Here is a 57,671-nt window from a genome sequence, read left to right as displayed (position 1 = left end):
GATCTGGCCCTGCCCGATGTACGCGGCGGCGGCCGAGGCGCCCGTCGCCGGGGGGACCTTGCCGTCGGTGGACTTGATGCCGGTCTTCCAGTCCAGGCCGATGCCGAAGACCTCCGTGGCCTCCTTGGGCAGTGCGGAGTCGTCGTCGACGGGCTTTATCTGCTTGATGAAGGCGGTGTTGCAGGACCGGGCGAACGAGGTCGCGAAGCTGGTGCCGGGCGGCAGGTCGAAGTTCTTCAGGTTGTGGAACTCCCGGCCCCACGTCACCGTCTTCGGGCACTCCGCGGCCTTGTCGGCGGCGACCAGGCCGCGGTCCATCAGCATCGCGGCCGTCACTATCTTCATCGTCGATCCGGGGGCCCGGTTGCCCCTCATCGCCGCGTTGAAGCCGTCCTTGCGGTTGTTCGCGACGGCCAGGACGTGCCCGCTGCTCGGCTGCACGGCGACCACCGAGGCCTCCGGGAACCTGCCGACCGCCGCTTCCGCCGCCGCCTGCGCCTTCGCGTCCAGGTACGTCTTGAGGGTGCTCGGCTCGCCCTCGACCAGTGTCAGCAGGGTCCGCTTGGGAGCGTCTTTCGCCGCCGGCTCGATCCACACTTCGGCCCCGGCCCTGCCGCCCGCCTTGGTGCCGTAGTTCTGGCGCAGCTCGTCCAGGACCTGGCGCAGCGAGGGGTACTTCTCCGCGGTCAGCTCCTCGCCGTTGCGGTCGACGGCCCTGACCGGCGGGCTCGCCGGCGCGCCCGCGCGCAGCTTCTCGTCCTTCTGCAGCTGCGGGTGGATCACCGAGGGCTGCCAGTCGACCAGGGGCTTGCCGCTGGTCAGGCCGCGCACCACCGTGAGCTGGGAGTCGTAGGCGAGGGGCTTGGTCGTGCCCTCGTAGGTGATCTCCGCCTCGACCTTGAAGGGCACGGTCGTGCCGTTCGCCCTGCCGGGGGTGATCACGGCCTTGGAGACGTACGCCTTCGTCCGGAACTCCCCGACCGCGCTCTGCGCGGCCGCGGCGTTGTTGGTCAGGTCGGCCGCTCCCCGCTCGTCGCCGGCCGCCCATGCGGCGAGGAAGGCCTTCGCGGCCGCCTCGGCCTCCTTCTCCTTGACCGGCCCGGTGCCTTCGGACAGGGCGGAGACGTCGTCCCCGTCCCCGCCGCCGTCCCCGACCAGCGCGTACACCCCGTATCCGGCACCGCCGACCATCGCGAGGAACACCCCGCCGATGATGGCGCCCTTTGCCGCCCCGTTCACTGTCGTCCTCCCCCATGGTCACGGCCCTCTGAACGCGTTCAAAGAGCCCTTGGCTCCGACCTTACTCTGTGGAGTCGCGCGGTGTGCAGTTGTTACCGGACCGGAATGTGCGGGGGGCCGCCGCCGAAGGTCCGCCCCCAATTCGCTTGGGAGCGGCCGGTGTTCGCCCTAGAGTGCGCCCGTGGAGCTCACCTACCGGCGGTTCGACCCCTCCGAGGGCGATGCCCTGGTCGCCTTCCTCACCGCGGACACCTGGCCTTTCCACGGCGCGGCCGTGGTCGGCCCCGACCAGGCGCGGCGCTGGGTCGCGGACGGCCGCTTCGACGGCGACGACACCAGGACCTTCTGGATCGGCGACGGCGACGACATCCTCGGGCTGGTCCGCCTGATGGACCTCGGTGACGGCACGCCCGTCTTCGATCTGCGCATTCGCACCCGTTACCGGGGCCGGGGCATCGGCGGCCACGCCCTGACCTGGCTGACGGCGTACCTGTTCGCCGAGTTCCCCCGGATCCTGCGCATCGAGGGCACCACGCGCCGGGACAACGCGGCGATGCGCCGCACCTTCCGGCGGTGCGGCTACGTCAAGGAGGCCCACTACCGGGACGGATGGCCCGGCGCCGACGGCACGGTCCACGACGCGGTCGGGTACGCCGTCCTGCGACGGGACTGGCTCACCGGTGCGACCACGCCGCCCGCCTGGGACGACGAGCCGTCCTGACCGGTCGACGTGCAAGGCCACGGACGGCGCCGGGGAGGCGTGCTACCAGGGCCGGATCGGCAACCGGACCAGCTGCGTGTCGAGCCTCGTAGCGGTCGGGGCGAGCAAGGACGCGGCGAACTCCGCCTGCGAAGCCTCCCGCTGACCGGGACGGCGAAGGGCCCGGCACCCGATGTCGGTGCCGGGCCCTTCGTTTCGCCTGCTAGACCCAGGTGTCCAGCCACATGCGGCCGCGCCAGGAGTCCATGGGCAAGGTCTGGCCCGTGTAGATCGGCCAGAAGTAGATGAAGTTCCACACGATCAGCAGGACCAGTACGCCCGCGCCGATCGCGCCCAGGGCGCGGCGGCGCTCCGACGAGCCCGCCGGGCCCAGCAGGGCGCCGATCATCATCGCCACCGCCAGGCACAGGTACGGGACGAAGACCACCGCGTAGAAGTAGAAGATCGTCCGTTCCTGGTAGTTGAACCAGGGCAGCAGGCCCGCGCCCAGGGCGCAGGCGATCGCGCCCGCCCGCCAGTCGCGGCGGAAGAACCACCGCCACAGCACGTACAGCAGCGCGAAGCAGCCCGCCCACCACAGCAGCGGCGTACCCAGCGCCAGGACCTCGCGGGCGCACTTGCCCGCCGCCGTCGCCGGGCAGCCGTCGGTGCCGGGTTCGGGGGACTCGTAGAAGTACGAGACGGGCCGGCCCAGCACCAGCCAGCTCCACGGGTTGGACTCGTAGGTGTGCCCCGAGGTCAGGCCGACGTGGAAGTTGTAGACCTCGGTCTCGTAGTGCCACAGGCTGCGCACCCATTCCGGGAGGAACGACAGCGAGCTGTTCTGGTCGCTCTTGGCCGCCCAGTCGCGCAGGTAGCCGCCCTTGCCGTTGTCCGGGCTGAAGATCCAGCCCGTCCACGACGCCACGTACGTCACGACCGCCACGGGCACCGTGGACACGAACGCGGGCAGCGCGTCACGGCGCAGCATCGCCGCGTACGGGGCGCCCGCGCCGGCGGTGCGGCGGGCGGCCGCGTCCCACAGCACGGTGAGGATGCCGAAGAAGGCCAGGACGACGAAGCCGTTCCACTTCGTGCCGGCGGCCAGCCCCAGGCAGACCCCGGCCAGGATCCGGTACGGGCGCCGGCCCAGCCGCAGCGTCCCGGCGATCCTCGCGTCGGGGCGGGTCCGGCCCTCCTCGTCCACCGGTAGCGCGTCCGCGAGCCGGGCGCGGGCCCGGTCCCGGTCGATGAGCAGCGCCCCGAACGCGGCGAGCACGAAGAACATCAGCACCAGGTCCAGCAGCGCCGTACGGCTCATCACCAGGTGCAGGCCGTCCACCGCCAGCAGCGCGCCCGCCAGGCAGCCCAGGAACGTCGAGCGGAACAGCCGCCGGCCGATCCGGCACAGCATCAGCACCGACAGGGTGCCGAGCACGGCGGTCATGAACCGCCAGCCGAACGGCGTGAGGCCGAACATCCATTCGCCGAGCCCGATCACCCACTTGCCGACGGGCGGGTGCACGACGTAGCCCGGGTCCGCCGGCAGGGCGACCCCGTCGGGGTTGGCGAGGATCGACTTGTCGATGTCCTTGGGCCAGTTCGCCTCGTAGCCCTGCTTGATGGTGGCCCAGGCGTCCTTGGCGTAGTACGTCTCGTCGAATATCACCGCCTTCGGGCTGCCCAGGTGCACGAACCGCAGCACCCCCGCGACCAGCGCCACCAGCAGCGGCCCGGCCCACGACACGATGCGCTGCCAGGTCCCCCACACCTCTGGCGGAAGCCCGAAGGTCATCCACAGCTGCCGGGACGGCTTCGTGTACGGGGGCACCAGGCGGGTGCGGACGTCCACGTGCGGGGACGCGCCGGCGCGCGGCGCGTAGCCGAAGCGGCGCAGGTCGCGCAGCCAGGTGGACGGCTCTTCTGCGCCGCCGGCCATTGCGGAGGGCATGGCCCCCGCGGGGCTGGGCGGCGGCGTCGCGGTACTGGTCACCGGCACATCGTAGGGAAGAGATCTGTGTGCGCCCCAGTGGCGTGGGGTGACGAGCCGTGGGACTGAGAGGATGGGCGGGTGACAACTGACCAGCCCCACGGCACCGAGCCCACCTCCACAGCCGCCGCGGCCGAAGGCCGGACGGGCACGCTCGTCCTCGCCGGCACCCCCATCGGCGACCTCGCCGACGCCCCGCCGCGCCTGGCGGCGGAGCTGGAGCGGGCCGATGTCGTCGCCGCCGAGGACACCCGGCGGCTGCGCCGGCTGACCCAGGGGCTCGGCGTGCACACCACCGGGCGCGTCCTGTCGTACTTCGAGGGCAACGAGTCGGCCCGCACCCCGGAGCTGGTCGAGGCGCTGGCCGGCGGGGCGCGCGTCCTGCTGGTGACGGACGCCGGCATGCCGTCGGTCTCCGACCCCGGCTACCGGCTGGTCGCCGCCGCCGTGGAGAAGGACATCAAGGTCACCGCCGTCCCCGGGCCGTCCGCCGTGCTCACCGCGCTGGCGCTGTCCGGGCTGCCCGTGGACCGGTTCTGCTTCGAGGGCTTCCTGCCGCGCAAGGCGGGCGAGCGCCTCGGCCGGCTGCGCGAGGTCGAGGGCGAGCGGCGCACGCTCGTCTACTTCGAGGCCCCGCACCGGCTCGACGCCACCCTGGCGGCGATGGCCGAGGTCTTCGGCGCCGAGCGGCGGGCCGCGGTCTGCCGCGAACTGACGAAGACGTACGAGGAGGTCAAGCGCGGCGGGCTCGGCGAACTCGCCGCCTGGGCCGCCGAGGGCGTGCGCGGGGAGATCACCGTCGTGGTGGAGGGCGCCCCTGCGGCCGGCCCCGGCGACGTGGACGACGAGGAGCTGGTGCGCCGGGTACGGGTGCGCGAGGAGGCGGGGGAGCGCCGCAAGGAGGCCATCGCGGCCGTCGCGGCCGAGGCCGGCGTACCCAAGCGCGATGTCTTCGACGCTGTCGTGGCGGCAAAGAATGCGGCACAAAAGGCGCCATGAACCGGTAAAGAGCTAACCTGAAAAGCAAAGCTCAGACCGTGCGCCGGGCGCTTTGGGCATGAGTCGCCCAAAGGCCGTCCAACACTGGACAGGACCTGATGCGCTCCCGCCCGGAGAGGCGTCCACTGGCAGAGGCACCAGTGGAACAAGAGGAGCTGGCATGAGTGAGATCGCTGACACCCCGGTACCGGTCCAGGCCCCGGCCCCCGCACGTTTTTCCGGCCCCGACGTGCAGACCGTGCACGAGGCCTACTCCTTCGCGTGCATGCGCTGCGGGTACGGCTGGGAGCAGGAGTACCGGATCGAGCACCACGTCGACGGCCGGGGCGAGCCGTTCATCATCTACACGGTCGACGGCGAACGCGTGTCCTCCCCGCTGTCCAACCCGACCTGCATGAACTGCGGCGGGCACGTCGTGCGGATCATGCGGGCGGGGCAGGTCTCCTCGGTGCTCGGAATGATCGACCATCTCTACCACCACCGCATCGCCCCCGGTATCGCGGGACCGGTGCCGGCCGGGGCGGACGTCCCCCGCACCCCCAAGCCGCGCGGCGCCGCCGCGCACCACGACGCCCCCGGACCCGTCGCCGTCAGCGAGACCGACAGGCGCGGGGGCCTGCTCTCCCGGCTGATGGGGTTCTTCCGCCGGTCATAAGATCGGCCCCATGAGCTCTTCCACCGCCTCCAAGGACGCACTGCCGCCGCTGCCCGAACCCCTCCGGGTGGCGGTCGCGGATTCGCACACCCACCTGGACATGCAGTCGGGGACCGTCGAGGAGGGCCTCGCCCGGGCCGCCTCGGTCGGCGTGACCACCGTCGTCCAGGTCGGCTGCGACGTGAAGGGCTCCCGGTGGGCCGCCGAGACGGCCGCCGCGTACGACAACGTCCACGCGGCCGTCGCCCTCCACCCCAACGAAGCCCCCCGCATCGTGCACGGGGACCCCGACGGCTGGTCCCGCCAGGGCGCCCGGACCGGCGGGGGTGAATCCGCCCTCGACGAGGCCCTCGCGGAGATCGAGGCGCTCGCCGCCCTCGGCCACGTCAAGGCGGTCGGCGAGACCGGCCTCGACCACTTCCGCACCGGACCGGAGGGCATGGCCGCGCAGGAGCGTTCCTTCCGCGCCCACATCGAGATCGCCAAGCGGCAGGGCAAGGCCCTCGTCATCCACGACCGCGACGCCCACGCCGACGTGCTGCGGGTACTGCGCGAGGAGGGCGCCCCCGAGCGGACCGTCTTCCACTGCTACTCCGGGGACGCCGACATGGCCCGCGAGTGCGCCGCCGCCGGCTACTACATGTCCTTCGCCGGAACCGTCACCTTCAAGAACGCCGCGCCGCTGCGCGAGGCACTGGCCGTGGCCCCGCTGGAGCTGGTCCTCGTCGAGACGGACGCGCCGTACCTGACCCCCGCGCCGTACCGCGGACGGCCCAACGCCCCGTACCTCATTCCGCTGACGGTACGGGCGATGGCCGCCGTCCGCGGCATCGACGAGGACGCGATGGCCACCGCCCTCGCGGTCAACACCGCCCGCGCCTTCGACTACTGACCGGCTCCACCCGGTCGACACGTAGGGTAGTCGTACGACTTTGTTCCGTGACGCCTCCTCCGCTAGGGTGCCGTGCCCCAACCAACGGGTGCCGGACCACCAGTGGAGCGAGCGTGAGCGATACGCAGGGCAGTCACCGCCGAGGCGCTCCCGTCACGGAGGCGTACGGGAGCGAAATCCCGGCGGCATGGCCCTCCTGGACGGCCGATCCCGGGCCCGGCCAACCCCCGACCGCCGATCCCCGGCCCGGCGATCCCGGGGCCGGCGACCCCTGGTCCGGCGATCCGTGGCACGGCGCAACGGGGACCCGGGACCTCGTGCCGGCCGATGCCGGGCCCTCCTCCTGGGACACCGAACCCGCCGTCCCCGTACCCTTCCCGCGCGCCGAGGACCGGCGGGCCGGACGCCGCCGGCGCGCCGCGGAACCCGCCGCCCCGGCGGACGCCGCGGGCCGGGGCGGCGAACGGCCCGGGCCTGCCTCCGCCCCGGGGACGGGCCGGCGCCGCGCCCCCGCACCGACCCCGACCATCGCCGACGGGGCCGCCCAGGGCCGCCGGGCCCGCGGCCGTACCGCCGTCGCGGAACCCCCGGCCGGCACCGGCCGCCGCCGCGGCCCGGCCGCCCCGGCCCCCGCCGCGGCGCCCGCCGGGGCGGGGCACGGCCGCCGCCGGGCGGCGGGACCGGTGCTCCTCGGCCCCGCCGCGACCGGCGCCCCCGGCCGGAGCTGGCGGCGCATCGTGCCGCAGGCCCTGGTCGTCGCCTTCCTCGCCGGAGGCACGACCGCCTTCGTCGCCGCCGACAAATCGGTACGCCTCACCGTGGACGGAGTCCCCCGGGAGCTGCACACCTTCGCCGGCGACGTCGAGGAACTGCTCGCCGCGGAAGGCCTCGACGTCGGCCCCCACGACCTCGTCGCCCCCGCCCCCGGCGAACCCCTCGACGACGGCGAGGAGATCGTCGTCCGTTACGGCCGCCCCCTGAGACTCATCCTCGACGGACAGCAGCGCCAGGTGTGGACCACCGCCCGCACCGTCGACGGCGCCCTGCGCCAGTTCGGCATCCGCGCCGAGGGGGCCTACCTCTCCGCCCCGCGCACCGCCCCCGTACCGCGCGCCGGCCTGACCCTCAGCGTCCGCACCGAGCGCAGCGTCACCTTCATGGCCGACGGTCGCGAACGCACCATCCGCACCAACGCGGCCACCGTCCAGGAGGCCCTCGACCAGGCCGGCATCACCCTCCAGGGCCAGGACACCACCTCCGTGCCGCCCACCGCCTTCCCGCGCGACGGCCAGACCGTGACCGTGCTCCGGATCACCGGCACCCGCGAGGTCCGCGAGGAGCGCATCCCCTTCGAGACCGAGAAGGTCCAGGACGACGATCTGTTCGCCGGGACCGAGGTCGTCGAGCGCGCCGGCCGGCCCGGGGCGCGCAGGGTCACCTACAGCCTGCGCACGGTCAACGGGGTCCGGCAGAGGCCCCGCGCCATCGCCGACGAGGTCGTGCGCGAGCCCGTCACCCAGCTCGTCCGGGTCGGCACCAGGTCGCTGCCCAGCTCCGTCTCCGGCGCGGACGGCCTCAACTGGGCGGCCCTCGCCCGGTGCGAATCCGGCGGCCGGGCCTCCGCCACCGACGCCTCGGGCACGTACGGCGGCCTGTACCAGTTCGACGTCCGCACCTGGCAGAGCCTCGGCGGCAGCGGCCGCCCGCAGGACGCCCCGGCCGCGGAACAGACCTACCGGGCGAAGAAGCTCTACGTGCAGCGGGGGGCGAGCCCCTGGCCCCACTGCGGCCGCAGGCTCACGTCGTAGGCCGCGGGCCCACGTCGGAGCCCGCCGGCTGACGTCGTCGGCCGCGTGCTCACGTCGTCGTCAGGACCACTCGGCCGATCTGAGACGCTTTACCGGTGAGCACCGCAGAGCAGCAGCCCGATAACCCCGCGCCCAGCACCCCCGACGCCCTCCTCGGCCCCGCCGACATCCGGGAGCTGGCCGCCGCCCTCGGCGTACGCCCGACGAAGCAGAAGGGGCAGAACTTCGTCATCGACGCCAACACGGTGCGCCGGATCGTGCGCACCGCGGAGGTCCGCCCGGACGACGTGGTCGTCGAGGTCGGCCCCGGCCTCGGCTCGCTGACGCTCGCGCTGCTGGAGGCCGCGGACCGGGTCGTCGCCGTCGAGATCGACGACATCCTCGCGGCCGCCCTGCCCGCCACGATCGAGGCCCGCATGCCGGCGAAGAAGGACCGCTTTGCGCTGGTCCACTCCGACGCGATGCTGGTCACCGAGCTGCCCGGCCCGCCGCCGACCGCGCTCGTCGCGAACCTGCCGTACAACGTGGCCGTGCCCGTCCTGCTGACCATGCTCGACCGCTTCCCGAGCATCGAGCGGACCCTCGTCATGGTCCAGGCGGAGGTCGCCGACCGGCTGGCCGCCGAGCCCGGCAACAAGGTCTACGGGGTGCCCTCCGTCAAGGCCAACTGGTACGCACACGTCAAGCGCGCCGGAGCCATCGGCCGCAAGGTCTTCTGGCCCGCCCCGAACGTCGACTCCGGGCTCGTCTCCCTCGTGCGCCGCACCGAGCCGATCAGGACCAGCGCCTCGAAGGAAGAGGTCTTCGCGGTCGTCGACGCGGCGTTCGCGCAGCGCCGCAAGACCCTGCGCGCCGCCCTGGCCGGCTGGGCCGGCTCGGCGGCCGGCGCGGAGACCGCGCTGGTCGCCGCGGGCGTCTCCCCGCAGGCGCGCGGGGAGTCCCTGACGGTGGAGCAGTTCGCCGCGATCGCCGAGCACAAGCCCGCACCGGAGAGGCCCGCCCTGTGAGCACGCGCACGACGCCCGTCACCGTACGGGTCCCCGCGAAGGTCAACGTCCAGCTGGCGGTGGGCGCGGCACGGCCCGACGGCTTCCACGACCTGGCCAACGTCTTCCTCGCCGTCTCCCTGTTCGACGAGGTGACGGCGACCGCGGCCGACGCCCTGACGGTGACGTGCGAGGGCCCGGACGCCGACAAGGTCCCGCTGGACCGCACCAACCTGGCGGCGCGGGCCGCCGAGATCCTCGCCGCCCGCAACGGCCTCTCCCCGCTCGTCCACCTGCACATCGCCAAGAACATCCCGGTCGCGGGCGGCATGGCGGGCGGCAGCGCCGACGGCGCGGCGGCCCTCCTGGCCTGCGACACCCTGTGGGGCCTGAACACCCCCCGCGAGGAACTCCTCGACATCTGCGCCGAGCTGGGCAGCGACGTCCCCTTCAGCCTCGTCGGCGGCGCCGCGCTCGGCACCGGCCGCGGCGAGGTCCTCACCCCGGTGACCGCCGGCTCCTTCCACTGGGTGTTCGCGGTGGCCGACGGCGGCCTGTCCACACCGGCGGTGTTCCGCGAGTTCGACCGCCTCGCCGAGGGCACGCAGATCCCGGAGCCCGCGGCCTCCCCGGCCCTCCTCGCCGCCCTCGCCTCCGGCGACCCGGACGCACTGGCCGCCACCCTGGCCAACGACCTCCAGCCGGCCGCCCTCTCCCTGCGGCCCTCGCTGCGGGCGACCCTGGACGCGGGACTCGGAGCCGGCGCCCTGGCCGCGCTGGTCTCCGGCTCGGGCCCCACGACGGCCTTCCTGGTCGCCGACGAGCAGGCCGCCGCCAAGGCCGCGTCCGCCCTCGAAGCCTCCGGCACCTGCCGCGCCACCCGTATCGCCTCCAGCCCGTCCCCGGGCGCGACGGTCCTGCCGCGGTGAATCCCCGCCCAGGCCGCCTGCCCCGGTCGGCCGGGTGGTCCGGCCCGGCTGACACGTACTCAGGCCGGAGCTGAGTACCCACGCCCTGTCGGGCGGCGGGCGGCGGCGGGCACCGTGGCTCCATGACGACACGACCTAGCGCACGCGCCATGGCCGCCGCCACCCCCGCCGACCGCGACCGGTACGTCGACCTGTTGCGCGTCGCCTCGCTCGGCACCGTCATCGCCGGACACTGGCTGATGGCCGCGGTCAGCACGGACGGCATAGGGAACCTGCTCGCCCTCGTGCCCGCCCTGCAGGTGCTCACCTGGGCGCTGCAGATCATGCCCGTCTTCTTCTTCGTCGGCGGCTTCTCGCACGCCCTCTCCCACCGCTCCCTGGCCCGCCGCGGCGAAGGCTCCGTCTACGCCGCCTTCCTGCGGGCCCGGCTGCGCCGACTGCTGCGCCCCACCCTCGCCTTCGTCCTGGTGTGGGCCGCCGTCGCGCTCGCCGTGCAGCTCGCCGGCCACGGCGGCGGAACGCTGACCGGCGCCGCCCTGCGGCTGGTCACCCAGCCGCTGTGGTTCATCGGGATCTACCTGGCCATGGTCGCCTTCACCCCGCCGCTGCTGAAGCTGCACGAACGCCACGGCTGGGCGGCCTTTACCGCGCTGGCCGGCGCCGCCGCGCTGGTCGACGTACTGCGCTTCGCGCTCGGCGTGCCGTACGTGGAGTTCCTCAACTTCGCCCTCGTCTGGCTCGCCGTCCACCAGCTCGGCTTCCTGCGCGCCGACGGCCGGATCCGCCGGCCCGCCGTCCTCGCCGCCGCCGGCCTCGCCGGAGCCGCTCTGCTGGTTGCCTTCGGACCGTACCCGCTGTCCATGGTCGGGATGCCCGGCGAGAAGGTGTCCAACATGGCGCCGCCCACCCTGGCCCTGCTCTGCCACGGCCTGTGGCTCGTCGGCGCCGTACAGCTCGCCGCCCGGCCCGCCGGCGCCTGGCTGGAGCGCCCCCGCGTGTGGCGTACGGTCGTCGCCGCCAACGGGGTCGCCATGACCGCCTTCCTCTGGCACCTCACCGCGATGCTCGCCGTGTACGGGGCCCAGCTCGCCCTCGGCATGGACCTGCCCGCTCCCGCCACCGCCGGCTGGTGGGCGCAGGTCCCCGTACGGATCCTGGCCGCGGCCGCCCTGACCGGCGTGTTCATCGCCCTCCTGCGCCGCTTCGAGGCCCCCGCTCCCACCCGGCCGGCCGGTCCGGCGGGCGCCGCCGCCGGCCCCGTCGCCGCCCTCGGGATCACCCTGTGCCTGCTCGGCGTGCTGGGACTGTCCATGACCGGCCTCGGCGGCCTCCTCGACGGCCACAGCGCCACCCTCATCGCCGTCCCGGTCACCGCACCCGTCGCGATCGCCATGGCGCTCGGAGGCGCTTTGCTGGTGGAACGGTCAGCCCGGGCCCGGAGGGTTAGGCTGAGGGGCTGATCCACACCCTTTCCCTGGAGCGCGTCTGATGGCCGTCAATCTGGTCAATGTCGAGGCAGTCAGCAAGGTGTACGGCACACGTACCCTGCTGGACGGTATCTCCCTCGGCGTGTCCGAGGGAGACCGGATCGGCGTCGTCGGCCGCAACGGCGACGGCAAGACCACCCTCATCCGCATGCTCGCCAAGCTGGAGGAGCCCGACAGCGGCCGGGTCACCCAGTCCGGCGGCCTGCGCATGGGCGTCCTCACCCAGCACGACTCGCTCGACCCCGCCGCGACCGTCCGCCACGAGATCATCGGCGACATGGCCGACCACGAGTGGGCCGGCGACGCCAAGATCCGCGACGTCCTCACCGGGCTCTTCGGCGGCCTCGACCTGCCGGGCTTCAACCAGGGCCTCGACACCGTCATCGGCCCGCTCTCCGGCGGCGAGCGCCGGCGCATCGCCCTCGCCAAGCTGCTCATCGCCGACCAGGACCTCCTGATCCTCGACGAGCCCACCAACCACCTCGACGTCGAGGGCATCTCCTGGCTGGCCGGCCACCTCCAGACGCGCCGCTCCGCCCTCGTCTGCGTCACCCACGACCGCTGGTTCCTCGACCAGGTCTGCACCAGCATGTGGGACGTCCAGCGCGGCGAGGTCTTCGAGTACGAGGGCGGCTACAGCGACTACGTCTTCGCCCGCGCCGAACGCGAACGCATCGCCGCCACCGAAGAGGTCAAGCGGCAGAACCTGATGCGCAAGGAGCTCGCCTGGCTGCGCCGCGGCGCCCCCGCGCGCACCTCCAAGCCGCGCTACCGCATCGAGGCCGCCAACGAGCTCATCGCCGACGTCCCGCCGCCGCGCGACAAGTCGGAGCTGATGCGCTTCGCCAACGCCCGCCTCGGCAAGACCGTCTTCGACCTCGAGGACGTCACCGTCCAGGCCGGCCCCAAGACCCTCCTCAAGCACCTCACCTGGCACCTGGGTCCCGGCGACCGCGTCGGCCTCGTCGGCGTCAACGGCGCCGGCAAGACCTCCCTGCTGCGCGCCCTCGCCGAGGCCGCCCGCACCCAGGGCGAGGCCCAGCCCGCCGCGGGCCAGGTCATCGTCGGCAAGACCGTCAAGCTGGCCTACCTCTCCCAGGAGGTCGGCGAACTCGACCCGTCCCTGCGGGTCCTGGAGGCCGTCCAGCGCGTCCGCGACCGCGTCGACCTCGGCAAGGGCCGCGAGATGACGGCGGGCCAGCTGTGCGAGCAGTTCGGCTTCACCAAGGAGAAGCAGTGGACGCCGGTCGGCGACCTCTCCGGCGGCGAGCGCCGCCGGCTGCAGATCCTGCGCCTGCTGATGGACGAGCCCAATGTCCTCTTCCTCGACGAGCCCACCAACGACCTCGACATCGAGACCCTGACCCAGCTGGAGGACCTCCTCGACGGCTGGCCCGGCTCGATGATCGTGATCTCCCACGACCGGTTCTTCATCGAGCGCACCACCGACACCGTGATGGCGCTGCTCGGCGACGCGAGCCTGCGGATGCTGCCGCGCGGCCTGGACGAGTACCTGGAGCGCCGGCGGCGCATGATCGAGGCGGCCGCCCCGGTGCCCGCACCGGCCGCCGCCGCGGCGAAGTCCACTGCATCGGGGGACTCGCGCGCCGCGAAGAAGGAGCTCCAGAAGATCGAGCGGCAGCTGAACAAGCTGGCCGACCGCGAGGGGAACCTGCACGCCCAGATCGCCGAGCACTCCACCGACTACGACAAGGTCGCCAAGCTCGACGCGGAGCTGCGCGAACTGCTCTCCGACCGCGACGACTTGGAGATGCGCTGGCTGGAGCTGGCCGAGGAGGCATAGCTTCCGCCGGCCCTCGGGGCCAACTGGCCGGATAACGGCGGCATCACGGGCCGGTCCTCCCTTGGGAACAGGGGGCGGACCGGTCCGTTGTATGTACGGCGTCAGTGATAGAAAGGTCATTCTCCCCGCCCCCCCCCGAAGCCGAAAGTGCGCTGATGACCGAGCCGCCCCAGCCGCCGAACCAGCCGCCGACACCTTCCGGTTACGGACACCTGCCGGGCCCGCCCCAACAGGGCTACGGATACCCGCAGCAGGGAGAGAACCCCTACGCGCGGCAGCCCGCCCCCGGGCAGCCGCCGTACCCGCAGCAGCCGGCCACCGTCCCGGCGTACCCGGCCCACGGCCTGCAGCCGCCCGCGCCCGGCACGGCCGGCATGCCGCCGAAGAAGAAGCTCACGCTGCTCGTCGCCGCCTCGGTCGCCTCCCTCCTCGTGCTCGGCGGCGTCGGCTACGTCGCCTTGGGCGGGGACGGCGAGGACCCCGAGCAGCCCGTCGCCCAGGAGTCAGGCGACGCCAAGCCCTCCGGCTCCCCGTCCGTGGACGTGGGCGACGGCAGCGGCCCCGGCGGCAACCAGCAGACCGACCTCAACGCCGGCCGCAAGCAGGGCGAGGACAAGGTCCTCTGGCTCAAGACCACCAAGATCGACGGCCCCGGCGCCGGGGTGGCCACCAAGGGCCAGTGGGTCGTCGGTGACACCGTGGCCAAGACCGTCGGCAAGGCGATCAAGGGCTACGCGGTGGCCGACGGCAAAGAGAAGTGGTCGATCGACTTCCCCGCAGAGATCTGCGGCATGTCCAACCGGACCACCGACGACGGCAAGACCGTCGTCATGTTCCGTGACGGCACGACGGAGACCGCCACCTGCAACCAGATCCAGATGATCGATCTCAAGGCCGGCAAGGGGGGCTGGAAGAAGGAGGTCACCAAGGAGAACGACTTCGACCTCTTCATCGACCCCAGCCTGGCCATGACCGGGGACACCGTCACCGTCAACCGGCTCACCCGCGCCACCGCCTTCAGGATCAGCACCGGCGACAAGCTCTTCGCCACCCCCAACGAGGGCTGCAAGGCGGGCGCCTACGCCGGCGGCAGCGGCAAGATGATCGGTGTCGCCACCTGCGGCGACGCCGACATGACCGTCGAGGTCCAGGACGCCGACCCGGTCACCGGCAAGAAGACCTGGGCCTACCGGCTCCCCAAGGGCTGGAAAGTCGCCCGGGTCTACTCCCTCGACCCGATCGTCCTCCACCTCACGAACGCGACCTCCAAGGAGAGCTCCATCGTGGTCCTCGGACCCGACGGCAAGCAGCGCACCACGCTCTCCGGCGAGGGCAACTTCTCGACCGACTGCAGCATGAGTCACGACGACACCCTGCAGGGCTGCGCCACCGCCGTCGTCGACGCGGGCACCCTTTACCTGCCCACCACCGTGGACCTCGGCAAGGCCAACGAGATCGTCGCCTTCGACCTGAACACCGGCAAGGTCAAGTGGCGCGTCCCGGCAGGGGAGGGGCGCACCCTCATTCCGGTCAAGGCCGAGAACGGAAAGCTGATCGCCTACCGCCAGGCCGAGCCCAACCTGGGCGGCGAGGTCCTCTCGATCCCGGCCGACGGCAGCACCCCCACCGCGCTCCTGCGCCACCCGTCGGGCCTCTCCGCACCGATCGAGAGCTCCTTCTACTCCCCGAAGGTCGACTACGTCGACGGGCGCTTCTTCATCTCCACGTCCCGCCTGCTCGCCCAGGAGAAGGACGAGAAGCTCCTGATGGTCTTCGGCAAGTGAAACCGCGTCCAACGAGCCGCCCAGCGAGAGGCAACAGCAACCGATGAGTACCCCGCCGCCCCCCAGCCAGCCGCCGTCCGGCGGCTTCGGAGCGCCGCAGGATCCCCCGCCGGGCGGGTTCGGAGCGCCCACGCCGCCCGCGGGACCGCCCTCGCCGCCGCCCGGGCCGCCCGCGGCCGCCCCGCAGCCGCCGGCGCAGCAGCCCGCGTACGGCTACCCGCAGGCCGACCCCGGCTACGGCTACCCGCAGCAGCCCCCCGCGCCCTCCCCGTACGGCGTGCCCGCGCCCCCCGGCCAGCCCCCGGCCGGCGGTGGCGGCGGCGGGGACAAGCGCACCCAGCTGATGATCGTCGGCGCGGCCCTCCTGGCCATCGTCCTGATCGTCGGCGGCGGCCTCTGGTACGCCTCCGGCGACGGCGGCGGCGGGACCACCGCGCAGAGCGACCCCAGCGCCTCCCCGGGCGGCGACAAGAACCAGGCCTCCACGCCCGGCACCGAGAAGGTCCCCGGCAACCCCAAGTCGAAGACGCTGTACAACCAGCCGGCCCCCACGGTCGCCGACCTGGTCTCCGTCAACGGCTCCTGGCTGACCGACACCACCTACGTCAAGTCCGACGTGTCCAAGGTCGTCGGCTACAACCTCGTCGACGGCGCCAAGAAGTGGGAGGTCCCCCTCACGGGCGAGATCTGCGGCGCCACCCACCACGTCAGCGAGAACAAGACCGCCGTCATCTTCCGGCCCACCCAGCCCACGGCCGAGAACAAGTACCCGCCGTGCACCGAGGTCGGCGTCATCGACCTGGAGGCCGGCAAGCTCGCCTGGTCCGGCAACGTCAAGAGCGCCAACGGCGGCGACAAGCCCGTCCAGTTCTCCGAGGTCACCATCAGCGGCAAGACCGTCGCCGCGGCCGGCGTCTCCAACGGCGGCGCCGCCTGGAACCTCGCCGACGGCAAGAACCTCTGGCAGCCCAAGGTCGACGGCGAAAGCTGCCGCGACACCGGCTACGCCGGCGGCGAGGCCCTCGCCGTCATCCGCAAGTGCGGCCAGCACCCCAACTACACGCTGAACGCGCAGATCCTCGACCCCGCCACCGGCGCGCCCACCGCCTCGTACAAGCTCTCCCAGGGCATCGAGTACGCGCACATCGTCTCCACCAAGCCGTTCGTCGTCGCCGCCGACGTCGGCGACAACGCCAAGGGCGGCAAGGGCGTCAGCGACCTGTTCGTCGTCGACCCCAAGGGCGAGCTGAAGGCCCGCATCCCGCTCGCCGCGGGCACCTTCGCCGCCAAGTGCGCCTCCACCGACGTGGAGAAGTGCTCGCACATGGTCGTCGGCAACGGCAAGATCTACGTGCCCTCCGCGGAGCACCAGGGCCAGTCCCCCACCGGCCGCACCAACGAGCTGCTCTCCTTCGACCTGGAGACCGGCAAGCAGACCACCGACCGCGCCGACGCGGGCGAGCGGTACACCATGTACCCGCTGCGCATGGACGGGTCGAACATCATCGCCTACAAGGTCCCCCCGTACGACAAGGGCGGCCAGATCGTCAGCATCGACGGCAAGACGATGAAGGAGACCCTCCTCATGGAGAATCCGGCCGACAAGGACGTCCGGCGCGCCGAGACCTCCTTCTCGCCCGAGTTCTCCTCCGAGCTGCGCTACCACAACGGCAAGCTCTTCATGTCCAAGCAGAACGTCAGCAAGCCGTACTCGACCGATCCGGAATACCTGTTCGTCTCGTTCACCGCGAGCTGATGCGCACAGCACCGCCTGGAGCCCCCGAACGGTCCGTACCGATCGGGGGCTTCTGCGCGGTATCCCCCTCGCGCCGTCGAACAAGCGTGTAGCTTGCCGGGTCAGAAGGGTGGGGGGTGGGTTCCTCAATGGGCGTACGCGTCGTGGTGGTCGACGACCACCGACTGCTGGCCGAGGCACTGGCCTCTGCCCTGAAACTGCGCGGCCACCGGGTCCTGGCGGCCGCGGCCCCGGCGGCCGGCGCCGCCGAGCTGGTCATCAGCCGCGCCCCGGAGGTCTGCCTCCTCGGCACGGCCAACCCCGCCGAGCCCGGCGCCTTCGAGCCCGTCGTCCGCATCAAGCGGGAGCGCCCGCAGATCGCCGTGGTCGTCCTCGGCCCGGTGCCCAGCCCGCGCGGGATCGCCGCAGCCTTCGCCGCCGGCGCCTGCGGGTACGTACGCCAGGACGAGCGCATCGAGGGCGTCGAGCGGGCGCTGGCCAAGGCGAGGTCGGGAGAGGCGGCGATCGCCCCGCAACTGCTCCAGGGGGCCTTCGCGGAGCTGCTGAACCCCGCCGTCCAGCCCGACGACGAGGGCAGCCGACTGCTGCGGCTGCTGACCCCGCGCGAGGTGGAGGTGCTGGTGCGGGTCGCCGAGGGCGAGGACACCCGGCTGATCGCCGCGGGCATGGCGATCGCGCCGAGCACCGCCCGTACGCACGTACAGCGGGTCCTGATGAAGCTGGGCGTCGGATCGCGGCTGGAGGCGGCAGCGCTGGCCGCCCGTACCGGCCTGCTGGACCGGGCCCTGCCCGGGCCGTCGTCCACCGCGCCGCAGGGCTGACCGGGAGGCCTCCGACGGCCGCCGATTTCCCCCGCGGGTGCCGCATCGGGTAAGCCAGTGCCCAAGCACGCGCACGCACACGTGCGTGGTCCCCCGCGAGAGGCAGTAGGCGAGTGAGCAAGTACCTGGTAACCGGTGGCGCCGGATACGTCGGCAGCGTGGTCGCGACCCACCTCCTGGAGGCCGGCCACGAGGTCACCGTCCTCGACGACCTCAGCACCGGCTTCCGCGTCGGGGTCCCGGCGGGCGCGACGTTCGTCGAGGGCCGGATCCAGGACGCCGCGCGGTACCTGGACCCCTCCTTCGACGCGGTGCTGCACTTCGCCGCCTCCTCGCAGGTCGGCGAGTCCGTGGTGAACCCGGGCAAGTACTGGGAGAACAACGTCGGCGGCACGCTCGCCCTCCTCGCCGCGATGCGCGGGGCGGGCGTGCGCAGGCTCGTCTTCTCCTCCACCGCCGCCACCTACGGCGAGCCCACCGAGGGCCTGCTCACCGAGGCCTCGGTGACCGCGCCGACCAACCCCTACGGCGCCTCGAAGCTCGCCGTCGACCACATGATCGCGGGCGAGTGCGTGGCGCACGGCCTGGCCGCGGTGTCCCTGCGCTACTTCAACGTGGCCGGCGCCTACGGCGATTTCGGCGAGCGGCACAGCCCCGAGACGCACCTGATCCCCCTGGTCCTCCAGGTCGCGCTCGGCGAGCGGGAGTCGATCTCGGTGTTCGGCGAGGACTACCCGACCCCGGACGGCACCTGCGTACGCGACTACATCCACGTGGCCGACCTGGCGGAGGCCCACCTGGCCGCCCTCCGGTCCGCCACCGCCGGGGAGCACCTGATCTGCAACCTCGGCAACGGCAGCGGGTTCTCGGTCCGCGAGGTGATCGAGACCGTCCGCAAGGTCACCGGGCGGGAGATCCCCGAGGTCGTCGCCCCGCGGCGGGCCGGCGACCCGGCGATGCTGGTCGCCTCTGCCCGCACGGCCCACGAGCGCCTCGGCTGGACCCCGAGCCGATCGGACCTCACCGGCATCATCCAGGACGCCTGGAACTTCGCCCGCACCCACACCGCCTGATCGGGGCTCCTCCCCCTCCGGGACACCCCCTGGCAGGCTCGGGGGGCCGCACATGCTCGGAAGCCGCTCAACACCGCGGTGTCTCCGCGTGTTCGGCCCCACTCCCCGTCGCGCCCCTTCGGCCCACTCGCCGGCGCAGCGGTTCCGTCGACCCTGGGCGCCCGGGAGGGGTGTGCGCCCGGCGGGGGCGTGTGTGCTGGAGCCGCGCGCCGCGGCGGGGCACCGCGCGCGGGCGCCCGGCGTGCACACGCCGGGTGAAATGCCCCCCGTGCAACTGCCCATGGCACACGCCCGCCCGGAAGTCGTCCCACAGCCCCCGATTCAGGCGATTTCCAGCCACAGCCGAGCCCGTTCGGGACGCACAATCCTGAAAACCGCGGGGAAAACTTCTGCTATTCGGCCAACCGCGGGCCGCCCCCGGCCCTACGCTGATGCGTGACACCGGTGGGGGCCGGTGTTGATTCAGGGGTCGAGACAAGTCGGGTACGGCGTCCGGTCCGGGGTAGTGCAGATATGTCTCGGCGGCGGCCGGGTCTGCGGATCACCCGGTCCTGGCGCCGTACCCGCCGTCGTCCGTTCCCCTACCCTTGGGGGTTTTGTGGTTCGTATCCGGGTTCTCGTCGTCGACGATCACCGCATCTTCGCCGAATCGCTCGCAGCCGCGCTCGCGGCCGAGCCGGACGTGGACGTGTCCGCGGCCGGCAGCGGCCCCGCCGCGCTGCGCTGTCTCGAACGCGCGGTGGCCGAGGGCCGCCGCTTCGACGTCCTGCTGGTCGACGCCGATCTCGGCGCGGCCCCCGGGGCCGTGCCGGCCCAGCGGGAGCCGGGGACCGGGCCCCCGCCACCCGCCTCGGACGGGATCGCGCTCGTGGCCGGCGTACGGGTGGCCCATCCAGGGGTCCGTACGGTCGTCCTCGCCGAGCGCGACGACCCGCGCCGGGCCGCCCTCGCCCTGCAGGCGGGCGCCTCGGGCTGGGTGGCCAAGGACTGCTCGCTCTCGCGCCTGCTGGCCGTCATCCGCGGGGTCCTGCGGGAGGAGACCCACCTCCCGCCCGCACTGCTCACCGGAGTGCTCCGCGAACTGACCGCGGCGCGCAAGCACCGTACGGACAGCGAACGGCTCGTGGAGTCCCTCACCCCGCGCGAACACGAGGTGCTGCGCTGCATGGTGGCGGGGCTGGGCCGCAAGGACGTGGCGGCCAGGCTGTTCCTGTCCCCGCACACGGTCCGCACGCACATGCAGAACGTGCTGGGCAAGCTCGGCGTGCACTCCACCCTGGCCGCGGTGGCGCTGGCCCGGCGGGCCGGCGTGCGACCCGCCGACCTAGCCGGGGATGTTGTCGAACGGAGCGGTCAACTGGCGTAGCAGTCCGGCGAGATCACCACGCTGGCTCTGCGAGAGCTGTGCCAGGATCGCCCGTTCCTGGGCCAGCAGCCCGGCGAGGGCCTGGTCGGCGCGGTCCCGGCCCTCGGGGGTGAGCCGCACCAGGACCCCGCGGCGGTCGCTGGGGTCCGGGAGCCGCTCGACGAGGCCCTTCTTGGCGAGCCGGTCGATGCGGTTGGTCATGGTGCCGGAGGTGACCAGGGTCTGGGTCAACAGCTGGCCGGGGGAGAGCTGGTAGGGGGCGCCGGCGCGGCGCAGCGACGTGAGGACGTCGAACTCCCAGGGCTCCAGGCCGTGCTCGGAGAAGGCCAGCCTGCGGGCGCGGTCGAGATGGCGCGCCAGCCTGCTGACGCGGCTCAGGACCTCGAGCGGTTCCACGTCGAGGTCAGGGCGCTCCCGCCGCCATGCCGCCACCAGTCGGTCGACCTCGTCCTCCATGCCGATCAGTGTAAGGGGTCTGTCGATGTGAAGTCTCTTCATCCCGAGTATCTCGATCACGAGTATCTTGACATCGAGATATAATTGAAGCGAGCATGGGGCATGGAGGGGGCCGGAACAGATTCCGCTTCCGAACGCCCCGCCAGCAGGGAGGCTCGAACATGTATTCCGATACCGCGCGTGCAGGGACCCCCACGTCCACCGCGCCCTCCGCACCCACCTGGGATCCCCAGCAGTACCTCCGGCACGCGGGCCACCGCACACGGCCCTTCCTCGACCTGCTCACCCGCATACCCGAACTCCCCCACCGGCCCGCCCGCATCGCCGACCTCGGCTGCGGCCCCGGCAACGTCACCGAACTCCTCGCCACCCGCTGGCCCGAGGCCGCCATCACCGGCTTCGACCTCTCCCCGGAGATGCTCCAGCGCGCCGACGAGCAGTACGCCGGCCCCACCGCCGGCGGCGGCAGCCTCGACTTCCGCCACGGCGACATCGCCGGCTGGCTCCCCGAGGAGCCCTACGACCTGATCGTCTCCAACGCAGCCCTCCAGTGGGTCCCCGGCCACCCGGGCTCCTTCGGCGCCTGGATCAACGGCCTGCGCCCCGGGGGCACCTTCGCCTTCCAGATTCCCGGCAACTTCACCGCCCCCAGCCATGCCCTGCTCGCCGAGCAGTGCGACACCCCGCGCTGGCGCTCCCGCCTCGCCGGACACGGCGCCCGCTACACCCACCTTCTCGAACCCGCCGAATACCTCGCCCGGTTCACCGCCCTGGGCTGCACCGCCGATGTCTGGGAAACCACATACCACCAGCTCCTCCACGGCCCCGACCCCGTCCTCGACTGGGTCAAGGGCACCGCCCTGCGGCCCGTCCTCACCGCCCTCGGCGACGACCGCGAAGCCGTCGACGCCTTCCTCGCCGAATACCGAGACCGGCTGCGCGCGGCCTACCCGAGCGGGCCGCGCGGAACCGTCTTCCCGTTCCGCAGGATCTTCGCCGTAGCCCGCAAGGAGGCCTGACCGTGCTCACCGCCGTCGACCACGTCCAACTCGCCGCGCCGCCGGACTCGGAGGACCGGCTCCGCGTCTACTACACCGACGTCCTGGGCATGACCGAGATCCCCAAGCCGCCCGTCCTCGCCGCCCGCGGAGGCTGCTGGTTCGCCGCAGGACCCGTACAGCTGCACCTCGGCGTCGAGGGCAACTTCCGGCCCGCCCGCAAGGCGCACCCCGGGCTCCGGGTCACCGGCATCGAGGAGTACGCGCAGAGACTGAAGGAGCGGGGCGCCAAGGTCGTCTGGGACGAGAACCTGCCGGGCCACCGCCGCTTCTACTCCGAGGACCCCGTCGGCAACCGGCTCGAATTCCTGGAACCGTACGAAGCGGAGCCCCGCCGCTAGGCCCGCACGACACGACGGCGCCCCGCCACCGGACCACCGGTGACGGGGCGCCGTCGTAGCCTGTGAGGACAGCCCTCAGCTCTTGCGGCGGCCCACCAGCTGCGGCTTCGACTCCAGCCCGTCCAGCCCGTGCCACGCCAGGTTCACCAGGTGCGCGGCCACCTCGGCCTTCTTCGGCTTGCGCACGTCCAGCCACCACTGCCCGGTCAGCGCCACCATCCCGACCAGCGCCTGCGCGTACAGCGGTGCCAGCTTCGGATCGAAGCCGCGGGCCTTGAACTCCAGACCCAGGATGTCCTCGACCTGCGTGGCGATGTCACTGATCAGCGACGCGAACGTACCCGTCGACTGCGCGACCGGGGAATCCCGCACCAGGATCCGGAAGCCGTCCGTGTACGACTCGATGTAGTCCAGCAGCGCGAACGCCGCCTGCTCCAGCAGCTCCCGCGGGTGCCCCGCCGTCAGTGCGCCGGTCACCCCGTCCAGCAACTGGCGCATCTCCCGGTCCACGACGACCGCGTACAGCCCCTCCTTGCCGCCGAAGTGCTCGTACACCACCGGCTTGGACACCCCGGCCTTCGCCGCGATCTCCTCCACCGACGTGCCCTCGAAGCCCTTCTCCGCGAACAGGGCCCGGCCGATATCCAGCAACTGCTGGCGCCGCTCCGCGCCCGTCATCCGCACCCGGCGGCCCCGCCGGGGCTTGTCGCTGCTGGAATTACCGCCGTCGATCGCCACGCCCCCCATCATGCCGCGTTCGGCTCGTTTTCCCTGCGCCGGGCGTCGATGCGGGCCGCGGACGGCCACCGCACGTCGGTGGCCCACCCCAGCTGCTCGAACCAGCGGATCAGCCGCGCACTGGAGTCGACCTGGCCCCGCAGCACACCGTGCCGGGCCGACGTCGGGTCGGCGTGGTGCAGGTTGTGCCACGACTCGCCGCACGACAGCACCGCCAGCCACCACACGTTGCCCGACCGGTCCCGGGACTTGAACGGCCGCTTGCCCACCGCGTGGCAGATGGAATTGATCGACCACGTCACGTGGTGCAGGAGTGCCACCCGCACCAGGGAGCCCCAGAAGAACGCCGTGAACGCCCCCCACCACGACATCGTCACCAGGCCGCCCACCAGCGGCGGGATCGCCAGCGAGAAGATCGTCCAGAAGACGAAGTGCCGCGAGATGCGCCGGATCGCAGGGTCCTTGACCAGGTCCGGGGCGTACTTCTGCTGATCGGTCTGCTCCTCGTCGAAGAGCCAGCCGATGTGCGCCCACCACAGGCCCTTCATCAGCGCCGGCACCGTCTCACCGAACCGCCACGGCGAATGCGGGTCACCCTCGTGGTCCGAGAACTTGTGGTGCTTGCGGTGGTCCGCCACCCACCGCACGAGCGGGCCCTCCACCGCCATCGAGCCCATCACCGCGAGCACGATCCTGAGCGGCCGCTTCGCCTTGAAGGAACCGTGCGTGAAGTAGCGGTGGAAACCGATGGTGATCCCGTGGCAGGCCAGGAAGTACATGAACACCATCAGGCCCAGGTCCAGCCAGCTCACCCCCCAGCCCCAGGCCAGCGGCACCGCCGCCAGCAGCGCCACGAAGGGAACGGTGATGAACAGCAGCAGGGCGATCTGCTCGATCGACCGCTTGTTCTCGCCGCCCAGCGTCGCGGACGGCACAGATGTCTCGGAGGGCGCGGAGGAACCCTCGATCGTATCGGGACTGGTGGTCATGGGGTGTCCCCTGGGGGGTGAGGGAAGTCGGCAGGCTCGCCGGCCACGAACCCTACGGGTCCGTAACCTACGGCATCGTAAGTATGGCAAAGCGGGGGACCGGGGCAAGAGGAGCGCGACCACGGCCACCGTCGTGCGCCCGCGCCGCCCGCCACCCGTCACAGGGCCTGGACGACTCGGCCTATGAGACGTTTGCCCAGGCACACGCAGAGGACACCTATCCTGTTCCCCGTCGGACAGCGCGGTCCGCACGGGCAGCCCGAGCCACACGCAGCAGCGGCGTCCCCCGGACGGAGTCCGACGGGGTGCACGCCGCGCACGGCCGGGAGCCCACCGCCCAGTAGCGCTCGAACACTGCAAGGAGCCGCACCTGTGAGCAGTGCTGACAAGGCCCCCCTGGCCGCCCAGCAGGCCCCCGTCTCCCCGGCCGCCACCGCCAACGCGGAACTGCGCGCGGACATCCGCCGCCTCGGCGACCTCCTCGGGGAGACCCTCGTACGCCAGGAGGGCCAGGACCTGCTCGACCTCGTCGAGCGCGTCCGCGCCCTCACCCGTACCGACGGCGAGGCCGCCGCCGCCCTCCTCGGCGACACGGACCTGGAGACCGCCGCCAAGCTCGTGCGCGCCTTCTCCACCTACTTCCACCTCGCCAACATCACCGAGCAGGTCCACCGCGGCAAGGAACTGCGCGCCCACAGGGCCGCCGAAGGCGGGCTCCTCGCCCGCACCGCCGACATGCTCAAGGACGCCGACCCCCAGCACCTGCGCGAGACGGTCAAGAACCTCAACGTCCGACCCGTCTTCACCGCGCACCCCACCGAGGCGGCCCGCCGCAGCGTCCTCAACAAGCTGCGCCGCATCGCGGCCCTCCTGGAGGAGCCCGTCACCGGCGCCGGCGACCGCCGCCGCCACGACCTGCGCCTCGCCGAGAACATCGACCTCGTCTGGCAGACCGACGAGCTGCGCGTCGTCCGCCCCGAGCCCGCCGACGAGGCCCGCAACGCCATCTACTACCTCGACGAACTGCACGCCGGCGCGGTCGGCGACGTACTGGAGGACCTCGCCGCCGAACTGCGCCGCGTCGGGATCGAGCTGCCCCCCGGCACCCGGCCCCTCACCTTCGGCACCTGGATCGGCGGCGACCGCGACGGCAACCCCAACGTCACCCCCGACGTCACCCGCGACGTGCTGATCCTCCAGCACGAGCACGGCATCACCGACGCCCTCGAACTCGTCGACTTCCTGCGCAGCCTCCTCTCCAACTCCATCCGCTACACCGGAGCCACCGAGGAACTCCTCGCCTCCCTCCAGGCCGACCTCGAACGCCTCCCCGAGATCAGCCCCCGCTACAAGCGGCTGAACGCCGAAGAGCCCTACCGGCTCAAGGCCACCTGCATCCGCCAGAAGCTCCTCAACACCCGGGAGCGGCTCGCCAGGGGCATCCCCCACGAGGAAGGCCGCGACTACCTCGGCACCGCCGAGTTCCTCACCGACCTCACCCTCATCCAGACCTCCCTGCGCGAGCACCGCGGCGGCCTCTTCGCCGACGGCCACATGGACCGCACCATCCGCACCCTCGCCGCCTTCGGCCTCCAGCTCGCCACCATGGACGTGCGCGAGCACGCCGACGCCCACCACCACGCCCTCGGCCAGCTCTTCGACCGGCTCGGCGAGGAATCCTGGCGCTACGCCGACATGCCCCGCGACTACCGGCAGAAGCTCCTGGCGAAGGAACTCCGCTCCCGGCGCCCGCTGGCCCCCACCCCGGCACCCCTGGACGCCGCCGGCGCCAAGACCCTCGGCGTCTTCGGCGCCGTCAAGGACGCCTTCGAGAAGTTCGGCCCCGAGGTCATCGAGTCCTACATCATCTCGATGTGCCAGGGCGCCGACGACGTCTTCGCCGCCGCAGTCCTCGCCCGCGAAGCCGGCCTCATCGACCTCCACGCCGGCTGGGCCAAGATCGGCATCGTCCCGCTCCTGGAGACCACCGACGAGCTCCGCGCCGCCGACGTCATCCTCGACGAAATGCTCGCCGACCCCTCCTACCGGCGCCTGGTCTCCCTCCGCGGCGACGTCCAGGAGGTCATGCTCGGCTATTCCGACTCCTCCAAGTTCGGCGGCATCACCACCAGCCAGTGGGAGATCCACCGCGCCCAGCGCCGCCTGCGCGACGTGGCCCACCGCTACGGCGTCCGCCTGCGCCTCTTCCACGGCCGCGGCGGCACCGTCGGCCGCGGCGGCGGCCCCTCCCACGACGCGATCCTCGCCCAGCCCTGGGGCACCCTCGAAGGCGAGATCAAGGTCACCGAACAGGGCGAGGTCATCTCCGACAAGTACCTCGTCCCGTCGCTGGCCCGCGAGAACCTCGAACTGACCGTCGCCGCCACCCTGCAGGCCTCCGCCCTGCACACCGCGCCCCGCCAGTCCGACGAAGCCCTCGCCCGCTGGGACGCGGCCATGGACACCGTCTCCGACGCCGCCCACGCCGCCTACCGCGAACTCGTCGAAGACCCCGACCTGCCCGCCTACTTCTTCGCCGCCACCCCCGTCGACCAGCTCGCCGACCTCCACCTCGGCTCCCGGCCCTCCCGCCGCCCCGACTCCGGAGCCGGCCTCGACGGCCTGCGCGCCATCCCGTGGGTCTTCGGCTGGACCCAGTCCCGCCAGATCGTCCCCGGCTGGTACGGCGTCGGCTCCGGCCTCAAGGCGCTGCGCGAAGCCGGCCACGAGGACGCCCTCACCGAGATGGGCGAGCGCTGGCACTTCTTCCGCAACTTCCTGTCCAACGTCGAGATGACACTGGCCAAGACCGACCTGCGGATCGCCCGCCACTACGTCGACACCCTCGTCCCCGACCACCTCAAGCACGTCTTCGCCCGCATCGAGGCCGAGCACGAACTCACCGTCCGCGAGGTCCTGCGCATCACCGGGGGCGAGAGGCTCCTCGACTCCCACCCGGTGCTCCAGCAGACCTTCGCCGTACGAGACGCCTACCTCGACCCCATCTCCTACCTCCAGGTCTCCCTCCTGGCCCGCCAGCGCGCAGCCGCCGCCCGCGGCGAGGCGGCCGACCCGCTGCTCGCCCGCGCCCTGCTGCTCACCGTCAACGGCGTCGCCGCGGGCCTGCGCAACACCGGCTGACCCGCCCGCACCACCACGTACGGGAGCCCCCGCACCGACCGGTGCGGGGGCTCCCGTACATCCACACGCCGAGGTCAGGAGTTGTACGCCGACTGCGCGCGCTCCAGGCCCTCCGAGACCAGGCACTCCACCGCGTCCGCCGCCCGGTCGACGAACCAGTCCAGCTCCTTGCGCTCCGTGGAGGAGAAGTCCTTGAGCACGAAGTCCGCGACCTGCATCCGGCCCGGCGGCCGACCGATGCCGCACCGCACCCGGTGGTAGTCCGCACCCATCGACTTCGTCATCGACTTCAGACCGTTGTGCCCGTTGTCCCCGCCGCCCAGCTTCAGGCGCAGCGTCGGGTAGTCGATGTCCAGCTCGTCGTGGACGGCGACGATCCGCTCCAGCGGCACCTTGTAGAAGTCGCGCAGAGCCGTCACCGGACCACCCGACAGGTTCATGAACGACATCGGCTTCGCCAGCACCACCCGGCGGTTCGCCGGCCCCGGCGGACCCGTCCGGCCCTCGACCACCTGTGCCCGCGCCTTGTGCGCCTTGAACCTGCCGCCGATCCGCTCCGCCAGCAGGTCGACCACCATGAACCCGATGTTGTGGCGGTTCCCGGCGTACTCCGGCCCAGGATTGCCCAGACCCACGATCAGCCAGGGCGCCGCGTCGTCCGACATCAAAAGCTCCTTACCGCCTAGAACGAAGACGACCGCCGTCCCGCTCCAGTGGAGCCGGACGGCGGTCGGTCAGCAACTGCTGAGAGGAAGGGGCGAGGCTCAGGCCTCGGCGCCCTCGGTCTCACCCTCGGCGGCCGGCTCCTCGGCCTGCGGGGCGACGACCTGCAGGACGGCGGTCTCGCCCTCGACGGCCAGGGTGGTGCCGGCCGGCAGCTTCAGGTCGGAGGCGTGCACGGTCGCACCGGCCTCCAGGCCCTCGATCGAGACGGTGATCTCGGTCGGGATGTGGGTGGCCTCGGTCTCGACGGAGATCGTGGTGAGCAGGGTCTCCAGCAGGTTGCCACCGGCGGCCAGGTCGCCCTCGGTCACGACCGGAACCTCGACGGTGACCTTCTCGCCCTTCTGGACGATCAGGAAGTCGACGTGCGAGATGGTGCGCTTCAGGGGGTGGCGCTGCACGGCCTTGGGGATGACCAGCTCGGTGCCGCCGCCCGCGATGTCCAGGGAGAGCAGGACGTTCGCGGTCTTCAGCGCCATCATCAGGCCGTGGGCCTCGACGTTGACGTGCTTCGGGTCCGTGCCGTGGCCGTAGATGACACCGGGGGTCAGGGCGTCGCGGCGGGCCTGGCGGGCGGAGCCCTTGCCGAAGGTGTCGCGCAGGGTGGCGGAAAGCTTGACCTCGGACATGCTCACTCCTCGTGGGGTGACGGAAAAACGGACTGGAGTCACCCGGCCGAAACGGCCTGCTACGAAGAGCGCGTCGATAACGGAGCATCCGCACACGAAAGTGCGGCCTCCCTCGCCGAGCAACCTCATGAGTCTACCCGGCGGGAAGGCCGCACTTCAAAAGGATCTAGCCGCAGCGGTTACTGCTGCTCCTCGAACAGGCTCGTCACCGAACCGTCCTCGAAGACCTCGCGCACCGCACGCGCGATCATCGGGGCGATCGACAGCACCGTGATCTTGTCCAGTTCCAGGTCGGACGGGTCCGGCAGGGTGTTCGTGAAGACGAACTCGCTCACCTTCGAGTTCTTCAGGCGGTCGGCCGCGGGACCCGACAGGATGCCGTGCGTCGCCGTCACGATCACGTCCTCCGCGCCGTGCGCGAAGAGCGCCTCGGCCGCGGCGCAGATCGTGCCACCCGTGTCGATCATGTCGTCGACCAGGACGCAGACGCGGCCCTTGACCTCACCGACGACCTCGTGGACCGTCACCTGGTTGGCGACGTCCTTGTCGCGGCGCTTGTGCACGATCGCCAGCGGTGCGTCCAGCCGGTCGCACCAGCGGTCCGCCACCCGCACCCGACCGGCGTCCGGGGACACGATCGTCAGCTTCGTGCGGTCCACCTTCGCGCCCACGTAGTCCGCGAGGACGTTCAACGCCGAGAGGTGGTCCACCGGGCCGTCGAAGAAGCCCTGGATCTGGTCCGTGTGCAGGTCGACCGTCAGGATGCGGTCCGCGCCCGCGGTCTTCAGCAGGTCCGCCACCAGACGCGCCGAGATCGGCTCGCGGCCCTTGTGCTTCTTGTCCTGGCGGGCGTACCCGTAGGACGGGATGATCACGGTGATGGAACGCGCCGACGCGCGCTTCAGCGCGTCGATCATGATCAGCTGCTCCATGATCCACTTGTTGATCGGAGCCGTGTGGCTCTGGATCAGGAAGCAGTCCGCGCCACGCGCCGACTCCTGGAAGCGGACGTAGATCTCACCGTTGGCGAAGTCGAAAGCCTTGGTCGGCACGAGGCCGACTCCCAGCTGGTGCGCGACCTCCTCGGCCAGCTCGGGGTGGGCGCGGCCGGAGAAGAGCATCAGCTTCTTCTCGCCGGTCGTCTTGATCCCGGTCACAGCACTGTCTCCTCAGACGTGTTGAAGCTGCTCGCCCCCATGTGCGTCCGTCCCGCACACGGTGAGCCAGCCGAATTGCGTGCACGTATCACGGTACGCCGTTCGAGGCGTACCTGTTTCCGGTCAGTTCACCTCAGGGGCGCTCGGAGTCCTCCGAGGCCGCCGACTGCGCCGCAGTGGCGGCAGCGCTTCCCGGACGCTTGCGGGCCACCCAGCCCTCGATATTCCGCTGCTGGCCACGGGCCACGGCCAGCGCGCCGGGGGGCACATCCTTCGTGATCACGGATCCGGCGGCCGTGTAGGCCCCGTCCCCGATGGTGACGGGCGCCACAAACATGTTGTCCGACCCCGTCTTGCAATGCGAGCCGACGGTGGTGTGGTGCTTGTGCTCACCGTCGTAGTTCACGAAGACGCTCGCCGCGCCGATGTTCGTGTACTCGCCGATCGTCGCGTCGCCCACGTACGACAGGTGCGGCACCTTGGTGCCCTCGCCGATCGTCGCGTTCTTCATCTCGACGTACGTACCGGCCTTCGCCTTCGCGCCGAGGGTCGTACCCGGGCGCAGGTACGCGAACGGCCCCACGCTCGCCTGCGGGCCCACGACCGCGCTCTCGGCCACCGTGTTGTCCACGCGCGCGCCCGCACCCACCCGGGTGTCGCGCAGCCGGGTGTTGGGGCCGACCTCGGCGCCCTCGGCGATGTGCGTGGTGCCCAGGAGCTGGGTGCCGGGGTGCACGACCGCGTCCTGCCCGAAGGTGACGGTCACGTCCACGAAGGTGCTGGCGGGATCGACGACCGTCACGCCCGCGAGCATGGCCTGCTCCAGCAGGCGGGCGTTCAGCAGGGCGCGGGCCTCGGCGAGCTGCACGCGGTTGTTGATCCCGAGGATCTGGCGGTGGTCGCTGCCCACGGCCGCGCCCACCCGGTGCCCGGCCTCGCGCAGGATGCCGAGGACGTCGGTGAGGTACTCCTCGCCCTGGCTGTTGTCGGTGCGGACCTTGCCGAGCGCGTCGGCGAGGAGGGCGCCGTCGAAGGCGAAGACGCCCGAGTTGATCTCGCGGATCGCACGCTGGGAGTCGGTGGCGTCCTTGTGTTCGACGATCGCGGTCACGGCGCCGCCGGCGTCGCGCACGATGCGGCCGTAGCCCGTGGAGTCGGGCACCTCGGCGGTGAGCACGGTGACGGCGTTGCCGTCGGCGGCGTGCGTCCGCGCCAGCCGGCCCAGGGTCTCCCCGGGCAGCAGCGGGGTGTCGCCGCAGACGACGATCACGGTGCCGTCGACGGGCCCGCCGAGCTCCTGGAGGGCCATGCGGACGGCGTGGCCGGTGCCGTTCTGTTCGTACTGGACGGCGGTGCGGACGTCGGTGTCGATGCCGGCCAGGTGCGCGGTGACCTGCTCCCGGGCGTGGCCGACGACCACGACGAGGTGTTCGGGGTCCAGCTCACGGGAGGCGGCGACGACGTGACCGACGAGCGAGCGCCCGCAGATCTCGTGCAGAACCTTGGGTGTGGCCGACTTCATGCGGGTGCCTTCACCCGCTGCGAGTACGACGACGGCTGCCGGGCGGTTGGCGCTCACGGGTGTGCCCTTCGGCTTCGGGGGTGGACCCGTGAAGGATACCGGGGGGCCGGGGGCCCGAAACGAAGCCGGGTCCCGACCTCTGCGGTCAGGACCCGGACGTGCGCAAGCTCCCCCGCCAGGACTCGAACCCGGACATAAGGCACCAAAAGCCTCAGTGCTGCCAATTACACCACAGGGGACTATTTACGACTAAACCGGACATTGCGTCGCTGTGGTCGAGTCGACGGCACCTACTATGCCGCACCAGCGCCCCTCGGTGCGACGGTAAAGATCGGTGCCTTGGGGGAGTTCTCGGAGGCGTTGGTTCTGTCGGTGGTCTGTAGGGGCGCCTGCGTACGCTGGGCGGCATGACCAGTACGGGGGAAGAGCAAGGCCGTGCCGGGCCGCCTTTGTGGTGGACGCGGCGGCGGGATGTAGTGGTGGACGCGGCGCTGGCCGCGGTGTCCGCCGCGGAGTGCGCGTGGGAGGGGGTCCGCTTCGCGCACGACGCGGGGATCCCCGTGCCCGCCGGGGTGCTGTTCGGAGCCGTCGTGGGGGCCACGCTCGTGCTGCGGCGGCGGTGGCCGATCGCGGTGGTGCTCGTGGGGATCGCCGTGGCGCCGGCCGAGACGGGGTTCCTGCTCTCGGTGGTGGGCATGTACTCGCTCGCCTCGTCCGAGGTGCCCCGGAGGATCATCGCGGCGCTCGCGTCGATGTCGCTGCTGGCGACCTTCGTCGTCATGTACCTGAAGACGCGCGGCGACGTGGAGGCCGATGCGTCGCTCGTGGTCGCCCTGTCCGGGTTCGTCGCGGTCGCGCTGACCGTGCCGCCCGTCCTGCTCGGGCTCTACATCGGCGCCCGGCGGCGGCTGATGGAGAGCCTGCAGGAACGGGCCGACTCGCTTGAGCGGGAGCTGTCGCTGCTGGCGGACCGGGCGGAGGAGCGGGCCGAGTGGGCCCGTACCGAGGAGCGGACCCGGATCGCGCGGGAGATGCACGACGTGGTCGCCCACCGGGTGTCGCTGATGGTCGTGCACGCGGCCGCGCTGGAGGCGGTGGCCGCCAAGGACCCGGCGCGCGCGGCGAAGAACGCCGCGCTGGTGGGGGACATGGGGCGGCAGGCGCTCACGGAGCTGCGGGAGATGCTCGGCGTGCTGCGGGCGGCGCCGAAGCCGGCGGTGGCCGTCGCCGCGGCCGCGGCCGTGGCCGTGGCGACGGCGGGGCCGGTCGCCGTCGGCGGTGCGGAGGAAGGGCCCACGCTGGCGGAGCTGGAGGCGCTGGTCGGGCAGTCGCGGGCGGCCGGAATGGCCGTGGAGATGGTCGTCCAGGGGGACGGCGCGGGGACGGTGTACGCGGCGGAGGTGGAGCAGACGGCGTACCGCGTGGTGCAGGAGGCGCTCACCAACTGCCACAAGCACGCTCCGGGGGCGCGGGTCGTGGTGCGGGTCGCGCACCGGGAGGGCGAGGTGGCGATGCAGGTGGAGAACGGGCCGTGCGAGGGGGCGGCGGACGGGGTGGGGCTGCCGAGCGGGGGGAACGGGCTGGTCGGTATGCGGGAGCGGGTGCTCGGGCTGGGCGGGGTGTTCGTGTCGGGGCCGACGGATGCGGGCGGCTTCCGCGTGTCGGCGGTCCTCCCGGTCCGCTAGGGCCGGCCGCAGGCCCGGCCCGGTGGTGCCGGGGCTCCGCCCCGGACCCCGCGCCTCAATCGCCGGCGGGGCTGGGTTCGGCTGCGCGTGCCCTTCCCGCGGCGGGGCGGGCGGGTCCGGATCGTCCTGCGGACCGGCCCGCTCACCGGGATCCGGGCGCGGTGCGGGCCGGTCCGCGGGGCCGAGGAGGCACTCCGGCGGGGCACCGCCCCACACCACAAAGCCCGCCGGCGATTGAGGCGCGGGGCCCGGGGCAGTGCCCCAGCACCACCCACCCGCCGCAGCCGAACCGCAGGGCCACGGCTGCCAGGGCCACCCGCGCGGGAGCTACGTGGTGAGGCGGGGGGGTTGGAGGCCCGTCAGGAGAAGGGTGAGGGCTTCGTCGACCGTGGGGCCGAGGTACCAGTCGCCCGTGTGGTCGATGCCGTAGACCCGGCCCTCCCGGTCGATGGCGAGGTGGGATCCGCCGTCGGCCTCGACCCCGAGCGGGCAGAGCTGCGTGGACAGGGCCCGGCCCAGGTCGGCGAAGGTGCGGGCGAGGTGGAGCCCGGTGAGGGGGTCGATGCGCACCGGGACCGGGGCGATCTGGCGGCCCGGTCCGGGGGCGGTGACGGTGAGGCCGCCGAACTCGGCCCACGCCTCGACCGCGGCGGGGAAGACCGTGTGCCGGTGGCCGGCGGGCGTCGTGTGGTCCCGCAGGGCGTCGGCCCAGTACTCGGCCTGCTTGATGTCCCAGCGGCCGGGCTCCCACCCGGCGGTCCGCAGCGCGGCGTCCACCGCGACCGGGAAGCGGGTGGTCGAGGAGCGGTCGTAGGAGGCAGAGGTGGTCGTCATTGGCTACTCGGCTGGGGTGAGGTCGACGGAGCGTACGCCGAAGTGGGCGAGGAGGGCGTCGCAGGAGCGGCAGGGGGGCGCGTAGCTGCCGTGGAGGGGGTCGCCGTCCTCGCGGATGCGGCGGGCGGTGATCTTCGCGTGCTTGAGGGAGCGGCGGGCCTCGCTGGGCGAGAGCGGTTTGCGGGAGGCGCGCCGGGAGCGGGCGCCCTCGACGGCGGCCAAGTGGCGCGAGAGCAGTATCGCTTCGGGACATCGGCCGGTGAAACGTTCGCGCTGGCCGCTGGTCAGGGTGTCCAGGAAGTCCTGGACGAGGGGGTGGAGCGCGGGCGGCTGGTCGGCCTTGCCGGCGGTGCCGGTGAGGGTCTCGCCGCGCACGGAGAGGGCGGCGGCGACGGTGGGCAGGATGCCGTCCCTGCGGAAGCGCAGGACGGGTGGTGTGGGCCGGCCGTCGCTGCTGCTCCAGCGCAGGCGTGGGTCGCCGGTGGGGCCGCCCGCTTCGGCGGGTGTGCCGGCCGCTCCGGCGGTGCCGTCGCCCGGATCCGTACGTGTTGCCGTGTTCTGCATGGTCGCGCTTTCCCTCCCGTGGCGGCGGTGGTGACCGCTTTCGCGCACGCCCCCGTGCTGCGGGGACAGCCTGCCAAATGTCATCTGTCATACGGAAGCGGGGTCGAATTTTCGTATCAATTCGGATGTTCCTGGCCCTCGAGCTGGTGTGCGGGTCGTGGGCGGGTGAGCCTCTTGTCCCAGCGCATAGGCTGTGGTGAACCAGCCAGATCCAGCAGGGGGCTACCGCCATGACGACAGGTCGGCTCGGGCAGCAGGCCGCGCCACCCAACGCCGCTTACTCGGGGCAGGTCGTGCATTTCCCGGACCCCGTCCGGGCCGCTCGGCATCCCCACGGAGTGCGGATGGACGGCGACGGGTATCCGGACTTCTCCGCCTACGCGCGTGCGGCGGTGGAGATCGCCGAACCGCCCGAGGGCTTCGGCGTGGACGAGTTGCGGCTGACGGACTACGTGTCCGCGAACGCGGCGATGAAGGCCGCGGGGCACGAGCTGTGGGACACGGTCGGGCCGGTGGCCACCCCGCACGGCTGGACCTGGCACCACGTGGCGGGTTCGCGGCGCATGGAGCTGGTACCCGTCGAGGTGAAGGCGCTGCTGCGGCATCACGCGGGTCTGGCGACGGCTCCGGTCGACCACGAGAAGCGCGGGACACGGCCGTTGCAGGAGGTGCGCCCGGCGCACTTGGGGCTGCCGAAGTCGGTGGTGTCGGTCGGTGAGGAGCAGGTGCAGGGGGTCGAGGAGGACCTCGGCTACCGGCTCCCCGAGGCGTACCGCTCGTTCCTGAAGGCCGCGGGCGGTTGCGCGCCGGTGGGCGCGGGCCTGGACGTGGATCTGGGAGTGCTGGTCGACCAGCCGTTCTTCACAGTGCGTGAGGAGGCCGCGATCAATGATCTGGTGTACGTCAACAAGTGCCTGCGCGACCACCTCACGAAGGACTACCTGTGCGTGGCCTTCGCGCAGGGCGGACTGCTCGCGCTGAAGGTGAAGGGCGAAGGCATCGGATCGGTGTGGTTCTCCCCGTACGACGACGCACGCGACCGGGACGGATGGTCGGTGCAGGAGCGCGTGGAGCGGCTTTTGCTGCCGTGCGGCGGTGATTTCGATGCCTTTCTGGAGCGGTTGGCGGGTAACCCGCCGGAACTGGAGACGGTGGCCGGTCTGATGGTGGACGGCGGATTCGCACGTTCGGTTCCGGTGGCGCGCACCGGTTCGGATGAGGGGTGACGGCGCAGTGGTGACGTTTGCGCAGGCGCAGGAGCGCGCCGAGGAATGGATCAACGGGGACGTGCCCGCGTACCAGCACCGGGAGGTGCGCGTACGGGAGTTCGGGCTCGGGTTCGTGGTGTGGGCGGAGGACCGTCCGGCGGGTCCGGTGTCGGGAGGAGGCCGGCAGCGGCTGGTCATCGCCCGGGACAGCGGCGAGGTGACGTTGTGGCCGGGGCTGCCGGTGGGTGAGGTGATCCGCCGGTACGAGGAGGAGTACGGGGCCGCGGCCGCGCCGCCGCCTTCGGAGGCATCGGTTCCGCCGCCGCGGATCGACTCGGAGCAGACATCGTTCATGCTGAGCCCGCCGGAGTGGCTGCAGGAGGCGGCCGACCGTGCGGGGATCCCGCGCGCGCCGGCCGCGCCGGTCTCGGCGGCCTCGGCCTCCGCGTCGCCGTCGGCGTCCCCGTCGGAGCCGCAGACGGCTTCCGTTTCGGCGGAGTCCGGTCAGGCCGAGGCTCCCGCCGCTGTTCCGGGCGCCGCGGACGCGGTGCCGTTGCGGCGCGGCGGTGCGATCCCGTACGAGCCGACGGCCAACGACGGGGTTCCGACGACTCCCGCGGCCGCGGTGCCGACCGGAGCCACGCCGTGGGCGGGGACCGATGTGAACTCCGGCACCGACGACGCGTCCGTGCCGCTGCCGGCGACCGTGTTCGCGCCGCCGCTGTCCGGGTCGGACCTGGAGGACGCGCCGTCGTCCTCCTCGGTGGCCTCCGAGGCGAAGACGACGTTGATGCCGGGCGGCAGCCAGCTGCCGAGGACCGCGATCGTGCCCGCGCTGGGGTCCTCCTCGCAGGACATCGCGGACGCGCCGACGAGCAGGGCCCGGGTCTCGCGGCCGGGCGCCGCGGAGACTCCGGGTGCGGGGCAGCCGTCGACGCCGCCCGGTCCTCCCGGTGCGCCCGGTGGCGGGCTGGACCATGCCGCGACGATGTTGGCCGGTCCGGCCGTCACGGGTCAGCCGCCGGCGCCTCCGGGTCCCCCCGGGGCTCCCGGGCAGCCGCCCGCGCCTCCCGGTCCGCCGGGGGCTCCCGGGTCGCTGGGCCGTGGGCTGGACCATGCCGCGACGATGTTGGCCGGTCCGGCCGTGACGGGTCAGCCGCCGGCGCCTCCCGGTCCGCCCGGGGCTCCGGGTGCCGGTGCGCCGCAGCCTCCCGGCCCGCCCGGCCAGCCCGGTGCGCCCGGTGGCGGGGCCCATCACGCCGCGACCATGCTCGCGGGTCCCGGCGTACCCCGGCCTCCCGGTCCGCCGGGGGCTCCCGGTGCTCCCGGTGCGCCCGGTGGTGGGCTCGACCATGCCGCGACGATGCTCGCGGGTCCCGGCGTACCCCAGCCGCCCGGCCCGCCCGGCCCGCCGCCGGGCGGCCCCGCGGCGCAGCCGCCGGCCCCGACCGGTGCGCCCACGGTCGGCCCCGGCTACCAGGCCGTGCTGCGCTACCGCGCTCCCGACGGCTCCGAGCAGCAGCTCATCCGCCGCTCGGCGCCCGGCACCCCGCACCCGGAGTGGCAGATCCTGTACGAGCTGCGGGCGATGAACGTGCCGCCGCAGCAGGTGCTGGAGCTGCACACCGAGCTGGAGTCCTGTGAGCTGCCCGGCGGTTACTGCGCCCGGATGATCCGGGAGACGTGGCCGCAGGTGCGGATCACGAGCGTCGCTCCGTACGGGCAGGACCACGCGGGCCGCCAGCAGGGCATGCGGCACCTGCTCACCCATCAGGGCGAGCTGCACCAGGTCGCCGACGGTCCGGCGCGCCCGGCGCCGGTGCGCGCTCCGCTGCCGCAGGTTCCGCTGCAGCCGGCGATCCCGCTGGAGGCCATCGGACAGGAGCTGGCGGCGGCGTTCGGTCCGCAGGGCGTGTTCCGTTTCGACCAGCGGGCGGTGTCCCGTCAGGGTGTGCCGGAGATCGTGGCGCAGACGCTGATGTGGGCGGGACTGCCGGTCGACTTCGGGCCGTTCTTCTGGGCGCAGGCGGTGCCCGGGCAACCGGTGCCGACGCTGGCCGAGCTGGCGGCGCAGCGGCAGGTGCAGCCGGCGACGGACGCGGGCTCGTACCTCGTGATCGGCAGCGACTTCGGCAAGGCGCTGTGCGTGCAGTACGGGACCGCGCACATCGTGGCGGTGCCGGTGGAGGGTGGTCCGGGGGGTGCCCCCGTGCCGCCGCAGTTCGTGAATTCGAGCCTGCCGCAGTTCGTGCGCTCGGTGGCGATGCTGGGTCACATGTGGCGGCTGCGTCAGCATCTGACGCCGGAGCAGGCGGGCCGCTGGACCGTCGATTTCCAGGCGAACCTGGCGGGGCTGGACAGCGCCGCGCTGTCGTCGCCGGAGAGCTGGTGGTCGGTGCTGCTGGAGCAGATGTGGGACGGCCTGTTGTGAGGGCCGTCTGACACGACGTGACATGGCACGTGGCATGCCGCGGCTGATCGTGGCGAGCGTGAGTGGCCGGGTCGGGACCCTCGGAGGGGGTCTCGGCCCGGCCATTCGGGCTTCAGGGAGCAAATGGCGCATCCTTGAAGGGAATCCCCGCGAGAGAGGCGCATCCAGGATGAGTGCACCCATTGCGACCGTGCGCGGTCGCGGCTACCGCATGGAAGAGGTCGACCGGTACCTCGCCCGGCTCTCCGGGAGCCGTGACGAGGCCTGGGAGCGGGTGGCGCGGCTGACGGTCCTGGCCAAGCAGATGGAGGCAGAGGCGGCGCGGCTGCGCGAGGTGGTGGCCGGGCTCGCCCCGCAGACGTACGACGAGCTGGGCGAGCGGGCCCGGCGGATCCTGCTGCTGGCGGAGGAGGAGGCCGAGTCCGTACGGGCGGAGGCGCGGGCGGACGTGGCCGCGACGCTGGACGCGGCCGGCGCGCGGGCCGAGCGGGTGGCGGAACTGGCTCGCGGCGACGCGGAGGCGGTGCGGGAGCAGACCGAGGTCCGGGCGCGGCAGGGGCTGTTGCGGGCGGAGCGGGAGGCGGACGACCTGCGGGCGGGGGCCCGCCAGGACGCGGCCGCGTGGCGGGCGGACGCGGCGGCGGTACTGGCGCAGGTGCGGCGGCGGGCGGAAGCGGCGCGGGTGGAGCGGGAGCGGGAGCAGGGGGAGCGCTGGGAGGCGGCAGGGCGGGAGCTGGCGGCGCGGGAGGCGGAGGCGGACGCGCGGCACGCGGAGTCGGAGCGGTACGCGCAGGTCGCGCTGGCGGAGGCGCGGCGGGGGCTCGCGGAGGCGGAGGAGGCGGCGCGGCACGGGCAGGAGGACGCGGAGGCACGGGCCGCGGAGTTGGTGGCGCAGGCGCGGGTGGCGCAGGAGCGGATCGGCCGGGAGACGGAGCGGGTGCTGCGCGAGCACATGGAGGCGCAGGAGGAGATGCGGGCGCACATGGCCCATGTGAAGGCGAGTCTGTCGGCGCTGACAGGGCGTGCTCCAGCGGAGGGCTGAGGCGGTCGTCGCCGGCCCGGCCCGGGCCGGGCCACTGCCCCGTCCCCGGCTGGGTCCCCGGCCGCCGGATCGTTCTCCCTGGTCACTGCAGCTTCGTGAGGAAGTCCTCGATCAGCGGGGCGATCTGCGGGAGGTGGGTTTCCAGGGCGAAGTGGCCCGCGTCATCGAAGACGTGGACCTCGGCGTCGGGGGCGTCGCGGAGGTAGGCCTTCGCGCCCGCCGGGGTGAAGAAGGGGTCGCCGGCTCCCCAGACGACCAGTACGGGTATGCGGGCGGCGCGCAGCCAGGCCTGCCAGGCGGGGTAATGGGCGAAGTTGGACGCGTAGTCGAAGGCGAGGTCGGCCTGGGCGTCGGTGCGGCCGGGGCGGCCGAGGTGGTGGAGGTCGAGGGTCCAGCTGTCGGGGGAGATCAGGGTGGTGTCGGCGACACCCGTCTCGTACTGGAAGCGGGTGCCCTCGGGGGTGAAGAGGCCGCGGACGCGTTCCTCGTCGCCCGGACGGCGCAGGCCGGCGAACTCGCGGGCGGCGTCGGAGAGGCCCTCGTCGTAGGCGTTGCCGTTCTGGACGATCAGGCCGGTGATCCGGTCGGGGCGGCGGGTGGCGAGCCGTAGTCCGACGGGGGCGCCGAAGTCGAAGACGTAGAGGGCGTAGCGGTCGAGGCCGAGGGTGTCGGTGAAGCCCTCCACGACGTCGGCGAGCCGGTCGAAGGTGTGGGTGAAGCCGGCGGGGGTCGTGGTGTGGCCGAAGCCGGGGAGGTCGGGGGCGATCAGGCGGTGGGGGGCGTCGCCGAGGGCGTCCATGAGGCGGGCGAACTGGTGCGAGGCGGTGGGGAAGCCGTGCAGGAGGAGGAGTACGGGGCCGTCGGCGGGGCCGCTCTCGCGGTAGGCGACGCGGACGCCGTCCACGTCGACGGTGCGGTGCCGGATGGTGGGGATGGTGCGGCGAGCGGTCATCACATGCCTCCTGCGTCCTTGTTTCCATTAGTCTCGCCGGTGATCTCTAATGGGTCAAGTGGTTGTATTAGCATTAGCGGATGGGCATGTTTCCTCTGATCGGCGAGCACCTCGCGCTGGACCTCCTCAACACCCGGACCGGGGAGGGGGACCTCGTCGCCGACCCGGCGGGGCTCGCCGCCTGGCTCGCGGAGCAGGCGGGACGGCTGACCGCCGTGGACGCCGTGGGGGAGGGCGAAGTGGCCGCCGTACGGGTCGTACGGGAGGCGGCGCGGCCGGCGCTCCATGCCGTACGGCGCGGTGAGCGGCCCCCGGCGGAGGCGCTGCGCGTGCTGAACGGGGCTCTGTCCGGGGCGCCGTGCCACCGGGTGCTGGCCTGGAGCGAGGAGGCCGGTTTGGGCGCGGCCGTGCACAGGCCGGCGGAGCCGGCCCGGCGTCTCGCGGCCGAACTGGCCGATGCGGTCGCGGAGCTGCTGACGGGCCCGGGGGTCGGCCGGGTGCGGGAGTGCGAGGCCCACGACTGCGTGCTGCTGTTCCTCCCCGCGCACCCGCGCCGCCGCTGGTGCGTGGCCGGGGTCTGCGGCAACCGGACCCGGGTGGCCCGCTACTACGCCCGCCACAAGGACCACTGACCTCAGAGGTCCCACAGGGGCGAGTCCAGCAGCCGGCCGACGCCTGCGACGGTGAAGAAGCACAGGAGGGCGGTCTCGCCCCGGTCCGGGCCGGCCGCCTCCCACCCGCCGCCGCGGGTCCGCGAGATCACCTCGTTCGTGCCGGCTGTTGCGCGGACGAGGTGCCGGTGGAAGCGGTGCACCGTGAACGCCAGGGTCCGTCCGTCGTCCAGGACGAAATGGATGCCCCGGCGGTGTGCCGGCAGTGCTCTGCCCAGGGCTCGGGCCGTGAACGGCACGCCGTCGAGCGTGCCGTGGATGCCGTGGCGCATCCGGACCCGTACTCCGCGCCAGGGCGGTGCGGCGTCCTCGATGTCGAGGACGGTGTCCTCGGCGAGCCGGAACTGCCACCGCTCCCACGCCTCGGCCTTGGCGGTGGCGGTCAGTCGTCGGCCGGGCTCCCGGAAGAGCGTGTAGGCGCCCAGGGGCGTGTCGATCTCGGCGTGCCGTGCGCGGGTGTGCGCGGGCGCCGGCCAGGTATGCCACGGGGTGCGCCATGTCGGCGTGATCGCGGGCATGGGCTACTGGGCCGGGTGCTGTTGTGCCGGGACGGTGGGGGGCTCGTAGCAGTACGGGTCACTGCGTAGGCCGCGGGCGGTGACCACCAGGGTGAGCGGGGGCTTCGCCCGGGGTGGGAGGGGGGCGGTCAGGGCGCCCGTCAGGAGGTCGGCCCGGGTGGGGACGGCGGTGCCGTCGACGGTGAGGCGGGCGTCGGCGAAGCCGCCGCCCTCGACCGTGAGGTGGTCGCCGGAGACGGAGGCGCGGGTGATCACCGGGTTCGCACGGGTGGCGATCTTGTTGACGAGGTAGGCGCCCGCCGGGGCACCCGTCAGGGCCCAGATCTCCTCGGGCAGGCGGGGCAGGCCCGCGGCCACGTCGGCGAGGAAGAAGAGGACGACGTAGAGCATCGTGATCGCGCTGAGCGTGACGTACTGGAGGTCGATGAGGTCGGTGCGTCCGCTGTCGTTCGCGATGAGCTCCCGCAGCGGGCGGCGGCCCGACGCGGTCGGCGGGGCGGCGGGTTTGGCGAGACTGCCGTGTTCCACGCGCAGGCCGACGACGGTCTTGGCGGCGATCAGGGCCACGTACGGGCCGCCGAGCAGCGGCAGGTACACCGTCGTCAGCGTGGACAGCGGGCCGTCGGCGCCGCGGAAGTAGGTCACTCCGCCGCCCGCGGTGAGGCCGTAGCCCAGGGTGGCGACCAGGAGCCAGACCAGGATCACCGTCCAGGCCAGGGCGAGTGCCGTGGAGGTGGAGAGCCGGCCGTCGCGGCCGGTGATGAAGGCCGGATGGCGGCTCAGCCGCAGGCAGATCGGGCCGGCCAGCGCGGCCAGTAACAGCAGTGCGCACAGTGCGGATGCCATGGTGTCCCCCCGGATGACGGTGCTGCGTACGAGGGTCGCCCACTGCCCTGGCCATGACAAGGCGGCTCTCCGGGCGCGGGCGGTTCAGTCGTCGCGCAGTTCGGGGAGGACCGGGAACCTGCGGGGCGCCACCAGGAGCAGGACGAGCAGCGCGGCCACGGCGGCCGCCGTCGCGCCGAGGAAGATGTGCTCCACGGCGGCGGCCACCGCTTCGCGCAGGTGATCGGCGGCGGCCCGGGGGAGCAGGTCCGGGTGTTCCAGGGCCTTGGCGACGTCGTCGAGGTGGCGCGGGAGTCCGGCCACGGGGGCGTCCGCCAGGCGGGCGGCGATGGTGGCGTTGGCGACGGCGGCGAGCAGGGCGGCGCCCACGCTCTGGCCGACCTGGCGGCAGAAGAGCACCGAGGCGGTGGTGGTGCCGCGTTCCGCCCAGCCCACGGTGGACTGGACCCCGACGATCAGCGGGAGCTGGAAGAGGCCGAGGGCGGCGCCGAGCAGCAGCATGATCAGGGCGGGCTGCCAGGGCAGGGCGGGGTACGGGAGCAGGGTGAAGGAGTACAGGATCACCGCGGCGAGGCCGATGCCGACGACCGCGCTGTTGCGGAAGCCGATGCGCCGGTAGACGTGCTGGCTGAGGGCGGCGGTGACCGGCCAGCTCAGGGTCATCACGGACATGACGAGTCCGGCGCCGACGGGGCCGAGGCCGAGGACGGACTGGGCGTACGTCGGCATGAAGACCATCGGGGCGACCATCAGCAGGCCGAGCGCGCACATGGCCAGGTTGACGGCGGCTATGGTGCGCCGGCGCCACACCCAGCCGGGCAGGATCGGTTCCTCCGCGCGCCGTTCCACCCGGACCACCACGGCGGCCAGGACGGCGCCGGCGCCCAGCAGGCCCAGTGAGGGGGCGGACAGCCAGGGCCAGGCGACCCCGCCCTGGACGAGAGCGAAGAGCAGGAGGCCGCCGCAGCAGAAGACGCCGAGGGCGCCCGCCCAGTCGACGGGGCCGCGGCGGCCGGGGGAGCGTACGGGCTCGGTCAGGTGGCGGGTGATCATCCACAGGGCGAGGGCGGCCAGCGGCAGGTTGATCAGGAAGATCCACCGCCAGTGGGCGTAGGAGGCGAGCAGCCCGCCGAGGGCGGGGCCGGCCACGGCCGAGGTGGCCCAGACGCTGGACATGCGGGCCTGGATCTTCGGGCGTTCCTTGAGCGGGTACAGGTCGGCGGCCAGGGTCTGGACGGTGCCCTGGAGGGCGCCGCCGCCCAGGCCCTGGACGATGCGGAAGGCGATGAGGGCGGCCATGTTCCAGGCGGAGGCGCACAGCAGCGAGCCGAGGAGGAACAGGCCGATGCCGAAGAGCAGGACGGGTTTGCGGCCGAAGGTGTCGGACAGCTTGCCGTAGACCGGCAGGGTGACGGTGACGGCGAGCAGGTAGCCGGAGAAGAGCCAGGAGAAGACGGAGAAGCCGCCGAGGTCGCCGACGATCTGCGGGACGGCGGTGGCGACGATGGTGCTGTCGAGGGCGACGAGGGCCATGCCGAGCATCAGGGAGGCCACGACGGGGGCCGCGGGGCGTTCGGCCGACCGGTCCGCGCCCCCACGGCCGTCCGCTTCCGTATCGCCGCCCGCGGTTCCGCCGCCCGCGGTTGCGCCGCCGACGGTTGCGCCCGTACGCCCGCCCGCGGCCCCGGCGGCGCTGCCGGTGTTCGTGCCCGTGGCCGAAACGGCGGCACCGGGGGTGGCGCCCGCACGCCCGGCGGGTATGCCGGCCGGGCCTCCGTCCGTGCTGTCCGCTGCCGGCACCGAGATTCCTTCCCCTTGCACGCAGTTGCGGGGGACACGATCTCACCGCAGTCCTGCGGGCGGTATCCCTCAGGCCGTGTCGTCCGAAGGGCGGACAACCCCTAAGGGTCTCTCCGCACTACGGGCCAGGGGTGTTTCCTCCCGGCGGAGGAGGTGCGGGCGTCCGGCGTCTCCTTAACTGGAGCCTACGTACCGGGGGGCCGGGTGGGGTTAACCCCCGGGTGGATACGGCTACGGGCACCAGCGCGCCGTAGGGCCCTGCCGCCGCAGACTCGTCACGGCGGAGCACGCACGCACGTTCACGCACACGCACGCATTGCGAAGAAGGAGACAGACCGTGACAACGGCAATGACCGAAACCAGGCACGGGGGTACTGGAGGGCATGCTGCCGTCGCGGCCCGGGCGCGAAAGGTCGTCAAGGCCTACGGCTCCGGGGAGACACGTGTCGTCGCCCTCGACGAGGTCGACGTGGACATCATGCGCGGCCGGTTCACCGCGATCATGGGACCCTCCGGCTCCGGCAAGTCCACCCTGATGCACTGCCTCGCCGGCCTCGACACGGTGACCAGCGGGCAGATCCACCTGGACGACACCGAGATCACCGGGCTGAAGGACAAGAAGCTCACGCGGCTGCGCCGCGACCGGATCGGCTTCATCTTCCAGGCCTTCAACCTGCTGCCCACGCTCAACGCCCTGGAGAACATCACGCTCCCCATGGACATCGCGGGCCGCAAGCCCGACGCGGAATGGCTGAACCGGGTGGTGGAGACCGTGGGCCTGGCCGGCCGGCTCAAGCACCGTCCGACCGAGCTGTCCGGCGGCCAGCAGCAGCGCGTGGCGGTCGCCCGCGCCCTCGCCGCCCGCCCCGAGATCATCTTCGGTGACGAGCCGACCGGAAACCTGGACTCGCGCGCCGGCGCCGAGGTCCTCGGCTTCCTGCGCCGTTCGGTGGACGAGCTCGGCCAGACCATCGTCATGGTCACCCACGATCCCGTGGCCGCGTCCTACGCCGACCGCGTCATCTTCCTGGCCGACGGCCGGATCGTCGACGAGATGCACGCACCCACCGCCGAACAGGTCCTGGACCGGATGAAGGACTTCGACGCGCGCGGGCGGACCTCATGAGCAACACGGTCCTGAAGACCTCGCGGCGCAACTTCGTCGCGCACAAGGGGCGGATGGCGCTCTCGGCCGTCGCGGTCCTGCTCTCCGTCGCGTTCGTCTGCGGCACCCTGGTGTTCACCGACACCATGAACACCACCTTCGACAAGCTGTTCGCCGTCACCAACTCCGACGTGACCGTCAGCCCCAAGAGCGCCGGGAGCGGGGAGGAGACCCCCGACCGCGGCAAGCCCGAGACGCTGGCCGGCTCGGTCGTCGAGCAGGTCAAGAAGGCCGAGGGCGTCAAGAGCGCCGAGGGCGGCGTCGTCTCGATGGCCGTCACGGTGGTCAACGCCAAGAACGAGAACATGGGCTCGACCACCGGCGCCCCGACCATCGCGGGCAACTGGAGCGACAACGAGCTCAAGTCCATGAAGATCACCTCGGGGCAGGCACCGCGCGGCCCCACCGAGGTGATGGTGGACGCCGACACCGCGAAGAAGCATGGCCTGGGACTCGGCGACGAGCTGCGCACCATCGCCATCACCGGCGACATCCGTGCCAAGATCACCGGCATCGCCGCCTTCACCGTGACCAACCCGGGAGCGGCCGTCGTCTACTTCGACACGGCCACCGCGCAGCAGTCGCTGCTCGGCTCCCCCGACGCCTTCACGCACGTCAATGTCACCGCCAAGGACGGGGTGAGCGACGAGCAGCTCAAGGCGAACATCGGACGCGCCGTCGGAGCGGACGCCTACAAGCTCCAGACCGCCAAGGAAGCGGCGGACGCCAACCGCAAGGACGTCGGCGCCTTCCTCGACGTCATGAAGTACGTGATGCTCGGCTTCGCCGGCATCGCCTTCCTCGTCGGCATCTTCCTGATCTTCAACACCTTCTCCATGCTGGTCGCGCAGCGCACCCGTGAGATCGGCCTGATGCGTGCCATCGGCGCCGACAGCGGACAGGTCCTGAAGTCCGTGGTCGTCGAGGCCTTCCTGCTCGGCGTGGTCGGCTCGGTCCTGGGTGTCGGCGCGGGCGTCGGCCTGGCCGTCGGCCTGATGGCGCTCATGGGCCAGATGGGCATGCACCTGTCCACCGACGACCTGACGGTCGTCTGGACCACGCCCGTCGTCGGCATCGTCCTCGGCGTCATCGTGACCGTCGTCTCCGCCTTCGTCCCGGCCCGCCGCGCGGGCAAGGTCTCCCCGATGGCCGCGCTGCGCGAGTCCGGAACCCCGGGGGACAAGAAGGCCGGCCGTGTCCGCGCCGTGCTCGGTCTGGTCCTCACCGGCCTCGGCGGAGCCTCCCTCTACCTCGCCGGAGCCGCCGAGAAGGCCGCGGCCGGATCCCTCTGGCTGGGTCTGGGCGTCGTCCTCACCCTGATCGGCTTCATCGTGATCGGCCCGCTGCTCGCCGCGGGCGTGGTGCGGGTGCTCTCCGGTGTGGTCCTGCGGCCCTTCGGGTCCGTGGGCCGGCTCGCCGAGCGCAACGCCCTGCGCAACCCGCGCCGCACCGGCGCCACGGCCGCCGCGCTGATGATCGGCCTCGCGCTGGTCGCCTGCCTGTCGGTGGTCGGCTCCTCGATGGTGGCCTCCGCGACCGACGAGCTCGACAAGTCGGTCGGCGCGGACTACATCGTCGCCTCCGAGGCCGGCCAGCCCGTCCTGCCGCAGGCCGAGCAGGCCTTGCGCGCCACCGCCGGCCTCGACCACGTCACCGCCTACCGCCAGCTGGAAGTCACGCTCACCGCGCCCGACGGCACCACCGAGGAGACCGACCTCGGCGCGACCGACCCGACGTACGCCAAGGACATCCGGCGCAAAATGACGGCCGGCGAGCACGCGGCGGCCTACGGCGACGGCTCCATGTCGGTCGGCTCCCTGTACGCCACCGCGCACGGCATCAAGCTCGGTGACGAGATGACGGTCGCCTTCACCGGCGGCAAGACGGTCAAGCTGAAGGTCGCGGCGATCACCAGCGACGAGGGCAACCTCGACAAGGGCATGAAGTACATCAGCACCGAGACCGCGCGGGCGAACGTGCCGGCGGACCGGATGCCGCTGCCCTTCATGATGCTGGCCACCGCCAAGGACGGGCAGTCCGACGCCGCCGCGTACAAGTCGGTCAAGGCGGCCCTGAGCGCGTACCCGCAGTACGTGGTGCGCAACCAGGCCGACTACAAGCAGGCCCTGAAGGACCAGGTCGGCCAGCTGCTGAACATGGTCTACGGGCTCCTCGGACTCGCGATCATCGTCGCGGTGCTGGGTGTCGTGAACACCTTGGCCCTGTCGGTGGTCGAGCGGACCCGCGAGATCGGCCTGATGCGCGCCATCGGCCTCTCCCGCCGCCAACTGCGCCGCATGATCCGCCTGGAGTCGGTGGTCATCGCCCTCTTCGGCGCCCTGCTCGGCCTCGGGCTGGGCATGGGCTGGGGAGCCACCGCACAGCAGCTGCTGGCGCTGGAGGGCCTGAAGGTCCTGGAGATCCCGTGGCCGACGATCATCGGGGTGTTCGCCGCGTCGGCCTTCGTGGGCCTGTTCGCCGCACTGGTCCCGGCCTTCCGGGCGGGGCGGATGAACGTCCTGAACGCGATCGCGAGCGAGTAGCGGGCGCCGCGTTCGTACGGGGTTGGCGCAGGCCCGGGACCGTTGTCCCGGGCCTGCGCCCTTTTTCGCGTCCGCCGGTACGGGCCCGCTCAGCCGGCGGTGTCGCGCCGCATCAGGACGATCCCGCCGGCCTCGCCCACCAGGGTGTACCGCTCGCCCGGGTGGAGCTGGGAGGCGTAGCCGGTCGGGTCGTCGCCGGCCCACTTGTTCCCGTTGTCGATGGTGATCCAGTCGGGGACGACGCCCTTGCTGCCGCCGATCCACAGGACGCGGCAGCGGGAGGTCAGCCGCGTCAGCGGTGTGGTGTCCGCCTCCACGGTGGCCCCGTCGGGGATCCGGTCGAGGAGCCGTTCGATCGCGGCGACGCGTTCGGGCTTCTCGTAGGTGGACGCCTCCGTGAGCTTGGCCGTCGGCATGCTGGTCATGGCCAGGGCGAGCGAGGCGGCGAGCACCGCCGTGGGCATCTGGAGGGCGTAGGCGCGCAGCCGGGGCCGGTCTCCGCGCCGGACGGTGTCGATGGCGTCGACCAGGGCGAGGGCGACGACGGGCATCAGTACGGCGCTGTAGTGCCAGTCGGTGGACCAGTAGTGGTCGTCCCCGGACAGGAACCGCCAGCCGAGGGTGGGCGCGGCGACCAGCAGCAGGGGCGAGCGCAGGGCGAGCAGGCCGGAGGTGGGGATCAGCACCCAGCCCAGCGTGGCCAGCTTGGTACCGGCACCGGCGAAGGGCCCCCCGCCCTCGATCTTGTGCCAGTAGCCGTAGCCGTCGGTCGCGAAGGCCGGTATGAACACGGTGAACACCAGTACGGCGCACACGCAGGCGGCCGCGGCGATGCCGAGCGCCGTCCAGACGGTGCGCCGGTCGGTGGCACGGGCGCGCCATGCCACCACGACGGCCAGGGCGGCCAGCGTGAAGCCGAGGTCCTCCTTGACGAGGAGCAGCGGCAGCCCCCACAGCAGCGCGGCCCGCCAGCGCCGGGCCAGGACCGCCTCCAGGGCGAAGGCCAGCAGCGGCACGGCGAAGGCGATCTCGTGGAAGTCGAACTCCACCGCCCGCTGGATCCCCCAGGACAGGCCGTACGCGACGCCGACGGCGATCCCGCGGGCCCGGCCCAGGAGCCGTCCGGCCGCCCGGGTGACGGGCACGGCGGAGAGCGCGAACAGCGCCGCCTGGACGACCAGCAGCGTGATCGGCCCGGGGAAGACCCGGTAGACGGGTGCGATGAGCGCGATGATCGGACTGAAGTGGTCCCCGAGGATGTTGGCGCCCGGCCCCTTCAGGTCGGCGACCGGCTCCCGGAGGTGGGCGTACGCCCGGATCGCCTGCTCGAAGATCCCCAGGTCCCAGGAGGCCCAGTCCATGCGCCGGAACCGGCCGACGGACAGCACGAGGTAGACGAGGAAGAGCCCGCACGCCACCAGCCAGGGTCCGGCCCAGCGGGTTGCGGCCGCCCGGGGCGGGGCCTGGGGGGCCGGTGCCGGGCGGGCCATGGCATCGCTCGTCACGGACTCGTGCTCCTCGGCCGTTCGGCGTGAACTCCTGCGGAAAAGGACGCGGCGAGCTCAGGCGGTGGTTACGTGCACATCGTAAAGCGGGAGCAACGTCTCCAGGAGGAGGGGCCCGCCCCCGCGCCGTGACCCGAATCCCTCGCGCGTCGGTGGCGGCGTCGTCGTAGGGTGGGAACCCCCGGCCCGTACGACGTGTCGGGTGCTTCGCGTTGCCCCTTCACGCCCTCAAGACCAGACCCTCACCGGACGGAAAGCCCCCTCATGAGCCTGCACGGACTGCTCGACGCCGTCACCCGGGACGCCGCCCTCACCGAGGCGGTCACCGCGGCCGGTGACGGCAACCGCATGCACGTGGACCTCGTCGGACCGGCCGCCGCGCGCCCCTTCGCGATCGCCGCGCTGGCCCGGCGCACCGAGCGGACCGTGCTGGCGGTCACCGCCACCGGGCGCGAGGCCGAGGACCTGGCCGCCGCGCTGCGCTCCCTGCTGCCGCCCGACGAGGTGGCCGACTACCCGTCCTGGGAGACCCTCCCGCACGAGCGGCTCAGCCCGCGCAGTGACACCATGGGCCGCCGGCTCGCCGTACTGCGCCGGCTGGTGCACCCCAGCAAGGACGACCCGGCCGCGGGGCCCGTCAGCGTGATCGTCGCCCCCATCCGGTCCGTGCTCCAGCCCCAGGTCAAGGGCCTGGGCGAGCTGGTTCCGGTGAGCCTGCGACAGGGTGCGACCGCCGATCTCGGCGAGATCACCGAGGCGCTGGCGGCGGCCGCGTACGCACGCGTCGAGCTCGTCGAGAAGCGCGGCGAGTTCGCCGTCCGCGGCGGCATCCTCGACGTCTTCCCGCCCACCGAGGAGCACCCGCTGCGCGTGGAGTTCTGGGGCGACGAGGTCGAGGAGATCCGCTACTTCAAGGTCGCCGACCAGCGGTCCCTGGAGATCGCCGAGCACGGCCTGTGGGCGCCGCCCTGCCGGGAACTGCTGCTGACGGACGCCGTACGGGAGCGGGCCCTGGCCCTCGCCGAGGCCCACCCGGAGCTCGGCGAACTGCTCGGCAAGATCGCCGAGGGGATCGCGGTGGAGGGCATGGAGTCCCTCGCCCCGGTCCTGGTCGACGACATGGAACTGCTGATCGACGTGCTGCCGGCCGGGGCGATGGCCGTCGTCTGCGATCCCGAGCGGGTACGGACCCGGGCCGCCGACCTCGTCGCGACCAGCCAGGAGTTCCTGATGGCCTCCTGGGCGGCCACCGCGGGCGGTGGCGACGCCCCCATCGACGTCGGCGCGGCCTCGCTGCGCGGCATCGCGGAGGTCCGCGACCGGGCCCGCGAGCTGGACATGATGTGGTGGTCGATCTCCCCGTTCGCCGCGGACGACACCGGCCTGGCCGCCGACACCCTCAAACTGGGCATGCACGCCCCGGAGGCCTACCGCGGCGACACCGCCCGCGCCCTGGCCGACACCAAGGGCTGGATCGCCGACGGCTGGCACACCGTCTACCTCACCGAGGGCCACGGCCCGGCCGCCCGCACCGTCGAGGTGCTCGCCGGCGAGGGCATCGCCGCCCGGCTGGAGCCGGACCTGGGAGCCCTGGAGCCGAGCCTGGTCCACGTCGCCTGCGGATCGATCGACAACGGCTTCGTCGACCCGGTGCTGCGCCTGGCCGTGCTCACCGAGACCGACCTGACCGGGCAGCGGACCGCCAGCAAGGACCTCGGCCGGATGCCGACCCGCCGCCGCAAGACGATCGACCCGCTGACCCTGGAGGCCGGCGACTACATCGTCCACGAGCAGCACGGCGTGGGCCGCTACGTCGAGATGGTCCAGCGCACCGTGCAGGGCGCCACCCGCGAGTACCTGCTGGTGGAGTACGCCCCCGCCAAGCGGGGGCAGCCCGGCGACCGGCTCTACATCCCCACCGACCAGCTGGAGCAGGTCACCAAGTACGTCGGCGGCGAGGCCCCGACCCTGCACCGGCTCGGCGGCGCCGACTGGACCAAGACCAAGGCGCGCGCGAAGAAGGCGGTCAAGGAGATCGCCGCCGACCTGATCAAGCTCTACAGCGCGCGCATGGCCGCCCCCGGCCACACCTTCGGTCCCGACACGCCCTGGCAGCGGGAGCTGGAGGACGCCTTCCCGTACGCGGAGACGCCCGACCAGCTGACGACCATCGCCGAGGTCAAGGAGGACATGGAGAAGTCGGTCCCGATGGACCGGCTGATCTGCGGCGACGTCGGATACGGCAAGACCGAGATCGCCGTGCGCGCCGCGTTCAAGGCGGTGCAGGACGGCAAGCAGGTGGCCGTCCTCGTCCCGACCACGCTGCTCGTGCAGCAGCACTTCGGGACCTTCTCCGAGCGTTACAGCCAGTTCCCGGTCAACGTGAAGGCGCTGTCCCGCTTCCAGAGCGAGACGGAGTCGAAGGCGACGCTGGAGGGCCTGCGGGAGGGCTCGGTGGACGTGGTCATCGGCACCCACCGGCTGTTCTCGCAGGAGACCAGGTTCAAGGACCTGGGCCTGGTCATCGTCGACGAGGAGCAGCGCTTCGGCGTGGAGCACAAGGAGCAGCTGAAGAAGCTCCGCGCCAACGTCGACGTGCTGACCATGTCCGCGACGCCGATCCCGCGCACCCTGGAGATGGCGGTGACCGGCATCCGCGAGATGTCGACGATCACCACCCCGCCGGAGGAGCGCCACCCGGTGCTCACCTTCGTCGGGCCGTACGAGGAGAAGCAGATCGGCGCGGCCATCCGCCGTGAGCTGCTGCGCGAGGGCCAGTGCTTCTACATCCACAACCGGGTCGAGTCCATCGACCGGGCGGCGGCCAAGCTGCGCGAGATCGTGCCCGAGGCGCGGATCGCGACGGCGCACGGCCAGATGTCGGAGCAGGCGCTGGAGCAGGTCGTCGTCGACTTCTGGGAGAAGAAGTTCGACGTACTGGTCTCCACGACCATCGTCGAGTCGGGCATCGACATCTCCAACGCCAACACCCTGATCGTGGAGCGCGGCGACAACTTCGGCCTGTCGCAGCTGCACCAGTTGCGCGGCCGCGTCGGCCGAGGCCGGGAGCGCGGGTACGCGTACTTCCTCTACCCGCCGGAGAAGCCGCTGACGGAGACCGCGCACGAGCGGCTCGCGACGATCGCCCAGCACACCGAGATGGGCGCCGGCATGTACGTGGCGATGAAGGACCTGGAGATCCGAGGCGCGGGCAACCTGCTCGGCGGCGAGCAGTCCGGTCACATCGCGGGCGTCGGCTTCGACCTGTACATCCGCATGGTCGGCGAGGCGGTGGCCGACTACCGGGCCGCCGTCGAGAACGGCGGGGTGGAGGAGGAGCGGCCGCTGGAGGTCAAGATCGAGCTGCCGGTCGACGCGCACGTCCCGCACGACTACGCGCCGGGCGAGCGGCTGCGCCTGCAGGCGTACCGGTCCATCGCGTCGGCGACCTCCGAGGCGGACGTCAAGGCCGTCCGCGAGGAACTCACCGACCGCTACGGAAAGCTCCCGGAGCCGGTGGAGAACCTGCTGCTGGTGGCCGGGCTGCGGATGCTGGCACGGGCCTGCGGGGTCGGTGACATCACCCTCCAGGGCAACAACATCCGCTTCGGGCCGGTGGAGTTGCGCGAGTCGCAGGAGCTGCGGCTGAGGCGCCTCTACCCGGGCACGGTCCTCAAGCCGGCGACCTCGCAGATCCTGGTCCCGCGCCCCAAGGCGGGCAGGATCGGCGGCAAGCCGGTGGTCGGCCGCGAACTGCTGGCCTGGACCGGCGAGTTCCTCACCACCATCCTCGGCTCGTAGCGCCCGGCGGCCGCGGCCGGGGAGCCCGCGCTCCCGGCCGCGGCCGACGTGCCGGCGGGGGCCGTGCTGCGACCCTGCAACGGTTGCGCCCATCCCCTCACTGATGGCCGGGAACGCTGTATACCCTCAGACCCGAAACCTCTTCCGCACGGCCCGTCAGGAGCAGCGATGCACGGCCCCGGCCTTCCGCCGCAGCACGCCCCCCAGTCCACCTCGGGCGGCGTGGTGACACTGCGCGTGCTGTTCATGCTGCTGCCCCTTCTGAGCTGCGGCTTCCTGGCATGGGGCTCGATGCTGCGGCTCGCGCTGGTCACCCGTAGGTCCCGGGACTGGACCCTGCTGGTGGCCAGCGGTGTGCTCGCCGTCGTCTGGATGACGCTGATCCAGCTGGACCCGACCCCCGACGTCGACGGCTGGCAGGGCAACCTCGGCGCCGGTGGCTCGATCCTCACGGGCTTCGCGATCTGCGTGTACTTCCTCGTCGCCGACATCAAGCACCACGAGGCCGTCAGGGCCTCGGCGCCCGCGCCCTGGTACCCGGGGCAGCCCATGCCGTACAACCACCCGCCGCAGAACTCGCCTTCCTACGGCTACCCGCACGCCGCCCAGGCCCCCACCGTGATCTCCGGCCAGACGCCGGCCGCCCCGCAGGTACCGCCGCAGCCGACCCCGCCCCCGCGCATCGGGCAGGTCCGCGCCGAACTCGACGAGCTCAGCGAGCTGCTGCGCAAGCAGACCCCGCCGCCCGGCGGGCACCACCAGGACCCGAACCAGACCGCCTTCCGGGATCCGCAGCAGTGACCGAACGCCTCATCGGAGACCGCTACCAACTGGCGAGCGTCCTCGGGCAGGGCGGCATGGGCCAGGTGTGGACCGCGTACGACCGCCGTCTGGACCGGCGGGTCGCCGTCAAGCTGCTGCGCCCCGACAAGGTCGCCGGCCCCGGCACGGTCGCCGAGGAGCTGCGCCGCCGCTTCGTGCGCGAATGCCGGGTCACGGCCCAGGTCGACCACCCCGGCCTGGTCACCGTCCACGACGCGGGCAGCGACGGCGACGAGCTGTTCCTCGTCATGGGCTACGTCGAGGGCTCGGACCTCGCCGACCACCTCGCCGCCCACAGCCCCTACCCGTGGCAGTGGGCGGTCGCGGTCGTCGCGCAGCTGTGCTCGGTGCTGTCGGCCGTGCACGCGGTGCCGATCGTCCACCGCGATCTGAAGCCCCGCAACGTGATGGTCCGCCCGGACGGCACCGTCCTGGTCCTCGACCTCGGCGTGGCCTCGGTGATGGACACCGACACCACCCGCCTCACCAGCACCGGCACACCGATCGGCAGTCCCGCGTACATGGCGCCGGAGCAGGCGATGAGCGGCGCGGTGGGCCCGTACACCGACCTGTACGCGCTCGGCGTGCTCCTGTACGAACTGCTCAGCGGCAACGTCCCCTTCGCGGGGTCCACCGCCCTGGGCGTGCTCCACCGCCACCTGTACGAGGCGCCGGTCCCGGTCCGCCCGCAGCGCCCGGAGGTCCCGCAGGAGCTGGAGGCGCTCCTGATGCGCCTCCTCGCGAAGGACCCGCAGGACCGGCCGTCCTCGGCGCAGGAGGTCTACGAGGCCCTCACCCCGCTGCTGCCGGCCCGCGACGGCCGCGGCCCGGTCCGCCCGCTGGACCCGACCCGGCCCTTCGTACGCCCCCTGGCCCCTTGGCCGGACCGGGCCGCGGTGATCCCGCCCCGGCCGACCACCCCGCCGCCGTCCACGCCGACGGGCACCCCCGTGCCGCCCACGTCCGCGCCGACGCCCACGCGGACCCCCGCGCCGGTGCCGGCGCCACAGAAGCCCGACATCCCGGGCGCCGTGGACCAGGCCCGCACGCTCCTGGACCAGGGCCGGCTCACGCAGGCCGTGGACATCCTCGGCGGGATCCTCCCGGCGGCGGCCGCCGAGCACGGCGAGCGCTCACCGGTGGTCCGCTCCCTGCGCAAGCAGTACGCGGCCACGCTGATGGACGACGGACAGTACCGCCGCGCCCTGCCCGAACTGCGCCGCCTGGCGGAGGAGTTCCCGGCCGGCGATCCCCAGTCCCTGCGGTTCCGCTACGACGCGGCGCAGTGCCTGGAGCAGCTCGGCGAGCCGGCCGCCGCCCTGGCGGAGTACCGCTCGCTGCTCCCGTACTTCGAGAACCGCTACGCCAACCCGGACCAGGCCCTGCCGCTGGAGATCCGCCGCCGGATCGCGCACCTGCTGCTCTCCCTCGGCGACCGCCCGGCGGCCCACGAGACCCTGGCCCGGCTGCTGTTCGACGCGGAGCGGCTGCACGGCCCGACCCACCCCTTCCCGTCGGAGATACGCCGCACCCTGCAGTGGCTGAGCCAGGTCCGCTGACGCGGGCTCGGCCGACAGGATCAGAGAGAGACGACCCGCTGCCGGCGGCGGGCGCCGCGGGTCCTGACGGCGGTGACCGCCAGGACCGTCAGGGCCACGGCCGCGACCGCCAGCCCGGGCACCAGCCCCGGCGGGCGGAAGGAGCACTCGACCCGTGTGGTGCCGGCGCCCAGCGGGACCGCGACCAGCCCCAGGTGGGCCGAGGCGGGGCGGCCGTTGCAGGTCCAGCCGGCGATCGCGGGGACGGAGAGGACCGCCGTGCCCGTGGTGCCCGCGGGCAGCACGGCCCGCACGCCCGCGGAGCCGACCCGGACCGAGGTCGCGGCCGTGGCCCGCAGGGCGGCCACCGCCGCGTCGAGGCGGGTGCGGTCCAGGCACGACAGGGTCCAGCGCGCGGGCGGGGCGGCGTCGAAGACCAGCGCCGAGGAGGCGCCGCGGGAGACGCCCATCGGCTGGAGGGCCGCCCGGTTGCGGGGGGCGCCGCCGTTCAGGCGGAAGGCCGGGCCGTCGGCGAGGCGGGCCGTGGCGTTGTACTCCGGCGCCCACAGGTAGGCCTCGGTGCCCGCACGGCAGACCCCGGGCGCGAGCGGGTCCTCGTAGACACGGGCGCCCAGCAGCAGTTCCTGATTGGTGAAGGGCGACTCGCCGTAGGAGACGGACGGGCCGGGCGGGCGGGTGGTCACCAGCGGGGGCACCTCGGCCCGCAGCACCGAGCCGTCCGGCTGAAGGCGCGCGCCGACCGCGAAGACGGCGTCCGTCACCGGGTTGTCGATGCTCTGGACGTTGCGGCCGCGCGAGGTCCAGCCGGCGCCGAGCGCGACCATCGTCCGCGTGAACACCTCGGGCGTGTGGCTGCTGTAGTACGAGCCGCCCTCCCCGCCCAGCAGCAGCGGGTCGTTGCCGGACAGCGCGGGCCGGCTCGGATCGGTGCGGTACGCCGGCCAGCCCCCGGCGGCCGCCAGGGCCCCGGCGCGCGCGGTGTGGCTCCGCCCCCAGGAGGGGTAGTCGTCGAGGCCGCCCAGTTTGCCCCGGTGGCCGAAGGCGGTCGTCGCCGCCGCCTGCGCGAGCAGGACCAGGGCCAGCAGCCCGGCCGCCGGGAGGACCAGGCGGCGGTGGCGCAGCGCCCACCAGGCCGCGACCGCCGACGCCAGGCCGCCCGCGAACAGCACGTACCCCCATGCCGTCGTCAGCGTGCTCCCGCGCGCCCACAGCGCGGCGGCCGCCAGCAGGCCCGCCCCCGCGGCCAGCGCCGGCGGCCGCGGCAGGCCGTGTTCCAGGGCGGTCCAGGCGGCGATGACGGCGATCCCGGCCAGGACGAAGGTCTGCCGGTACGGGCTGCCGTTCGGGGTGGCGAACAGGTGCCAGGCCAGATGGGTCGGAGCCCACTGGAGGGAGAGCGCCACGGCCGCCGTCAGCCCCGTCCACCACAGCCGGTCGCGCGGCGGCACCGCCCGGTGGAAGGGCAGCGCGGCGGCCAGCAGCAGCGTGCCGGTGCCCACGAAGACGGCGGGGGAGGAGAAGGAGTAGGTGCCGGGCAGCAGCCGGGCGAAGAGGTCGGCCCAGGACACCGGCCGGAACTCCTTGACCCACCCCGGGTAGGCCCGGCCCGAGCTGAGGAACAGCGGGAGCAGGACGGGCGCCGCCAGGGCGATGCCCGGCAGGGTGGTCCCGGCCACCCGCGCGGTCACCGCGATCCGCATCCGGAGGCCGTCCCGGGTCAGCACCATCCGTACCAGCAGCACCAGCGCGGCGCCCAGGGTCGCCATGTAGGCGGTGTAGAAGTTCGCCGTCCAGCAGACGGCGACGACCAGCGGCGCGAGCAGCACCCGCCGGCCGCGCAGGGCCCATTCACCGGTGAGGCAGAGAAGGGGGAAGGCGGTCAGCCCGTCCAGCCACATCGGGTTGTAGGAGGCTTCGATCACCGACCAGCCGCACAGCGCGTACGAGGCCCCGAGCAGTCCGGCCGCCCACCAGGGCCCCCGGTGGAGGGTGCGCAGCAGCCAGGCCATGGCCGCCGCCGCGGCCGCCGTTTTCAGCACCGTGACGACGTACACGGCCAGGTCGATGTCGGCGCGCGGGAACACGGCGACGAGGACGGACAGCGGGCTGGTCAGGTAGGTGCCGAGGTCGGGCAGGAAGCTGGTGCCGTACCCGGACTGCCAGTTGAACAGCAGTCCGCCCCGGGCGCGGCCGTGCAGGAGGTCCCACAGGTGCGCGTGGAAGGGTACGAACTGATTGCCGAGGTCGTTGATGCTGCGGTGGCGCGGTCCGTACGGGAAGACACGGGCGGCGGCGTCCCCGGCGCACACGGCCACCGCCGTGAGCAGGGCGGCGAGCGCCGAACCGGACAGACTGCGGCGGCGCGGCGAGCGGTGCGGTGTCGACATGGTGGGCCGACCCTGGCAGCACCGGGGGACGCGGGAGTGGCCGCGCAGTGGCCGCGACACGAACAGACACGTACCCCGGACACCCCGCGAATCGTTGGTCGAACCGGTGGCCCGGGCCACCCTTACTGCATACCATCGATCACCGCACGGCCCTTGTGCATTGACGCACAATCTCCCGGCCCTGGAGGCTCCTTTGCACCGTCGCACTGCGCTCTCCGTCTCCGCCGCCCTGCTCGTGGCGGCGCCCCTGCTGTCCGCCTGCTCGGGCGAGACCCGGCCCGGCACCGCGGCCGTC

At 72.8% G+C, this 57,671-nt stretch carries 45 protein-coding genes and 1 tRNA gene (2 of these 46 cut by a window edge); 28 read left to right on the top strand and 18 right to left on the bottom strand.

Features of this window, described 5'->3' with window-relative positions; translation table 11 throughout:
• On the bottom strand, positions 1-1,239 hold the 5' portion of the coding sequence (locus ACZ3X1_RS19185) for a penicillin-binding transpeptidase domain-containing protein (protein ID WP_467280368.1). 387 nt of this gene lie to the left of the window's left edge; the window shows 1,239 of its 1,626 coding nt (coding positions 1-1,239); its start codon is at positions 1,237-1,239; its stop codon lies beyond the left edge, outside the window.
• A gap of 181 nt (positions 1,240-1,420) precedes the next feature.
• Here ACZ3X1_RS19185 and ACZ3X1_RS19180 point away from each other — a divergent pair, with 181 nt between their 5' ends.
• Entirely contained in the window at positions 1,421-1,960 is a 540-nt protein-coding gene (locus ACZ3X1_RS19180) for a GNAT family N-acetyltransferase (RefSeq protein WP_467280367.1), read from the top strand.
• A 202-nt stretch (positions 1,961-2,162) separates the two neighbouring features.
• On the opposite strand, the gene ACZ3X1_RS19175 is transcribed toward ACZ3X1_RS19180, so the two are convergent.
• Complete coding sequence (locus ACZ3X1_RS19175) at positions 2,163-3,932, bottom strand: dolichyl-phosphate-mannose--protein mannosyltransferase (RefSeq protein WP_467280366.1); 1,770 nt, start codon at positions 3,930-3,932, stop codon at positions 2,163-2,165.
• Between the two features lie 78 nt (positions 3,933-4,010).
• On the opposite strand from ACZ3X1_RS19175, the gene rsmI reads away from it, so the two are divergent.
• The 13 genes from rsmI to ACZ3X1_RS19110 all read left to right on the top strand — a co-directional run bounded on the left by rsmI (position 4,011) and on the right by ACZ3X1_RS19110 (position 20,289).
• Positions 4,011-4,928: a 16S rRNA (cytidine(1402)-2'-O)-methyltransferase gene (gene rsmI / locus ACZ3X1_RS19170; RefSeq protein ID WP_356814709.1), complete on the top strand. Its 918-nt coding sequence runs from the start codon at positions 4,011-4,013 to the stop codon at positions 4,926-4,928.
• Positions 4,929-5,088: 160 nt separating this feature from the next.
• Complete coding sequence (locus tag ACZ3X1_RS19165; RefSeq protein WP_467280365.1) at positions 5,089-5,583, top strand: hypothetical protein; 495 nt, start codon at positions 5,089-5,091, stop codon at positions 5,581-5,583.
• Between the two features lie 10 nt (positions 5,584-5,593).
• On the top strand, positions 5,594-6,475 hold the full coding sequence (locus ACZ3X1_RS19160) for a TatD family hydrolase (protein WP_467280364.1): 882 nt from the start codon (positions 5,594-5,596) through the stop codon (positions 6,473-6,475).
• A gap of 317 nt (positions 6,476-6,792) precedes the next feature.
• The gene (locus tag ACZ3X1_RS19155) at positions 6,793-8,283 is read left to right on the top strand and encodes a ubiquitin-like domain-containing protein (protein ID WP_467280363.1); all 1,491 of its coding nucleotides are present in this window, start codon (positions 6,793-6,795) and stop codon (positions 8,281-8,283) included.
• Positions 8,284-8,378: 95 nt separating this feature from the next.
• A complete protein-coding gene (gene rsmA / locus ACZ3X1_RS19150) occupies positions 8,379-9,290 on the top strand; it encodes a 16S rRNA (adenine(1518)-N(6)/adenine(1519)-N(6))-dimethyltransferase RsmA (RefSeq protein WP_356815148.1) in 912 nt (303 codons plus the stop codon).
• Positions 9,287-10,198 (top strand): 4-(cytidine 5'-diphospho)-2-C-methyl-D-erythritol kinase, encoded by a 912-nt coding sequence (locus ACZ3X1_RS19145; protein WP_356815147.1) that lies wholly within the window; start codon positions 9,287-9,289, stop codon positions 10,196-10,198. Before rsmA ends, ACZ3X1_RS19145 begins: the two co-directional genes overlap by 4 nt.
• A 122-nt stretch (positions 10,199-10,320) precedes the next feature.
• Complete coding sequence (locus ACZ3X1_RS19140; RefSeq protein WP_467280362.1) at positions 10,321-11,658, top strand: acyltransferase family protein; 1,338 nt, start codon at positions 10,321-10,323, stop codon at positions 11,656-11,658.
• Positions 11,659-11,686: 28 nt separating this feature from the next.
• The gene (locus ACZ3X1_RS19135) at positions 11,687-13,489 is read left to right on the top strand and encodes an ABC-F family ATP-binding cassette domain-containing protein (RefSeq protein ID WP_467280361.1); all 1,803 of its coding nucleotides are present in this window, start codon (positions 11,687-11,689) and stop codon (positions 13,487-13,489) included.
• A 155-nt stretch (positions 13,490-13,644) separates the two neighbouring features.
• Positions 13,645-15,273 carry an outer membrane protein assembly factor BamB family protein gene (locus tag ACZ3X1_RS19130; RefSeq protein WP_467280360.1) on the top strand — a complete coding sequence of 543 codons (1,629 nt, stop codon included), beginning with the start codon at positions 13,645-13,647 and terminating at the stop codon, positions 15,271-15,273.
• A gap of 43 nt (positions 15,274-15,316) precedes the next feature.
• A complete protein-coding gene (locus ACZ3X1_RS19125) occupies positions 15,317-17,029 on the top strand; it encodes an outer membrane protein assembly factor BamB family protein (protein ID WP_467280359.1) in 1,713 nt (570 codons plus the stop codon).
• A gap of 128 nt (positions 17,030-17,157) precedes the next feature.
• Complete coding sequence (locus tag ACZ3X1_RS19120) at positions 17,158-17,850, top strand: response regulator transcription factor (RefSeq protein WP_356815151.1); 693 nt, start codon at positions 17,158-17,160, stop codon at positions 17,848-17,850.
• 113 nt (positions 17,851-17,963) lie between these two features.
• A complete protein-coding gene (gene galE / locus ACZ3X1_RS19115) occupies positions 17,964-18,923 on the top strand; it encodes a UDP-glucose 4-epimerase GalE (RefSeq protein ID WP_467280358.1) in 960 nt (319 codons plus the stop codon).
• 598 nt (positions 18,924-19,521) lie between these two features.
• Positions 19,522-20,289, top strand: coding sequence for a response regulator transcription factor (locus ACZ3X1_RS19110; protein ID WP_356815141.1), 768 nt, complete (start codon positions 19,522-19,524; stop codon positions 20,287-20,289).
• Here the strand turns inward: ACZ3X1_RS19110 and ACZ3X1_RS19105 are convergent.
• Complete coding sequence (locus ACZ3X1_RS19105) at positions 20,248-20,745, bottom strand: MarR family winged helix-turn-helix transcriptional regulator (protein WP_030659599.1); 498 nt, start codon at positions 20,743-20,745, stop codon at positions 20,248-20,250. The genes ACZ3X1_RS19110 and ACZ3X1_RS19105 overlap by 42 nt on opposite strands.
• 161 nt (positions 20,746-20,906) lie before the next feature.
• Here ACZ3X1_RS19105 and ACZ3X1_RS19100 point away from each other — a divergent pair, with 161 nt between their 5' ends.
• Together ACZ3X1_RS19100 and ACZ3X1_RS19095 are read left to right on the top strand one after the other, a co-directional pair.
• Positions 20,907-21,764 carry a trans-aconitate 2-methyltransferase gene (locus tag ACZ3X1_RS19100; RefSeq protein ID WP_356815140.1) on the top strand — a complete coding sequence of 286 codons (858 nt, stop codon included), beginning with the start codon at positions 20,907-20,909 and terminating at the stop codon, positions 21,762-21,764.
• A 2-nt stretch (positions 21,765-21,766) separates the two neighbouring features.
• The gene (locus ACZ3X1_RS19095; RefSeq protein WP_467280357.1) at positions 21,767-22,144 is read left to right on the top strand and encodes a VOC family protein; all 378 of its coding nucleotides are present in this window, start codon (positions 21,767-21,769) and stop codon (positions 22,142-22,144) included.
• A 75-nt stretch (positions 22,145-22,219) separates the two neighbouring features.
• On the opposite strand, the gene ACZ3X1_RS19090 is transcribed toward ACZ3X1_RS19095, so the two are convergent.
• The gene (locus tag ACZ3X1_RS19090; protein ID WP_356815138.1) at positions 22,220-22,894 is read right to left on the bottom strand and encodes a TetR/AcrR family transcriptional regulator; all 675 of its coding nucleotides are present in this window, start codon (positions 22,892-22,894) and stop codon (positions 22,220-22,222) included.
• Entirely contained in the window at positions 22,891-23,871 is a 981-nt protein-coding gene (locus ACZ3X1_RS19085; protein WP_356815137.1) for an acyl-CoA desaturase, read from the bottom strand. Before ACZ3X1_RS19085 ends, ACZ3X1_RS19090 begins: the two co-directional genes overlap by 4 nt.
• A 372-nt stretch (positions 23,872-24,243) precedes the next feature.
• On the opposite strand from ACZ3X1_RS19085, the gene ppc reads away from it, so the two are divergent.
• Positions 24,244-27,012: a phosphoenolpyruvate carboxylase gene (gene ppc / locus ACZ3X1_RS19080; protein WP_467280356.1), complete on the top strand. Its 2,769-nt coding sequence runs from the start codon at positions 24,244-24,246 to the stop codon at positions 27,010-27,012.
• A 74-nt stretch (positions 27,013-27,086) separates the two neighbouring features.
• On the opposite strand, the gene pth is transcribed toward ppc, so the two are convergent.
• The 5 genes from pth to ACZ3X1_RS19055 all read right to left on the bottom strand — a co-directional run bounded on the left by pth (position 27,087) and on the right by ACZ3X1_RS19055 (position 31,282).
• Positions 27,087-27,677 (bottom strand): aminoacyl-tRNA hydrolase, encoded by a 591-nt coding sequence (gene pth / locus ACZ3X1_RS19075; RefSeq protein WP_356815136.1) that lies wholly within the window; start codon positions 27,675-27,677, stop codon positions 27,087-27,089.
• Between the two features lie 99 nt (positions 27,678-27,776).
• Positions 27,777-28,364 carry a 50S ribosomal protein L25/general stress protein Ctc gene (locus ACZ3X1_RS19070; RefSeq protein ID WP_356815135.1) on the bottom strand — a complete coding sequence of 196 codons (588 nt, stop codon included), beginning with the start codon at positions 28,362-28,364 and terminating at the stop codon, positions 27,777-27,779.
• A 179-nt stretch (positions 28,365-28,543) separates the two neighbouring features.
• Complete coding sequence (locus ACZ3X1_RS19065; RefSeq protein ID WP_356815134.1) at positions 28,544-29,521, bottom strand: ribose-phosphate diphosphokinase; 978 nt, start codon at positions 29,519-29,521, stop codon at positions 28,544-28,546.
• A gap of 133 nt (positions 29,522-29,654) precedes the next feature.
• Entirely contained in the window at positions 29,655-31,100 is a 1,446-nt protein-coding gene (gene glmU, locus ACZ3X1_RS19060; RefSeq protein WP_467280355.1) for a bifunctional UDP-N-acetylglucosamine diphosphorylase/glucosamine-1-phosphate N-acetyltransferase GlmU, read from the bottom strand.
• Positions 31,101-31,210: 110 nt separating this feature from the next.
• Positions 31,211-31,282 (bottom strand) — tRNA-Gln (locus ACZ3X1_RS19055).
• Between the two features lie 168 nt (positions 31,283-31,450).
• Between ACZ3X1_RS19055 and ACZ3X1_RS19050 the strand changes: the two genes are divergently transcribed.
• Complete coding sequence (locus ACZ3X1_RS19050) at positions 31,451-32,728, top strand: histidine kinase (protein WP_362625456.1); 1,278 nt, start codon at positions 31,451-31,453, stop codon at positions 32,726-32,728.
• A gap of 327 nt (positions 32,729-33,055) precedes the next feature.
• On the opposite strand, the gene ACZ3X1_RS19045 is transcribed toward ACZ3X1_RS19050, so the two are convergent.
• Both ACZ3X1_RS19045 and ACZ3X1_RS19040 read right to left on the bottom strand, forming a co-directional pair.
• A complete protein-coding gene (locus ACZ3X1_RS19045) occupies positions 33,056-33,562 on the bottom strand; it encodes an SUKH-3 domain-containing protein (RefSeq protein ID WP_356813495.1) in 507 nt (168 codons plus the stop codon).
• 3 nt (positions 33,563-33,565) lie between these two features.
• The gene (locus ACZ3X1_RS19040) at positions 33,566-34,126 is read right to left on the bottom strand and encodes a YwqJ-related putative deaminase (RefSeq protein WP_356813494.1); all 561 of its coding nucleotides are present in this window, start codon (positions 34,124-34,126) and stop codon (positions 33,566-33,568) included.
• 230 nt (positions 34,127-34,356) lie between these two features.
• On the opposite strand from ACZ3X1_RS19040, the gene ACZ3X1_RS19035 reads away from it, so the two are divergent.
• From ACZ3X1_RS19035 to ACZ3X1_RS19025, 3 genes are all read left to right on the top strand, one after another.
• Positions 34,357-35,352 carry an SMI1/KNR4 family protein gene (locus ACZ3X1_RS19035; protein WP_356813493.1) on the top strand — a complete coding sequence of 332 codons (996 nt, stop codon included), beginning with the start codon at positions 34,357-34,359 and terminating at the stop codon, positions 35,350-35,352.
• Between the two features lie 7 nt (positions 35,353-35,359).
• A complete protein-coding gene (locus tag ACZ3X1_RS19030) occupies positions 35,360-37,765 on the top strand; it encodes an SUKH-4 family immunity protein (RefSeq protein ID WP_467280352.1) in 2,406 nt (801 codons plus the stop codon).
• A gap of 169 nt (positions 37,766-37,934) precedes the next feature.
• A complete protein-coding gene (locus tag ACZ3X1_RS19025; RefSeq protein ID WP_467280351.1) occupies positions 37,935-38,807 on the top strand; it encodes a cellulose-binding protein in 873 nt (290 codons plus the stop codon).
• An 82-nt stretch (positions 38,808-38,889) separates the two neighbouring features.
• On the opposite strand, the gene ACZ3X1_RS19020 is transcribed toward ACZ3X1_RS19025, so the two are convergent.
• Positions 38,890-39,759 (bottom strand): alpha/beta fold hydrolase, encoded by an 870-nt coding sequence (locus ACZ3X1_RS19020; protein ID WP_356813490.1) that lies wholly within the window; start codon positions 39,757-39,759, stop codon positions 38,890-38,892.
• 80 nt (positions 39,760-39,839) lie between these two features.
• On the opposite strand from ACZ3X1_RS19020, the gene ACZ3X1_RS19015 reads away from it, so the two are divergent.
• Positions 39,840-40,391, top strand: coding sequence for a CGNR zinc finger domain-containing protein (locus ACZ3X1_RS19015; protein WP_356813488.1), 552 nt, complete (start codon positions 39,840-39,842; stop codon positions 40,389-40,391).
• Positions 40,392-40,393: 2 nt separating this feature from the next.
• Here ACZ3X1_RS19015 and ACZ3X1_RS19010 read toward each other — a convergent pair whose 3' ends face one another.
• The 3 genes from ACZ3X1_RS19010 to ACZ3X1_RS19000 all read right to left on the bottom strand — a co-directional run bounded on the left by ACZ3X1_RS19010 (position 40,394) and on the right by ACZ3X1_RS19000 (position 43,594).
• Positions 40,394-40,948 carry a hypothetical protein gene (locus ACZ3X1_RS19010; RefSeq protein ID WP_356813487.1) on the bottom strand — a complete coding sequence of 185 codons (555 nt, stop codon included), beginning with the start codon at positions 40,946-40,948 and terminating at the stop codon, positions 40,394-40,396.
• A 3-nt stretch (positions 40,949-40,951) separates the two neighbouring features.
• Positions 40,952-41,794 (bottom strand): hypothetical protein, encoded by an 843-nt coding sequence (locus ACZ3X1_RS19005; RefSeq protein ID WP_356813485.1) that lies wholly within the window; start codon positions 41,792-41,794, stop codon positions 40,952-40,954.
• A gap of 84 nt (positions 41,795-41,878) precedes the next feature.
• Entirely contained in the window at positions 41,879-43,594 is a 1,716-nt protein-coding gene (locus ACZ3X1_RS19000; RefSeq protein ID WP_467280350.1) for an MFS transporter, read from the bottom strand.
• A gap of 349 nt (positions 43,595-43,943) precedes the next feature.
• Between ACZ3X1_RS19000 and ACZ3X1_RS18995 the strand changes: the two genes are divergently transcribed.
• Both ACZ3X1_RS18995 and ACZ3X1_RS18990 read left to right on the top strand, forming a co-directional pair.
• Positions 43,944-44,720, top strand: coding sequence for an ABC transporter ATP-binding protein (locus tag ACZ3X1_RS18995; protein ID WP_390076557.1), 777 nt, complete (start codon positions 43,944-43,946; stop codon positions 44,718-44,720).
• A complete protein-coding gene (locus ACZ3X1_RS18990; protein WP_467280349.1) occupies positions 44,717-47,302 on the top strand; it encodes an ABC transporter permease in 2,586 nt (861 codons plus the stop codon). Before ACZ3X1_RS18995 ends, ACZ3X1_RS18990 begins: the two co-directional genes overlap by 4 nt.
• 89 nt (positions 47,303-47,391) lie before the next feature.
• On the opposite strand, the gene ACZ3X1_RS18985 is transcribed toward ACZ3X1_RS18990, so the two are convergent.
• Positions 47,392-48,792, bottom strand: a complete 1,401-nt coding sequence (locus tag ACZ3X1_RS18985) for a DUF2079 domain-containing protein (protein ID WP_467280556.1) — start codon at positions 48,790-48,792, stop codon at positions 47,392-47,394.
• Between the two features lie 279 nt (positions 48,793-49,071).
• On the opposite strand from ACZ3X1_RS18985, the gene mfd reads away from it, so the two are divergent.
• From mfd to ACZ3X1_RS18970, 3 genes are all read left to right on the top strand, one after another.
• Positions 49,072-52,608, top strand: coding sequence for a transcription-repair coupling factor (gene mfd / locus ACZ3X1_RS18980; protein ID WP_356813480.1), 3,537 nt, complete (start codon positions 49,072-49,074; stop codon positions 52,606-52,608).
• 168 nt (positions 52,609-52,776) lie between these two features.
• Entirely contained in the window at positions 52,777-53,409 is a 633-nt protein-coding gene (locus ACZ3X1_RS18975) for a hypothetical protein (RefSeq protein ID WP_362625439.1), read from the top strand.
• Between the two features lie 56 nt (positions 53,410-53,465).
• Positions 53,466-54,989 (top strand): protein kinase domain-containing protein, encoded by a 1,524-nt coding sequence (locus ACZ3X1_RS18970; RefSeq protein ID WP_467280555.1) that lies wholly within the window; start codon positions 53,466-53,468, stop codon positions 54,987-54,989.
• A 20-nt stretch (positions 54,990-55,009) separates the two neighbouring features.
• Here ACZ3X1_RS18970 and ACZ3X1_RS18965 read toward each other — a convergent pair whose 3' ends face one another.
• The gene (locus ACZ3X1_RS18965) at positions 55,010-57,376 is read right to left on the bottom strand and encodes a YfhO family protein (RefSeq protein ID WP_467280348.1); all 2,367 of its coding nucleotides are present in this window, start codon (positions 57,374-57,376) and stop codon (positions 55,010-55,012) included.
• Positions 57,377-57,569: 193 nt separating this feature from the next.
• Between ACZ3X1_RS18965 and ACZ3X1_RS18960 the strand changes: the two genes are divergently transcribed.
• Positions 57,570-57,671, top strand: partial view of a SurA N-terminal domain-containing protein gene (locus tag ACZ3X1_RS18960; protein WP_362625433.1) — the 5' portion only. The gene runs 519 nt beyond the window's last position; the window shows 102 of its 621 coding nt (coding positions 1-102); its start codon is at positions 57,570-57,572; its stop codon lies beyond the right edge, outside the window.

It is taken from the genome of Streptomyces sp. NPDC023541 (genome assembly GCF_055559995.1).
This window is presented reverse-complemented; position numbering and strand designations above follow the sequence as displayed.

Coding starts and splice junctions, on each gene's coding strand:
- ACZ3X1_RS19070 (WP_356815135.1), bottom strand. CDS start 28,364: ATGTCCGAGGTCAAGCTTTCCGCCACCCTGCGCGACACCTTCGGCAAG.
- ACZ3X1_RS19005 (WP_356813485.1), bottom strand. CDS start 41,794: ATGGCATCCGCACTGTGCGCACTGCTGTTACTGGCCGCGCTGGCCGGC.
- ACZ3X1_RS18975 (WP_362625439.1), top strand. CDS start 52,777: ATGCACGGCCCCGGCCTTCCGCCGCAGCACGCCCCCCAGTCCACCTCG.
- ACZ3X1_RS19050 (WP_362625456.1), top strand. CDS start 31,451: ATGACCAGTACGGGGGAAGAGCAAGGCCGTGCCGGGCCGCCTTTGTGG.
- ACZ3X1_RS19120 (WP_356815151.1), top strand. CDS start 17,158: ATGGGCGTACGCGTCGTGGTGGTCGACGACCACCGACTGCTGGCCGAG.
- ACZ3X1_RS19105 (WP_030659599.1), bottom strand. CDS start 20,745: ATGGAGGACGAGGTCGACCGACTGGTGGCGGCATGGCGGCGGGAGCGC.
- pth (WP_356815136.1), bottom strand. CDS start 27,677: ATGTCGGACGACGCGGCGCCCTGGCTGATCGTGGGTCTGGGCAATCCT.
- ACZ3X1_RS19035 (WP_356813493.1), top strand. CDS start 34,357: ATGACGACAGGTCGGCTCGGGCAGCAGGCCGCGCCACCCAACGCCGCT.
- ACZ3X1_RS19025 (WP_467280351.1), top strand. CDS start 37,935: ATGAGTGCACCCATTGCGACCGTGCGCGGTCGCGGCTACCGCATGGAA.
- ACZ3X1_RS19090 (WP_356815138.1), bottom strand. CDS start 22,894: ATGATGGGGGGCGTGGCGATCGACGGCGGTAATTCCAGCAGCGACAAG.
- ACZ3X1_RS19135 (WP_467280361.1), top strand. CDS start 11,687: ATGGCCGTCAATCTGGTCAATGTCGAGGCAGTCAGCAAGGTGTACGGC.
- ACZ3X1_RS19165 (WP_467280365.1), top strand. CDS start 5,089: ATGAGTGAGATCGCTGACACCCCGGTACCGGTCCAGGCCCCGGCCCCC.
- ACZ3X1_RS18985 (WP_467280556.1), bottom strand. CDS start 48,792: ATGGCCCGCCCGGCACCGGCCCCCCAGGCCCCGCCCCGGGCGGCCGCA.
- ACZ3X1_RS19015 (WP_356813488.1), top strand. CDS start 39,840: ATGGGCATGTTTCCTCTGATCGGCGAGCACCTCGCGCTGGACCTCCTC.
- ACZ3X1_RS19125 (WP_467280359.1), top strand. CDS start 15,317: ATGAGTACCCCGCCGCCCCCCAGCCAGCCGCCGTCCGGCGGCTTCGGA.
- ACZ3X1_RS19040 (WP_356813494.1), bottom strand. CDS start 34,126: ATGCAGAACACGGCAACACGTACGGATCCGGGCGACGGCACCGCCGGA.
- ACZ3X1_RS19045 (WP_356813495.1), bottom strand. CDS start 33,562: ATGACGACCACCTCTGCCTCCTACGACCGCTCCTCGACCACCCGCTTC.
- ACZ3X1_RS19020 (WP_356813490.1), bottom strand. CDS start 39,759: ATGACCGCTCGCCGCACCATCCCCACCATCCGGCACCGCACCGTCGAC.
- ACZ3X1_RS19010 (WP_356813487.1), bottom strand. CDS start 40,948: ATGCCCGCGATCACGCCGACATGGCGCACCCCGTGGCATACCTGGCCG.
- ACZ3X1_RS18995 (WP_390076557.1), top strand. CDS start 43,944: ATGACCGAAACCAGGCACGGGGGTACTGGAGGGCATGCTGCCGTCGCG.
- ACZ3X1_RS19160 (WP_467280364.1), top strand. CDS start 5,594: ATGAGCTCTTCCACCGCCTCCAAGGACGCACTGCCGCCGCTGCCCGAA.
- ACZ3X1_RS18970 (WP_467280555.1), top strand. CDS start 53,466: ATGGGCCAGGTGTGGACCGCGTACGACCGCCGTCTGGACCGGCGGGTC.
- ACZ3X1_RS18965 (WP_467280348.1), bottom strand. CDS start 57,376: ATGTCGACACCGCACCGCTCGCCGCGCCGCCGCAGTCTGTCCGGTTCG.
- ACZ3X1_RS19085 (WP_356815137.1), bottom strand. CDS start 23,871: ATGACCACCAGTCCCGATACGATCGAGGGTTCCTCCGCGCCCTCCGAG.
- ACZ3X1_RS19140 (WP_467280362.1), top strand. CDS start 10,321: ATGACGACACGACCTAGCGCACGCGCCATGGCCGCCGCCACCCCCGCC.
- ACZ3X1_RS19130 (WP_467280360.1), top strand. CDS start 13,645: ATGACCGAGCCGCCCCAGCCGCCGAACCAGCCGCCGACACCTTCCGGT.
- ACZ3X1_RS18990 (WP_467280349.1), top strand. CDS start 44,717: ATGAGCAACACGGTCCTGAAGACCTCGCGGCGCAACTTCGTCGCGCAC.
- ACZ3X1_RS19100 (WP_356815140.1), top strand. CDS start 20,907: ATGTATTCCGATACCGCGCGTGCAGGGACCCCCACGTCCACCGCGCCC.
- mfd (WP_356813480.1), top strand. CDS start 49,072: ATGAGCCTGCACGGACTGCTCGACGCCGTCACCCGGGACGCCGCCCTC.